Below are 56,379 nucleotides of genomic sequence, written 5' to 3' on the forward strand. Positions count from 1 at the left end.
GGGCAGCGGGCATCCGCGCGGCGAGCTGGACCGGCTCGCCTTGCACTGGAATCACGCCGAGGGACTGCACTCGGTCGACCTGGCGTTCAATGGCCTGGGCATTGACCCGGTCGGCAAGCTGCCGGGCGTGAGCAACCTGCACGGCGAGTTGCGCGGCGATGTCGAGGCGCTGTCGCTGGAACTGCCGGCGCAAGTCACCACGCTGAGCTTTCCGCACACGTTCCGCGAGCCGTTGGTGATGTCGACGCTGGCCGGCACGCTGGCGTTCTGGCCGCAGGACGGCGACTGGCACATCGGCGTCGACGCGCTGGATTTCGCCGGCGCCGGCTATGCCGGCCAGGCTCGCGGCGAGCTGGTGCTGCCGGCGCAGGGCGGCGCTCCGTTCATGGACATGTACGCGAAGCTGGACCATGCCGACGTGGTCGCCGCCAAGCGGTTCTGGCCGCTGGGCTCGATGTCGCCCGGCACCATCGCCTGGCTCGATCACGGCCTGCAGGCGGGCCGCCTCGACGAGGCGCAGGTGCTGGTGCGCGGCGACCTGCACGACTGGCCGTTCCGGCACAACGAAGGGCGCTTCGAGGCACGCGCGGTGATCAGCGACCTCACCCTCGACTACGGCAAGGGCTGGCCACGTGCCGAAGGCGTCAGCGCGGTGGCCAACTTCATCAACAACGGCATGCTGGTCGAAGCCAGCGATGGGCACTCGCTCGGGGTGAAGGTGGAGCGGGCGGTCGCCGTGATCCCGGACTTCCACGACGCGCTGCTCGACCTCAACGTGCAGGGCAGCGGCAGCGGCGCCAGCCTGATGGAATTCGTGCGCAAGAGCCCGGTCGGCAGCCGCGAGGCCAGCACGCTGGCCAAGCTGAAACTGGGCGGCAGCGGCACGTTCGACTTCCACCTGGCACTGCCGTTGAAGGCGGGCGGGGAACTGCAGCTGGACGGCCTGGCCCAGTTGAAGGACGCCGACCTCAGCGCGCCGGAATGGAAGCTCCAGCTGGACAAGCTCAACGGCCCGCTGAAGTTCGATGCGCACGGCATGCAGGCCGGCCCGCTGGACGCCGGCTTCCGCGGCCAGCCGTCGACCTTGCAGCTGGCGATCGCGGCGGCCAACCGCGACCCGGCCACGGTGCTGTCGGCGCAGCTGCACGGCAACTACCGCATGGCCGAACTGGTGCAGGACTATCCGTCACTGGGCTGGATCGGCCTGCTGGCCGACGGGCGCAGCGCGTTCGACATCGGCTTCGCCATCGCCCGCGTGGCGGGCAGCGATACGTTGGCGCAGACCCTCAGCGTCGACTCGTCGCTGGACGGCATCGCGCTGGACCTGCCGGCGCCGCTGCACAAGCCGGCATCGGCCAGCTTGCCGCTGCACCTGACGATGAGCCTGCCGGTTGGCGGCAGTGCGCTGCGGATCGGCCTGGGCGATGCGATGCGCGGCTACCTGCGCCTGGCCGACGGCGAGCAGCGACCGCTGGCCGGCACTCTCGCGTTCGGCGACCAGATGCCCGAGACCTTGCCGGATCGCGACCTGCGCATCCGCGGTCACGCCAGCCGGCTCGACGTCACCGGTTGGGTGCAGCGCGCGGTGGCCGGCAGCGGCGGCGGCAGCGGCGGACCGGGGCTGGAAAGCCTCGACGTCAGTACCGACCAGGCCGAATGGTTCGGCAGCGAGCTGGGCGCGTTGAAGCTGCACGCCACGCTGCAGCCGGACGTGCTGAGCGTGGACGTGGACGGCCCGGCGATGCTCGGCAACTACAGCATGCCGACGCGGGAACTCGACAAGCGCGGCGTCACCGCGCGGCTGAAACGGTTGCACTGGCCGAAGGACCCCGCGTCGGAGACCGCCAGCCATCCGGCCAAAACCACCGCCGGCGCCACGACACCGGCCGCCGCAGCCTCTGCCGTTCCAGCACCCGATCCGGCCAATACCGGGTTCAACCCGGCCGCGCTGCCGCCGTTCCACGTGTGGGTGGGCGACCTGCGCATGGGCGACGCGAAGCTCGGCGAAGCGCGCCTGGAAACCTGGCCGACGGCGGACGGCCTGCACATCGAGCAGCTGCGTGCGCTGTCCAGCCGCGTGCAGATCAACGCCAGCGGCGACTGGAACGGTAACGCCAGCAACAGCCGTACCCACATGAAGATCAGCTTCGCCGCCGAGGATCTCGGCGCGATGCTGGGCGCGCTCGGTTTCGACGGGCTGGTCAACGGCGGCAAGACGCGCGACCAGCTCGATGCCAGCTGGCCCGGCGCACCCAGCGGACTGTCGCTGGCGACCATGGACGGCACGCTCAGCATCCAGGTCAACGACGGTCGCATTCCCGAAGCCGCGTCGCCGGGCGTGGGGCGCCTGCTCGGGCTGGTCTCGCTGGCCGAGTTGCCGCGCCGGCTCACCCTGGATTTCGGCGACGTGTTCGGCAAGGGGCTGGCGTTCGACTCGATCACCGGCGACTTCAAGCTGGCCAACGGCAACGCCACCACCGACAACCTGGTGATCGCCGGCCCGGCGGCGAACATCAGCGTCACCGGCCGCACCGGCTTGCGCGCCAAGGATTACGACCAGCAGATGCTGGTGGTGCCGCATGTCGGCAACAGTCTGCCGCTGGTCGGTGCGGTGGTCGGCGGCCCGATCGGTGCGGCGGCCGGCTTCGCCGTGCAGGGCCTGCTCGGCAAGGGCCTGAACCAGGCCGCCAGCGCGCGCTATCGGGTCACCGGCAGCTGGGACGACCCGGTGATGACCCTGCTCGAGAAGCGCGGCACCGTCACGGCACCGGCCGCGCCCTTGCTCAATCCCGCCCTCAGCCTGCCTGCCGCGGCCCGCAGCGGGCAACCGCCGGCACTGCTTGGATTGCCGGCCGCCCCGGGCAGCGCCACGCTGCCGGCTGCGGCCAGCTCGGTCCACCACTGACCGGCGCGATCATTCCGGCGATTCGGCGGGTGTCTTGCCGCGGCGGAACGGAAACAGCTGCTGCCGGACGAAGCCGTCGGGCATGTAGTCGCCGACCACGCCGTAGCGCTCTGGAAACTTCTTCGTCGAGGTCACCGCGGTGCCGAACAGGTAGTCGATGAACGCGTAGTGCGCGGCATAGTTCCTGTCGATCGCCTCGTCGTCGGAGGCGTGGTGCCAGTGGTGGAAATCCGGCGTCACGATCAGGTATTTCAGCGGCCCCCACGGCAGACGCACGTTGGCGTGGTTGAACACCGCCTGGAAGCCCACGATCAGGATGTAGCCGTTCATCGCGGCCTCGGAGAAACCGAGGATGTACAGCGGCGCCAGCACGCAGACGCGGGTGGCGATCAGCTCCAGCATGTGCTGACGCGAGCCGGCCAGCCAGTCCATCGTCTTCACGCTGTGATGCACCGCGTGGAAGCGCCACAGGAACGGCACCTCGTGATACGCGCGATGCGTCCAGTACTGCGCCAGGTCGGCGACCAGCACGCACAACAGCAACTGCGGCACGAAGCTGATGTGCTGCACGGTCTGCTGGAAATCGCTGCTGACCAGCCAGCCGAACAGGTGGTGCAGCAGGAAGTTCACCGTGAGCAGCGCCAGCCCCACGATGAAATGGTTCACCGCGAAATGCTTCAGGTCGGTCTGCCATTCCTTGCGGAAGATCGCCTGGCCCCGATACAGCGGGAACAGCTTCTCGATCACCACGAAGATCAGCGTGGAACCGAGCAGGTCCAGGATGAACCAGTCCAGCCCGAGATATGGCGTGTGGTCGGGAAATTCGCCCACCGGCACCCGCGCGCCGCCCAGCGCCACCGCCGCGATCACCAGCACGAACGCCACGATGTTGAGATTGCGCTGGCGATTCAGGATCAGGTTGCCCAGCGACATGCCGCCCGCCACCAGCAGCGCGACCAGCAGCAGCTGGCGCAGCACATCGACCGAATACTGGCGGCGCAGATCCGGCGTGGTCAGGTATTGCGGGAAGTGGAATGCGAGCACCGCCAGCAGACACAGGAAGCCCAGCGACAGCGCGATCACGCCGCTGATCCTGCCCAGCCCCGGCTTCAGCTCGCCGTTGCGCTGCAGCAGCTCGCGGGTCTCCGTCACCGGTGCCTTCACGGCACGTTCGAGGGCTTCGCGCTTTGAGTGTTCGCTCACGGGTGATCCTTCACGTCGGGCGCCGGCCGGCGCTTCCGGCATGGTAGCGGACCGGCACGAAGGCTTTAAAGGCGCTAGCGCCAGCCCCATGTGGGATAGTTCCCGACCGACCGCCAACGAACTGACTCCATGGATTCCCTGATCGCCCTCGCCGAAAGCAAGCTGTTGTCCCCCGGCGGCATCGCCACCGGCGACCTCGACCGCGTGTTCACCCAGCTGATGGGCCCGTCGATCGACGCCGCCGACCTGTACTTCCAGCATTCGCGCAGCGAGTCGTGGACGCTGGAAGAGGGCATCGTCAAGGACGGCAGCCACTCGATCGAGCAAGGCGTGGGCGTGCGCGCGATCAGCGGCGAGAAGACCGGCTTCGCCTATTCCGACGAGATCGTGCTGCCGCAGTTGCTGGAGGCGTCGAAGGCCGCGCGCGCGATCGCGCACGACGGCAACGGCGCCGGCAAGCCGCTGGCGCTGAACGGTGCACGTCAGCTGTACCCGGCGATCGACCCGGTCGAGAGCCTGCCGAACCCCGAAAAGATCGCGCTGCTGCGTGAGGTCGACGCGTACGCGCGCTCACGTGACCCGCGCATCAAGCAGGTCATCGTCAGCCTCGCCGCGACCATGGACACCATCCTGATCGCCGCCTCCGACGGCACCCTGGCCGCCGACGTGCGCCCGCTGGTGCGCATCAACATCCAGGTGATCGCCGAGCAGAACGGCCGGTGCGAGCAGGGTTACTCCGGCGGCGGCGGCCGCTACGGTTACCGCGAGCTGATCGAGAACGGCCGCGCGCTGGCATTCGCCGATGAAGCAGTGCGCCAGGCACTGGTGAACCTGGATTCCGTCGACGCCCCGGCCGGCCAGATGACCGTGGTGCTCGGCCCCGGCTGGCCCGGCGTGCTGCTGCACGAGGCGATCGGCCACGGCCTGGAAGGCGACTTCAACCGCAAGGGCAGCTCCGCGTTCTCCGGCCGCATCGGCCAGCGCGTGGCGGCGAAGGGCGTCACCATCGTCGACGACGGCACCCTGGTTGGCCGCCGCGGTTCGCTCAGCATCGACGACGAAGGCACCCCGACCGAATGCACCACCCTGATCGAGGATGGCATTCTAAAAGGCTATATGCAGGACAAGCTCAACGCGCGCCTGATGGGCATGGCGCCCACCGGCAACGGCCGCCGCGAATCGTTCACCGCGCTGCCGATGCCGCGCATGACCAATACCTACATGCGGGCCGGCGCGCACGACCCGGGCGAGATCATCCGTTCGGTGAAGAAGGGCCTGTACGCGCCGAACTTCGGCGGCGGCCAGGTCGACATCACCAACGGCAAGTTCACCTTCTCCGCGTCCGAGGCCTACCTGATCGAGGACGGGAAAATCACCCGCCCGGTGAAGGGCGCCACGCTGATCGGCTCCGGCCCCGAGGTGCTCAACCGCGTCTCGATGATCGGCAACGACCTTGCTCTGGATGAAGGCGTGGGCGTGTGCGGCAAGGACGGGCAAAGCGTGCCCGTGGGTGTGGGCCAGCCGACGCTGAAGATCGACTCGATGACGGTGGGCGGCACCGCGTCGTAATCGCGCTGGACGGTTCGTTCGCCATCGGCGTGGCCCGCGAGTTCGAAAGTATTTGCGGGCCAGCGCCTGGCCGGCGTGGTGGCAACCTGTCGCGGCGAAACGGCGCCGCGCCACTCGTCGGGTTGCTTGATCGAAGTCAACATATGGTGCATCCATCGGCTCAGGCTGGCGACATTCTTCCCGGCGACGGAGCGGATGCGCATGAACGGTCACTGCAAGGGCCACGCTGGTGGCCGGTTTGTCTCCATGCACCTGCTACGGCGCTGGATGTTGCTGGTGGTGCTGGCGTGGCTGGCGGTCGTGCCCACCCTGGCGTTGGCCATGCCCTCGTATGCGCGGCAAACCCAGCTCGCCTGCGTGGCATGTCACGTCGGAGCCTTCGGCCCGGAGCTCACCGCGTTCGGGCGGCAATTCAAGCTGATGGGTTACACCATGAAGGTCGGCGACGCAAAGGAGTTGCCGCTGTCGGCGATGCTGGTGGAATCGTTCACGCATACGCAGAAAGCCCAAACGGAAGCTCCGGCCAAGGGCTTCGGCACTAACAACAACACCGAGCTGCAGCAGGCCTCGGTGTTCCTGGCCGGGCGGCTGAGCGAGCACATCGGCGTCTTCGCCCAGGCGACCTATTCCGAGAACGGAGGGCTGCTTGGCTGGGACAACGTGGACCTGCGCTACGCGCGCATGTTCAGCCGCGGCAGCCACTCCGGCATCTGGGGCATCACGGTCAACAACAACCCCACCGTCAGCGATGTGTTCAACACCGCGCCGGCCTGGATGTACCCGTACATGTCGGCGGATCTGGCGCCCGGTGCTCCGGCCCAGCCGATGCTGTTCGGCGGCCTGGGTGGTCAGGTGATTGGCGCCAGTGCCTACGTGCAACTGGACGGCGCCTGGTACCTGGAGGCCGGTGGCTATCGCTCGCTGTCGCCGGCATTCCTGCGCCGCGTCAATGCCGACTACGACGGTCGCCTGAGCGGGATCACGCCGTACGCGCGCGTGACCTACACCTGGAACCTGCCCCAGGGCGACTTCACCGTCGGCGGATTCCTGCTGAGCATGCGCCGCGGCCTGGTCGGCACCAATGACGCGGGCGACGCGGTGCCCGTGGCCGGGCCAACGGACCGCTTTCGCGATATCGGGATGGATTCCAGCTACCAGTACGGCCATGGCGACCACCGCTTTACTGCGGGCGCGCTGTACGTGCGCGAGCAGCAGCGTCTGGACGCCACCTACGCCGACGGCGGTGCCGACCATCTGCACAACAGTCTGTGGGCGTTCAACCTCAAGGGCAGCTACTGGTATCGCCAGACCTATGGCGTGACCCTGGCGTCATTCATCGACGATGGCAGCAACGACGTCACCCTGTACGGCAACAACGGCTCGCCGGATACCCGCGGCGGCATCGTCGAACTCAACTACGCCCCGTTCGGCCAGCCCACTTCGTGGCGGCAGCCCTGGGTCAACGTACGGCTGGGCCTGCAGTACACGTACTTCACGCGCTTCAGCGGGCTGGTGCACAACATCGATGGAGCAGGGCGCAACGCCAGCGCCAACAACACGCTCTACTTTTACGTGTGGCTGGCGATCTGAGCCACGGCGTCGCGCCCGTTCACCCGAAGCGCAGCGAACCCGTCGCCCGCAGGAAAATCCATTCGCCCTGGGTGAAGTCGCAGGCGTTTGCTGCGACACGACCTGGTGCGCGGCAGCCCTCGGCTGCATCCGGAACGAAGGGTTTGTCCAAGCCTGAAGACAGGCCCGGGAGCATCGCCCACGGACGGGCCCGGCACGCGCGCGGCAAGCCAGATTCGAATGCGACCGTGGATGAGTCGCGACTTCCTTCGATTTCGTAATGTCTTGCGAATCAACTACTTGTTGGCATTTTTTTGACGGACGCACGGATCATTCGAATTCGCGGCGTGTTAGCGTCGAGGACTGGCGCGGTCGGGAAATTGTCCGGGGGGATCCACGGCCGCGTCATGGGATTCCGGTCCGTTGGCGACCGGAATTTTTCTGTTCGCACCATCAATTTCGGGGATGAACCATGCAGATGAAGAAGACTTCGCTGTGCTTGGCGATGGGGGCAATCTGGGCGCTGGCGTCCACGGTCGCAACGGCGGCCGGCGTCGATGCAACCTGGAGGACGACGGCCACGCACGCTCACCTGCCGGCCGCGTCGGTGAACATGAGTGACCTGGTGGCATTCGACATGCCACTGCACGTGCAGGTGGCGTTGAAGATCCAGAACAAGGGCACGCTCGACGATTTCATCGCCGCCGCGCACAACCCGGCCAGCCCGCTGTTCCGCACCAAGCTGCAGGCGGGCGATGTCGCCGCGAATTTCCTGCCGAGCCAGACGCAGGCGCAGGCCGTGGCCGATTACCTGAGTCGGGCCGGCTTCACCAACGTCAGCGTGTCGGCCAACCGCCTGCTGGTTTCGGCGGACGGCACGGCCGCGAGTGCGCAGGCAGCGTTCGGCACACGCTTCGTCAAGGCCACCGACGCAAACGGCCATGCGGCATACGCCAACATCGACGACGCCAAGGTGCCGGCGGCGCTAGCCGATTCCGTGCTGTCGGTGAGTGGCCTGCAGACCGTGACGCATCCGCACACCATGATCGTCAAGGCCGCGCTGCAAAACAGTGGCGCGACGACCCACGGCCGGCCAGGCGGTGGCAGCACGCTGGTCGGCCACAACCCGACCACGTTCCCGACGATCTACGACGTCGGCAGCACGCCGACCGCCTCGACGATCACTGTGGGCATCATCAGCGACGGCGACATGACCCAGCCGCTGAAGGATCTGACCAGCTTCACCACCGCCAACCACCTGCCGGCGGTGAATACCCAGGTAGTGACGGTGGGCACGCCGGGCACCGATACCAGCGGCACGCCCGAGTGGGATTTGGACAGCCAGGATATCGTCGGCATGTCCGGCGGCGTCGGCAAGCTGATCTTCTACGCCGCCAACTCGCTGACCAACAGCGCGCTCACCGCGGCGTTCAACAAGGTGGTCAGCGACAACCAGGCGCAGGTCATCAACGTGTCGCTCGGCGAGTGCGAAACCAGCGCCTACCAGGACGGCTCGATGGCGGCGGACGACCAGATCTTCGCGCTGGGCGTGGCGCAAGGGCAGACGTTCTCCATCTCGACTGGCGACTCCGGTTCGAACGAGTGCAGCAAGAAACCGACCGGCACCACGCCGAGCTATCCCGCCAGTTCGCCGTACGTGGTCGCCGTCAGCGGCACGTCGGTAACCACCGGTACTTCCAGCAGTTGGGTCAGCGAAACCTTGTGGAGCGGCGCGGGCGGCAGCCCCAGCACGGTGGAGCCGAAACCGAGCTGGCAGACCCAGGGCGGCGGCGGCACCCGCGACGTGGCCGACGTGGCGTTCGATGCCGATCCGAATTCGGGCGCCATCATCATCGTCAACGGCAGCAACGCACAGTACGGCGGCACCAGCCTGTCCGCACCGCTGTTCGCCGCCACCTGGGCCCGCATGCTGGCAGCCCATCCGGGGCTGGGCTTCGCGGCACCGCACCTGTACACCGTATCCACCGCCAGCTATCACGACATCACCTCCGGCAGCAATGGCGGTGAGACGGCTACGGTCGGCTGGGACTACGCCAGCGGATTCGGCAGCGGCATCGTGAGTGCTTTGAACGCGGGGCTGTAATTTCCGCGATGCGCTGGCGTCCGCCGAGAGGAGGGCGCCCGCGCTGTGTGTGTATGGGCATTGTTACGCGGTCTGTCGGCCCCGTCTCACCGCCGCACGGGGCTCCGGGTGGAGCAGCAGTGGGCCATCCTGGCCCGCATTCGGTGCGCGGTGCTTTACATGTCCGCAGCGAAAAACTTTTTCCGTCGACCGATCAGGCAATGAAACGCGCCAGGTATGTCACGGGATCGAGCGTGCAATGACCATCTATCGATCCCGGTAGCTGGAAGACCTTAGGCTTATCGCGAAAGTCGAAGAGCCTGTACAGACGGTATTTATCCGCGTCCGCGTTGGAGCGCGCGATCTCGTTGCGACTGACATAAAACGGAGTCAGCTCACCGAACGCGGTCGTCTTGACTTCGATCAGGCGCTCGCGACCATTGCTTTCAAAAGACAGGATGTCGTAGCCCAAACCGTCGCCTTGGCTTGCGGCAACATGCTCGACACGCTCGCTCAATGCCTTTTGGCCTTCGCCATGCAATCTGCGCGATTCCAGTTCGAGCACGAACAGCTCGCCTGCGCGACCAAGCGAGCGGTTGCGGGCCTCTCGGGCGAGATAATCGCGCCGGACAGGCGAGAACCGAGGTGCATATTCGGGAGCGGTTTCGCGCACCTTCGCGGGCTTCGGTGCCGGCACCCAGACCGACATGGACTCGTTAACGGCGATCTCGATGGCCGGGCGTTCGACGGCAGCTTGGGCCGCCGCGTCGATGATGGTGTTCCCTTCCAACTGCGATTCCACCACGTCCAGCAGGTCGGACTGGTAATTGGAACGAGGCTTGTAGCCATTGATGCTCGGATAATCCAGCGCGAGCAGGATGGCGCTGATGTTGCAGTGTTTGAACTCGACCGATCCCCGACTGCGGCCATCAAGCTTCCGCATCAGCGCTTCAGCGTGTTCGGTTTTGTTGTAGCGCTGACCGTTAAGCTCCAGCGCCAGCATCGTGAGATATGAGGCAACGCAGGCCTCCACCTCCACCCGCGACCAGTCATCGCCCCTAGCCATGTGATTCGCTTCCCCCAACGGATGCTCAAGTATAGACAGACGGTCGGCACCCGGAGTCGAGAGGGAAACGTGCGGGGGGAAGGCTCGTATTCACGTAGCCGTTTGATCCACCACGATGGCCCGCTGCTCTACCCGGGGTCCCTTGCGCGGCGGTGAGTCGGGGTCGACAGGCCGCGTAGCGGGCATCGGCAGGGGGATGCCGATGCCTTTTCGCACGGGCAAGATGCCCGTTCGAAAAGCCCGGCCCCGGCTCACGGACTTGCCGGGCAGGATGCCCGGCAAGCGCCAAGCGGGGTGTCGTTTTCTCCGGGTTACTTCTCTTTTGGACAAGCAAAAGAGAAGTAACTCGGCCTCCGAAGGAGGACGAAAGCTCTGCACTTGAGCTTTTGAATTCGAGGCAAACGAGAGGAAATGATTCGTCCCTCGAAGGAAGGCGAGAGCACTCCGCTCTATGGGTACGGCACCCAAACAGTGCGTCGCATCACCCTTCGACTTCGCTGCGCTACGCCTGTCCTGAACTCGTCGAAGGGCTCAGGGCGAATGGGGTTTGTTTCGCTTCGATCGGGCAAACGGGCTTTTGATGCCGTTGCCAGAGACAGTCTTCAGCCCTCGGAGGCGTCGCCCGCCTGCAGATCCTTCAACAACTGAAAAATCTCCCGATATGCCCGCGGCGGCTTGTTCGGCGTGTCTTTCTCGATGCGCACCTGGCGCACCAGCGAACGCAGATGTTGGCGGTCGACCTGCGGATGCTCGGCGATCAGTTCGGACAGCGCGGCTTCGTCTTCCGCGACCAGGCGGTCGCGCATCGCTTCCAGGCGATGCATCGCCGCGGTTTCCTGGCGCTGCTTCTCGCGGTTCTCGCCGAGTTCGGCGCGCACGGCGGCGAAGTCATCGTCACCATAGCGGCGCATGACCTTGGCGAGGAAGGCGAGCTGGCGCTTCTTCGCGCCGTGGGAAGGGGTGCGGCGGGTGACGTCGATCTCGTGACGCACGTCGTCCGGCAGCGCCAGCTTGGCCAGTCGGCTCGGTTGCAGATCGACCAGCTGCTGTGCCAATACCAGCACGGCGAGTGCCTCGCGGCGCTGCTGGGTGCGGCTGGGGCCGTAGTCTTCTTCGTCGAGTTCGGTCTGGTTGCGGCTGCGGCTCGGGCTCACGGGGTCATTCCAGAAGAAAAGCGGGTGGATCAGGCGTGCGGGTCGTTGCTGGCCAGCCCGGTCGGGCCTGGTTCGGCCGGGTCCGGTTCGGCCTGTTCCAGCGCGAAGCGGGCGATCGGTTCGCCGTCCAGTTCGATGGTCTCGCTGAACATCGCGGCGGGGCGCACCCACAGGCCGTGATCGCCGTAGAGCGCCTGGTAAACCACCAGCGGTTCCATCGTTTCGCCATGGCGGGCGGTACCCAACACGCGGTAGCGCTGACCCTTGTAGTGGCGATAGATGCCGGCGGTGGGTTGCATGGGCGTTCTCCGCAGCTCTTTGCATTTCGCCGCCGCGCCCCCAAGTTGGGGGCTTGCGGTCGCGAACCGCTTATTCTACCCGTCTATTTCTCAGGAAAGCCCAAACGTGAGCGAAGTTGCCATCAGCCAGGACCGCAGCCTGCAGGAGCTTGACCGCCTGGCGGAACTGGCCGAGGACGTGATCCGCCGCGCCCGTGCCGCCGGCGCCAGCCAGGCCGAGGTGGCCGCCAGCATCGACACCGGGCTCAGCGTGAACGTGCGCCTGGGCGAGGTGGAGACGGTGGAGCATACCCGTGACCGCGGTTTCGGGCTCACCGTGTACTTCGGCCAGCGCAAGGGTTCGGCCAGCACCGCCGACCTCAACCTCGATTCGATCCAGGCCACGCTGGACCAGGCCTGCGCGATCGCGCGCTTCACCGAGGCCGACCCGGCCGCGGGGCTGGCCGATGCGGCGCGCATGGCGACAGCGTTTCCCGATCTGGACCTGTGGCATCCGTGGGACGTCGACACCGCGCAAGCGATCGAGTTGGGTATCCAGATCGAGGAGGCCGGTCGCGCGCACGCCGGCATCAGCAATTCCGACGGTGCCAGCGTGCAGGCCGGGCAGGGGCTGTCGGTGTACGCGAACTCGCATGGCTTCGTCGGGCGCGAGCGCGGCACACGGCATTCGTTGTCGCTGGCGCTGATCGCCGGTGACGAGGACGGCATGCAGCGCGATTACTGGTACGACAGCGTGCGCGCGGCCGGCGATTTCATCAGCGCGCAGGCGCTCGGCGACAAGGCGGCCGAACGCACGCTGGCGCGCATGGGCGCGCGCAGCCTGTCGACGCGGCAGTGCCCGGTGCTGTTTGCGCCGGAGCTGGCGCGCGGGCTGATCGGCCACCTGCTCGGCGCGGTCAGCGGCGGCGCGCTGTATCGCCAGGCCAGCTTCCTGCTCGACCATGTCGGCAAGTCGGTGATGCCGGCCTGGCTGAATATCGACGAGCGGCCACACCTGCCGCGCGGCCAGGGCTCCGGCAACTTCGACGCCGAGGGCGTGGCGACCATCGACAGCGCGCTGATCGAAGGTGGCGTGCTGGCGCGCTACGTGCTCGGCAGCTACTCGGCGCGCAAGCTGGGCTTGCAGTCGACCGGCAACGCCGGCGGCATCCACAACCTGATCGTGGAGCCGGGCGCGGCCGACGGCGAGCACACCGATTTCGACGGCATGCTGCAGCGCCTGGGCACCGGCCTGCTGGTGACCGAGGTGATGGGACAGGGCGTGTCCACCGTCACCGGCGATTATTCGCGCGGCGCGGCCGGCTTCTGGGTCGAGAACGGCCGGGTCGCGTATCCGGTGGAAGGGATCACCATCGCGGCGAACCTGCGCGAGATGTTCGCCGGCATCGTCGCGGTGGGCACGGATGTCGATGCGCGCTCGCATATCCTCACCGGTTCGATCCTGCTGGAGCGGATGACGGTGGCGGGCGAGTAGCACGCGGATTCCGCTGTCGCCGGGGCGCAAATTCCTGCGGCAATACGGCGCAGGCCTTGCTAGCATCGGCACAACCGGCCGTCGAGCCGTCGACGCTAGTTCTGACTACCAAGGAGATGCGCATGAGCGTTCCACCCGAGTCCGTCATTCCGCCCCCGCCGAACGAGCCGCCCATGGCCGGGGTCCCTTCCGCCGAAGAACGTCAGTGGGCGATGTTCGCGCACCTGTCCGCGCTGGTCGGCGTGATCATTCCGCTGGGCAGCATCATCGGGCCGCTGGTGATCTGGCTGATCAAGAAAGACACCATGCCGTTCGTCAACGACCAGGGCAAGGAAGCGCTGAACTTCAACATCACCGTGGCGATCGCCGCCATCGTGGGCTGGATCCTGTGCTTCATTCTGATCGGCTTCCTGGTGCTGGCGGTGCTGGCGATCGCCTGGCTGGTGTTCGTGATCATCGCCACGATCAAGGCGAACGAGGGCACCACCTACCGTTACCCGTTCGCGCTGCGGCTGGTTAACTGAAACAACGCTTCGCGTGATGAAACGAGGGCGGCGCAAGCCGCCCTTTTCGTTGCGCGGGGTTCGATCAATAACGACGATGGGCGGCGTACAGCGCCAGCTCTTCCAGCAATTCGGCACGCTCGCCCAGTGGCGCGATCGCGGCCAGTGCGGTGTCGGTCAGTTCGGCCACCCGGGCGTGCGAGGCGTCGCGGCCGATGATCGAGGGGAAGGTGGGCTTGGCGGCGGCGGCGTCCTTGCCGGCGGTCTTGCCGATCACCGCCGATTCGCCTTCCACGTCGAGGATGTCGTCGCGCACCTGGAACGCCAGGCCGACCGCGTGGGCGTAGCGGTCCAGCGCCTGCAAGGTGTCGCCGTCGGCACCGGCGACGAGTGCGCCCAGTTGCACCGAGGCGCGGATCAGCGCGCCGGTCTTGCAGGCATGCATGTGTTCCAGTTCGTCCAGGGTCAGCGGATGGCCGACCGCAGCGAGGTCGAGCGCCTGGCCGCCGGCCATGCCTTCGGCGCCGCAGGCGCGGCCCAGCGCGCGCAGCATGGCCATGCTGGTGGCCGGGGCGATGCGCTGCGAGCTGTCGTTGGCGAGGATCTCGAACGCCAGCGCCTGCAGCGCGTCGCCGGCGAGGATCGCCATCGCCTCGCCGAACACGATGTGGCAAGTCGGGCGGCCGCGGCGCAGTGCGTCGTCATCCATCGCGGGCAGGTCGTCGTGCACCAGCGAATAGGCGTGGATCAACTCCACCGCGCAGGCGGCGGCGTCCAACTGCGGTCCGTCTTCGCCCAGCGCGTGCGCGGCGGCGTAGACCAGCAGCGGGCGCAGTCGCTTGCCGCCGCCGAGCACGGCGTAGCGCATCGCGCGGTGCAGATCGGCGGGGGATTGGTCGGCTTGCGGCAGGCGGCGATCCAGTGCCTGTTCGGCACGTTGGATCAATACCTGCAAGACAGGGCCAAGCTCAGAGTTCGGGTTCAAACGGTTGGGCGCTGTCGGGGGCTTCGGGATCAAGCAGCAGGCGCACGCGCAGTTCGGCCTGCTCCAGCGACTGCTGGCAGTGACGGAACAGGCCGATGCCGCGCTCGAACGAGGCCAGCGATTCGTCCAGGCTCATGTCGCCGCCTTCCATCTTCGCGACCAGTTGCTCCAGCTCGTCGAGGGAGTGTTCGAAGTCGGCGGCGGGCGGGGTCTTGCCGGGTGCGGGAACGGTCTTGGCCATGACCCGCAACGCTAACGCAGCGGGCGTCCGGAATCAATCTGCGCGGGCGGCGGAAAGCCCCAGGCGTGACCTGGATCAGCGTCCCGGATGCCAGCGCGGCGGCGCACCGGCCTGGCGGAAAATCGCGGTGCCGCGAGCGCTGATCCAGCGGTCGGCGACCGCGACCAGTTCGTCGCCGGCATACAGCAGCGGGCAGGCGTTGCGCTGCCAGGGCGGCAACTGTGATTGCTGGAACAGGTCGCGCAGCTCACGGGTATGCGCGTCGCCATCCGGCTTGATGCGTTCGCCACCGCGACGCAGGCGCACGCGCAGCGGCTCGGCGAGGCGGGTGCCTGTGACGGTCAGCAGCAGTTCGCCGCCATCGGGTAGCGTCAGCGGCTCGCCGTGCCAGGGCACCTGCCAGTCGGCATCGACGACGCGCTCGGGTGGCAAGGCCCACAGTCGAGCTTTCCAGATGTGCAGTTCGGTGCCGGCCCAGCGGATGCACGGCAGCTGGCCCGGACGTGCGCCGCACTGGCGTTCGATCTGCCGCCGCTGCGCGCTGGTGGGGGCGGGCAGGCCGCGTGCGTGCAACCAGTGATCAAGCAGCGGCTCGCGCAGCGCCGGGGCCAGCGCCAGCCAGCCGCGGGTGTCCAGGCTGCCGCTGGCGGGGTCGTGCAATGCCTCGAACGCGGCCAGCCATTGCGTCTGCAGTGCATCCGCGGCGGCGCGGCACAGGGCGGCGCTGTGCAGGATCGAAGCCACCGCCTGCGGCCAGTGCTGCGCCAGTCGCGGCAGGATTTCGTGGCGCAGCTGGTTGCGCGCCAGGCGGGTGTCGCGGTTGGACGGATCGTCGATGCAATCCAGCCGCTGTGCCTCGACGTAATCGCGCAGTTGCTGCCGTGACAGCGCCAGCAACGGCCGCCACAACTGGCCGCGGCCGAACGGGCGCAATGCGTGCATGCCGCCCAGCCCTTCCGGCCCGGCACCGCGCAGCAGTTTCAGCAGCACGGTCTCGGCCTGGTCATCGCGATGGTGGCCGAGCAGCAGGTATTCGCCGTCGCGCAATGGCGTAGCCAGTGCGGCATAGCGCGCATCGCGGGCGGCGGCTTCCACGCCCTTGCCGGTGCCGGCGTCGACCTGCACGCGCAACACTTCACACGGCACGCCCAGTGCGGCGCAGAAGCGTTCGCAGTGCGCGGCCCAGGCCGCACTGTCCGGGTGCAGGCCGTGATCGACGTGCAACGCGCGCAGGCCTCGTGCGCGGGCTTCGGGCAGCTGCGCCAGCGCATGCAGCAAGGCGCTGGAATCCGGGCCGCCGCTGAAGGCGACGCACAGTGCCGCCGGTGGCATGGACGCCAACGCGGCGTGCAGATGCTGGTGCAGCGGGTTGCTCACTTCTTGCTGTCGCGGGATCGCACGTAGATGTGCTTGCCGTTGCCGATCTGGCGCTCCTCGGTGTCGAACAGGCCGATGCCCTTGATCAGGCCGCTGAGTTTGGCGTAGCCGTAGTTGCGTGAGTCGAAGTCGGGCGACTGCTTGTTGATGATGTTTCCGATGGTGCCCAGGCTGGCCCAGCCGGTGTCGTCGGAAGCGGCCTCGATCGCGTTGCGCAGCAGGTTCATCAGGTGCGAATCGCCGCGCAGTTCCTTCGCCGAACGCTGTTTGGGTGCGGCTTCGGTTTCGGCGATGCTGGCCGATGCGCCGGCCAGCACCTCGGTATAGATGAACTTGTCGCAGGCGGTACGGAACGGCTCGGGCGTCTTCTTCTCGCCGAAGCCGTAGACGGTCAGCCCGGATTCGCGGATGCGCGAGGCGAGCCGGGTGAAGTCGCTGTCGCTGGAGACGATGCAGAAGCCGTCGAAGCGCTCGGCGTAGAGCAGGTCCATCGCGTCGATGATCATCGCCGAGTCGGTAGCGTTCTTGCCGACGGTGTAGCGGAACTGCTGGATCGGCTGGATCGAGTGGCGCAGCAGCACTTCCTTCCAGCCGTTGAGATCGGGCTTGGTCCAGTCGCCGTAGATGCGCTTGACGTGCGCGGTGCCGTACTTGGCGATCTCGGCGAGCAGGCCTTCGACGATGGCCGGGCGGGCGTTGTCGGCGTCGATCAGTACCGCAAGTTTGTCGTGGGCCATGACGGGTCCCGGCAGCATGAAGGTGATGCCGATGGTAGCGCCAAGTGCGTGATGGGCGCCGCGCGATCCGCGGCGGGGCGCTTATTCCTGGTACGCGCCGTAGCTGCGCAGGCGCTTGTAGCGCTGTGCGAGCAGGTCGGTGACCGGCATCGCCGCGAGCTCGTCGAGCTGCCTCAACAGCACCGCTTTCAGACGGATCGCCATCGAACGTGGGTTGCGGTGGGCGCCGCCCAGCGGCTCGCGTACGACCTTGTCGATCAGGCCCAGTTCGAGCAGGCGCGGCGCGGTCATACCCAGCGCCTCGGCGGCGTCCTTCACCTTGTCCGGGCTCTTCCACAGGATCGAGGCGCAGCCTTCCGGCGAGATCACCGAGTAAGTGGAGTACTGCAGCATCAACGTGCGATCGCCCACGCCGATCGCCAGCGCGCCGCCGGAGCCGCCTTCGCCGATCACGGTGCAGATGATCGGCACCTTCAGCTCGGCCATCTCCAGCAGGTTGCGCGCGATCGCCTCGCTCTGGCCGCGCTCCTCGGCACCGACGCCGGGGTAGGCACCGGGGGTGTCGATGAGGGTCAGCAGGGGCAGGCCGAAGCGCTCGGCCATCTTCATCAGGCGCAGCGCCTTGCGGTAGCCCTCGGGGCGCGGCATCCCGAAGTTGCGGCGCACCTTGGTCTTGGTGTCGCGGCCCTTCTGGTGGCCGATGATCATCACCGGCCGGCCGTCGATGCGGCCGAGGCCGCCGACGATGGCTGCGTCTTCGGCGTACATGCGGTCGCCGGCCAGCTCGTGGAATTCCTCGCAGATCACGCCGATGTAGTCGAGCGTGTAGGGGCGCGCCGGGTGGCGCGACAGCTGGGTGGTCTGCCACGAGTTGAGGTTGCGGAAGATCTCATTCGTCTTGAGCTTCAGCTTCTCGCGCAGGCGGCCGACTTCGTCCTCGATGTTGAACGCCTGGCCGTCGCTGGCGTGGCGAAGCTCTTCGATCTTCGCGTCCAGTTCGGCGATGGGTTGTTCGAAATCGAGGAAGTTGGGGTTCATTCGCGGCAATTCTTGGTACAGAAGCGGCTCAGTATACCGTCCCGCAGGAAAACGCGAGAACGCCGCCGTATGGCTGTGACGGGGTCGACACAAGCCTGCCGCGGGTTCGGCGATTGCGCTATCTTCCGCTCCATCGAGCCACTGCATCCGCCGGATCCGTACCATGCCCAGCAAACCCGTCATCGACAACGCCAAGCTCGACCGCATCGTGGCCGAGGCGCGGCGCAACGCCGAGCAGCGCGAGCTGGGCTATCGCGAGCGCGCGCTGAAGATGTATCCGTGGGTGTGTGGCCGCTGCGCGCGCGAATTCACCCGCGCGAACCTGCAGGAACTGACCGTGCACCATCGCAATCACGACCACGACTGCAACCCGCCGGACGGCAGCAACTGGGAGCTGCTGTGCGTGTACTGCCACGACAACGAGCACTCGCGGCATATCGACCACGTGCGCGGCGGCGTGCTGGCCGTGGAAGATGCACCGCCGGCGACGGGCAATCCGTTCGCCGACCTGAAGGCGATGCTGGAGCGGGGCAGCAAACGGTAGGAGCCCGCTCGCGGCCGGTCAATCCTGCTGCTTGACGATGCGCAGGCGCGCAGCCTGCACGCCGGGCAGGGCGCGCACGGCGCGCAGCAGTTCGGGGATGGCTTCCACGCGCCAGGCTTCGCCGAGTTCGAGATCGGCCTGCGCGTGGTGGTTGCGGTACCCATGCAGCGTCACGCTGGTGCGGCCGCCGCGGTAGCCGGCCAGGGCTTGCTGCAACTGTTCGATGAAATGCGGGCCGATGCCGTTCAATTTCAGCTGCAGCAGGCGTGCATGCTTGCGGCAGGCGTCGGCCAGTGACATCGCGCTGCGCGCACGCAGCTGAAAACCACCGCCGGAAAATTCGTCGATGCGCAGGCCGCCGTCGACGACCAGCATCTCGTCGCGGGTGAGCAGCGGCGCCATCTGCTGGTACAGCTCGCCGAAGAAGCTCACCTCGATGATGCCGCTGCCGTCTTCGAGCCGCACGAAGGCGTCGCTGTCGCCGCGCTTGCGTACGGTGGTGACCATGCCGGCCACGGTCCACGGCGTGTCGGGGCCGCGGCGGAAGCGGTTGCCGTCGTCGTTGTCGTTCCGGCGCGGCTTCGGCGGCTGGTAGCGATCGACGATCTCGCCGAGCGGGCAGGTCGACAGCTGCGCCAGCTCGTCCTTCCACGGGTCGGTGGGGTGGCCGGACAGGTAGTGGCCAAGCGTGTCGCGCTCGCCCTGCAGCTTCCGCTCCAGCGGCCATTCCGGCACGGTCGGCAGCTCGATCTTCAGCACCGGCGTGGTGCTGCCCACACCGGCATGCGGCTGGGCGGCGCCGAACATGTCGTTCTGGCCGGACTGTTTGTCGCGCAGGTGTTGCTCGGCCGCCTTGATCGCGTCGGGCAGTTGCTGCATCAGGCTGGCGCGGTTCGCGGCCAGCGCATCCAGCGCACCGGACAGGATCAGCGCTTCCAGCACGCGGCGGTTGAGCCGGCCGGGATCGACGCGGCGGCAGAAGCCGGCCAGGTCGGTATAGGCGCCGTGCGCGCGTTCGGACACGATCGCCTCGCACGCGCCCTGGCCGACACCCTTGATCGCGCCGAGCCCGTACTGGATCGTCCTGGGTTCGATCGCCACGAACATGTAGTCGGACGCGTTGACGTCCGGCGGTTGCACGGTGATGCCGATCGCACGCGACTCGTCGAGGAAGGTCACCACCTTGTCGGTGTTGTCCATGTCCGAGGAGATCGTGGCGGCCATGAACTCGGCCGGATAGTGCGTCTTCAGCCAGGCGGTCTGGTAGCTCACCAGCGCATAGGCGGCGGCGTGCGACTTGTTGAAGCCGTAGCCGGCGAACTTCTCCATCAGGTCGAAGATGGTGTCGGCCTTGTCGCCGCTGAGGCCGTCCTTCGCCGCGCCCTCGCGGAACTTGGCGCGCTCCTTGGCCATCTTCTCGGCGTCTTTCTTGCCCATCGCGCGGCGCAGCAGGTCGGCGCCGCCGAGCGAGTAGCCGCCCACGATCTGCGCCATCTGCATCACCTGTTCCTGGTAGACCATGATGCCGTAGGTCTCTTTCAGGATCGGCTCGACGCGCGGGTCCGGATACTCCACGTCCTCGCGGCCGTGCTTGCGCGCGATGAAGCTGGGGATCAGGTCCATCGGGCCAGGGCGGTACAGCGCAACCAGTGCGATGATGTCCTCGAAGCGATCGGGCTTCGCGTCCTTCAGCATGCGCTGCATGCCGGAGGATTCGAGCTGGAACACCGCGACGGTCTGCGCCTTCTTCAGCAGATCGTACGATGCCGGGTCGTCCAGCGGCAGCGCCGAAATGTCCAGCGGCGCTTCGCCGGTTTTCGCGCGGCGCGCGTTGATCGCCTTCACCGCCCAGTCGATGATGGTCAGCGTGCGCAGGCCGAGGAAGTCGAACTTGACCAGGCCGACCGCTTCCACGTCGTCCTTGTCGTACTGGGTCACCACGCCGCCGCCGCCGGCTTCGCAGTACAGCGGGGCGAAGTCGGTCAATGGCGTCGGTGCGATCACCACGCCGCCGGCGTGCTTGCCGGCGTTGCGGGTGAGGTTTTCGAGCTTCAGCGCCAGGTCGATCAGCGCGTGGGCGTCCTCGTCCTGCTCGTAGGCTTCGCAGAATTCCTTGACGACGCGATCGGTTTCCTTCTTCGACTTTTCCGAGCGGCCGAGTGCATCGGACAACGTGAGGTCGAGCGGACGCGGCGGCACCATCTTGGCCAGCCGGTCGACCTGGCCGTACGGCATGCTCAGCACGCGGCCGGAGTCGCGCAGCACCGCCTTGGCCGCCATCGAGCCGTAGGTAATGATCTGGCTGACGCGGTCGCGGCCGTACTTGCGCGCGACGTAGTCGATCACCTCGTCGCGGCGGTCCATGCAGAAGTCGATGTCGAAGTCGGGCATCGACACGCGTTCGGGATTGAGGAAGCGCTCGAACAGCAGGTTGAACTGCAGCGGGTCCAGGTCGGTGATCTTCAGCGCCCAGGCGACCAGCGAGCCGGCGCCGGAACCGCGGCCGGGACCAACCGGAATGCCGTTCTGTTTGCCCCAGTTGATGAAGTCCGCCACGATCAGGAAGTAGCCGGGAAAGCCCATCTTGACGATGACATCCAGCTCGCGTTCCAGCCGTGCCTGGTAGTCGTCCAGGGTGTGGCCTGCGGCCAGCGGGGCACTGACCAGTCGCTCGCGCAGGCCCTGCCGCGCCAGCTCGCGGATGTGGCTGTCGAGATCGTGGCCTTCGGGCACCGGGAAGTCGGGCAGATAGTAGGTGCCGAACTTGAGTTCCAGGGTGCAGCGTTTCGCCAGCTCGACGGTGTTTTCCAGCGCCTCGGGCAGGTCCGCGAACAGCGCGGCCATTTCCTCCGGCGTCTTCAGGTATTGCTGGTCGCTGTACTCGCGCGGGCGTTTCGGATCGGCCAGTACGCGGCCCTGGTTGATGCACACGCGCGCCTCGTGCGCGCCGAAGTCGTCCTGCTTGAGGAAGCGCACGTCGTTGCTGGCCACCACCGGCAGGCCGAGTTCGGCGGCCAGCGCCAGCGCGGTGGTGTTCCAGTTTTCCTCGCCGTCGCGGCCGCAGCGGGTCAGTTCCAGGTACAGCCGCTCGGGGAACAGCCGCGCCAGCGGGCGCAGCTTCGCCAGCGCAGCTGCGACACCCTGGTTCAACGCGATGCGGCCGACCTCGCTGTCGCGGCCGAGCAGGGCGATCAGTCCGCTGCTGGCGTCGGCGCTCAGCCAGCCGGCTTCGACCAGCGCGCGGCCGCCGTGCTGGCCTTCCTGCCAGGCACGCGACACCAGTCGCGACAGGTTGAGGTAGCCGTCACGGTCCTGGCACAGCAGGGTGAGTCGCCACGGGCGCGGGTCGTCCGGCGCGGAGATCCACAGGTCGCAGCCGCCGATCGGCTTGATGCCGGCGGCACTGCAGGCTTTGTAGAACTTCACCAGCGCGAACATGTTGCATTCGTCGGTCAGCGCCACCGCCGGGATACCGTCGCGCACGCAGGCGGCGACCAGCGCCTTGATGCGGATGGTCGAATCGACCAGCGAATATTCGCTGTGCAGGTGCAGGTGGGTATAGCGGACGGTCATGCAGGTTTACGCGGTGAGTCCACGCAGGCTAACCGGCGCTGTGCCCAGCGGCAAGATTGACTTCCGCGCGGTTTGCGCGAAGCGCGGCGGCGCCCCGGATCCCTATCGCGTCAGTTTGCCGCGACCGCTGCCGGAGCGGATGGCGGTTCGGCGAGCAGGGCGTTGATCTCGGCCACCAGGCTGTCCAGCATGTCCTCGCCGTAACCGACATGGATATGTGCCACGGTGCCATCCCGGTGCAGCATGACCATCACCGGAATGCCCTCCACGCCGTAAGGCTTGCCGAGGGTGCCGTCTCGATCCCAGGTGAGCAGCAGCCCCGGAAGGTCCTTTCTCAGTGCGCGGGAAGCGCGCACGAAGATGTCGCGGTCCTCGCGATGGTTGATGGCGACAACCTGCAGGGGCAGGCCGCGCTCGGTGGCCAGCGACTGCAGATTCGCCAGTACTGGCAGTTCCTTCATGCAGTAGCCGCACCAGGTGGCCCAGAAGCTGATTACCACGACCTTGCCGTGCAGGGACGAGACGGTCACCACCTGCCCGCGCTGGGTCGTACCCAAGGCGTCCGGCGGCGCTTCGCCGGGCGTCACTCCGGCCCTGGCGGCGAAGCAGAGCATGACGCCCAGCAGTGCGATGCCGATCCTGCGCATGTCATCCATCCCCCGATTGATGGCGGCAGCGTAGCAACATGCCTGGAGCGGAGAAAGGGGAGGCGGTCAGCGCATGCCGCGGGCCTGGCTGGTGGGTCAGTGGACGTAGAAGCGCTCTTCCTTGTCGTCGACGGTTACGTAGTGATCAAGCCCGCGCGCCAGCAGCGGGTGCAGGTTGTAGTCGACAGGCGAGGGGAGGATCTCGTCGATACCGGCCGCATGAAGATGACCGGTTTCGGCATGGCGGGATGGTCTGATGGGCGGTACGGGCGGGCGGTTCCGTGAGGGCATCATGGCGCGACTCCTGCGGGCCTGAGTGCGCTTGTGACCGTCGTATCGACTTCCGCGCCCGACCCGCGTCGGGCGCGCCGCGTTGATGGCGGCACAGGCCGCTACCGCTGCTGCGTGGCGGTTTCATCCGTGAGGCGGCCAGCCGCCATCAGACTACGTGAAAGCGTTCGAATTCATCGAGGCGGATGATGTAGTGGTCGAGGCTGTCCACCACCAGTGGACGGAGGTTGTAGTCGGCATGCGGCGGCGTCACGGTGTCGTTGACGGCGTCGCACGCGTCGTCTGCCGGCGGCATGAAGGCGGCAGTCGACATGGGCGGTGCGATGGGGCGGTTGGCGGGAAACATCATGGCACGACTCCTGCGGGCGGTGAGTGCGCTTGTGACAGTGCCCGGCGAGTCTGGTCGTGGACAGGCCGGCGTTGCTGGCGCGTCCCTGCTGATCGCGTTTCCTGTAGTGAATGATGCGCCTGCGCGAGGAAAAGTTGCATAGACGAATGGGCTATGCGGATCAATCTCATCGGACCCGCGACCAAGCTGTTTGAGCGCGGAAACTCCGCGCCGATGGGTCAGAACAATTGCGCCTGGTCCAGCAGCAGGCGTACCGGTGCGAAGCTGCGGCGGTGTTGCGCGCACGGTCCGAGCTGCTGCAGCGCGGCCAGGTGCGCCGGGGTCGCGTAACCCTTGTGTGCGGCAAAGCCGTAGCCGGGATGCACGCCGTCCAGCGTGACCATCACGCGGTCGCGGCTGACCTTGGCCAGGATCGACGCGGCGCTGATCGCCGGCTCCAGCGCGTCGCCGCCGACGATGGCGCGGCCGGGGCAGGGCAGGTCTTTCGGCAACTGGTTGCCGTCGATCAGGGCCTCGTGGGCGACCGGCACGAGACCGGCCACGGCGCGGCTCATGCCGGCCATGGTGGCCTGGAAGATATTCAGGCGGTCGATCTCGTCCCGCTCGATCAACACGATGCAGTACGCCAGCGCGCGCTCGATGATCAGCGGATACAGCGCCTCGCGTTTCGCTTCGCTGAGCTGCTTGGAGTCGTTCAGCCCGACGATCGGGCGGGCCGGATCAAGGATCACCGCGGCCACCGCCAGCGGGCCGGCCAGCGGGCCGCGGCCGGCCTCGTCGACGCCGGCAATGAAGATGCTCCTTGCGCTCGCCGCCTCTTCCACGCGAAGAGAAGGTCGGGATGAGGGGGCGGCGTTCGCCGAAAGGCTATCCATCGGTGTGCTTCGCGTCGATCAGCTCGGCAATCGCCGCTGCCGCGCGATCCCCCGCATGGCCCTCCAGGCCACCACGCAGGGCCTGGTGCAGTTGCTCGAACGCGGCGACGATCGCGCCGCGCCGCTCGCTGTCCTTGAACAGGGCGAGCGTGGCGGCGGCCAGGTTTTCGGCGGTGCAATCGTCCTGCATCAGTTCGGGCACCAGCAGGCCGTCGCCAAGGCCGGCGGCACGCGCCAGGATATTCGGCAGCGCGTAGACGTCGGTCTTCAGCATGTTCAGGGCGCGGGCGATGCGATAGCTCAGCGGCGCGACGCGGTAGCCCACCACCATCGGCCGCTTGGCCAGCATCGCCTCCAGCGTGGCGGTGCCGGAGGCCAGCAGCACCACGTCGGCGGCCAGCATCGCCTCGTGCGCGTGGCCGTCCAGCAACTGCGGCGCGGTTTCGTCCTGTGGCCCGTGGGCCAGCAGTTCGCCGAGCCTGGCGCGCACCTGCGGATTGGCGGCGGGAATCACCACGCGCAGTCCCGGTATGGCGGCGGCCACGCGGTTTGCCGCGTCGATGAAGGCCTGGCCCAACCGGCCGACTTCGGACAGCCGGCTGCCAGGCAGCACGGCCAGTACCGGCGCCTGCTGCGGCAGCTGCAGGATCGCGCGCGCACCGACACGATCGGACACCAGTGCGAAACGGTCGGCCAGCGGGTGGCCGACGAAGCGGGCGTCGATGCCGTGCTTCGCGTAGATCGTCGGTTCCATCGGGAACAGGCACAGCACGCGACTGGCGCTGCGGCCAATTTTCGCCGCGCGCTTCTCGCGCCAGGCCCACACCGACGGGCTGACGTAATGCACGGTCAGTAGGCCGGCCTGTTTCAGGCGCTGCTCCACGCCAAGGTTGAAGTCGGGTGCGTCGATGCCGATCACCACAGCCGGTCGCTCCCGCAGCAGGCGCGCGACCAGCGCCTTGCGCAGTCGCAGCAGGCGCGGCAGGTGGCGGATCACTTCGCTGAAGCCGAACAGCGACAGCTCGCGGATGTCGTACCAGGAGTCGAAGCCCTCGCGCTGCATGCGCGCGCCGCCGATGCCGACGAAGCGTGCCTGCGGATAGCGTTGCCGCAGTGCGGCGATCAGGTCGGCACCGAGCTGGTCGCCGGAGTCTTCGCCGGCGAGGATGGCGATCAGGGGGGAGGCTTCGCTGGTTTGCATGTCAACGCCTCCGGCTTTACGTCGAAATGAGGGCAAGAGCGCGTGTTTGATTTCCCGATAAGCGTGAAACGCTTATCGGGCGAGCGCGCGCTCGCTGTGGTCGATGAATTCCAGCATCGCGCGCACGTCGTCGCTTTCGCGCGCCTGCTCGACCAGCTTCTCGCGTGCCTCGGGCAGCGAAAGGCCGGCCATGTACAGGGTGCGGTAGGCGCGCTTGATCGCGGCGATGCGCGAGGCATCGAAGCCGCGGCGCTTCAGGCCCTCGCTGTTGATGCCGCGCGGACGACCCTGCTGCTCGTTCGCCATCATCACGAACGGCGGCACATCGTGGCCGACCAGGCAGCCCATGCCGATGAACGCGTGTGCGCCGACCTTGCAGAACTGGTGCACGCCGGAATAGCCGGACAGGATCGTCCAGTCGCCGATCGCCACGTGGCCGGCCAGTGCCGAATAGTTGGAGAACACCACGTGGTTGCCGATCTGGCAGTCGTGCGCCACGTGCACGTAGGCAAGCACCCAGTTGTCGTTGCCGATGCGGGTGACGCCGCCGCCATCGCCGGTGCCGCGGTTGATGGTGGCGAACTCGCGGATCAGGTTGCGGTCGCCGATCACCAGCTCGGTGCGTTCGCCCTGCCATTTCTTGTCCTGCGGCGCGCCGCCGAGCGAGGCGAACTGGGTGATGCGATTGTCGCGGCCGATCTTCGTGGGCCCTTCGATCACCACATGCGGACCGATCTGCGTGCCATCGCCGATTTCGACCTCGGCGCCGATCACGCTGTACGCGCCGATGCTGACGTTGGCGCCGATGATGGCGGAAGGATCGATCAGCGCAGTGGGATGGATCATTTGTGGGCCCTCGCGGCGCACATCAATTCGCAACTGGCCACTTCCTTGCCGTCGACCAGGCTGCGTGCCACGAACAGGCCCATGCCACGCACCAGGCGCTTCTGGCTGACTTCGAAGCGCAACTGGTCGCCGGGAATCACCGGTGCGCTGAAACGCGCGTTGTCGACCTTGACCAGGTAGAACAGCGGGCTGCCCTTGTCGCCCTTGGCGCGACGGCTCAGCTGGGTCAGCAGTCCGGCGGCCTGGGCCATCGCCTCGACGATCAGCACGCCGGGCATCACCGGGTGGCCGGGAAAGTGGCCCTGGAAGAACGGCTCGTTGATGGTCACGTTCTTCAGCGCGACCACGCTGACGTCGGGCACGATCTCGACCACGCGGTCCACCAGCAGGAACGGGTAGCGGTGCGGCAGCAGTTCCTGGATCTGCTCCACGGTGATCGGCAGTGTCATGAAGTCGCTTTTTTCACTCATTGTTGCTGTCCTTCTCCAGCGCCGACAATCGGCGCGCGTACTCGTCCAGATGCTTGAAGCGCGCCGCGTTCTTCCGCCACTGGCGGTTGTCCTGCAGCGGCACGCCGGATGAATATTCGCCGGGCTCGCGGATCGAATGCGTGACCAGGCTCCTGGCGGTAATGGTAACCCGGTCGGCCAGTTCGAGATGGCCGAGCACGCCGGCGCCGCCGCCGATCATGCAATAGCGGCCGATCTTCGCAGTGCCGGCCACCGCGGCGCAGCCGGCCATCGCGGTGTGCGCGCCGACGTGCACGTTGTGGGCGATCTGGATCTGGTTGTCCAGCCGCACGTCTTCTTCCAGCACGGTGTCGTCCAGCGCGCCACGGTCGATCGTGGTGTTGGCGCCGATCTCGCAGTCGTCGCCGATGCGCACGCCGCCGAGCTGCGGCAGCTTGATCCAATGATCCTTGTCGAAGGCGAGGCCGAAGCCGTCCGAGCCGATCACCGCACCGGGATGCACCATCACGCGCTGGCCGAGCGTGACCCGGGTGACCAGGGTGACCCGCGCCACCAGCCGCGACTGTGCGCCGACCGTGCAGTCCTCGCCGATGATGCAGTGCGGGCCGAGCACGGCGCCGTCGCCGATCACCGCACCGTCCGCGATCACACAGCCCGGGCCGATGCTGGCGCTGGCACTGACCCGCGCCCCGGCGGCGACCACGGCGCTGGGATGGATGCCCGCTGGTGCGGCGGGTAGCCGTTCGAACAGCGCGGCGATGCGTGCGTAGGCGACATACGGATCCCGCGCGACCAGCGCCGCCGTCGGGCAGTCGGCGAGGTTTTCCTCGCGCAGCACCACCACGCCGGCACGGGTGGCGGCCAGCTGGGCGGTGTACTTGCTGTTGGAGAGGAAGCTTAACTGGCTGGGGCCGGCGCCGGCCAGCGTGCCGACGCCGTCGATGACCCGTGCGCCATCGCCGCTGAAGCTGAGGCCGAACCGTTCGGCCAGTTCGGCCACCGTGAAGTTGATTGCGCTCATGCTTGCTCCGGAACCTGCCGGCCATTGTAGGGGGTGGCGCCGCGGCGTGCAGTGCGCCAAGCCGGCAAAAGCAGGCCGGCAAAAGAAAGCGCGGCCTGGCCGCGCTTTCTTCGGTCCCCGATCTTCGGGTCAGGTCAGAACTGGCTGCCGAAGGTGAACTGGATGCGCTCCTCGTAGTGGCGGTCCGCGTCTTTCGAGCGCAGCGGCATCGCGAGGCTGATGATCAGCGGGCCGATCGGTGCCTGCCACTGCAGCGACAGGCCGGTGGACGCGCGCAGCTCGGAGGCATCGAAACTCTTGTAATCCTTGTAGACGTTGCCGACGTCCATGAACCAGGACACGCGCGCGGTGTTGACGTCCTTCAGGAACGGCAGCGGCAGGAACACCTGCGCGGTGCCGAGCACCTTGAACGCGCCGCCGATCGGCTGCGCGTAATAGGCGCCGTTGTTGCACATGCCGCCAGCGTTGGGAGCGCTGCCGTCGATGCAGACCCGCGGTCCCAGTGTGTTGTCCTGGAAGCCGCGCACGTCACGCACGCCGCCGGCGTAGTAGTTCTGCCAGAACGGAAGGTCTTGGCGCATGTCGGTGATGACGTGGCTCTGGAGGGGGTTGTCGGCCTTGCTGGCCGCCGCCAGGGCATCGTAGGCATCGTCGGTGATGCCATTCTTGCCATAGGTCTTGCCGTAGCCGACCTGGCCATCCAGGTACAGCACGAAGCCCTTGCCGATCGGCCAGTAGTGGTTCGCCTCGGCGGAGAGCTTCCAGTACTGCACGGTCGAGCCGGGCAGGGCGACGTCGGTCGAGGCCGAGAGCAGGCCGCCGCGGGTCGGTGCCCAGTAGCCGTTGCGGGTGTCGTGGTTCCAGCCCAGCGTGCCGGTCCAGGTGTGGATGGTCTTGTTGCCGATCTCATTCTGGTAGTCGATCAGCACCAGCGGGCTGTAACCCGGGAACAGATTGACCTTGTTGCTGCTGATGCCCAGGCCCACGCGCAGACCGTCGGTCTCGCTGATCGGGATGCCGAGGTAAGTGGAGAAACTCTTCGCGCTGGTGGCGTAGTTCGCGAAATCGGTGTTGCCGTAGTCGGTCTTCGAGTACGAGGCGCTGTAGCCGATGCCGATGCCGCTGTCGGTCAGGTAGGGGTTGTAATAGTTGAGGCCGAGGCGGGTGTAATAGCTGCTGCGCTCGCCGCTGATCGAGAAGCTGTCGCCGCTGCCGAACAGGTTGTTCTGCGACACCGAGGCATTCAGGATGATGCCGGAGTACTGCGAATAGCCGATGCCGAACTGCATGCTGCCGGCGGACTGTTCCTCGACCTTGACCGTGACATCCACCTTGTCCTGGGTACCCGGCACCAGCTTCTTGTCGACGTCGACGGTCTTGAAGTAGCCGAGCTTCTGCAGGCGGATCTTGGAGCGGTCGATCGCCGCCTGCGAGTACCAGGAACCCTCGAGCTGGCGCATCTCGCGGCGCAGCACGCCATCCTCGGTGCGCGTATTGCCCTGGAACACCACCCGCCGCACGTACACGCGCTGGCCGGGTTCGACGTACAGGGTCAGGTCGACCGTACGCTTTTCCTTGTCCAGTTTCGGGATCGGGGTGACCTTGGCGTAGGCGTAACCGATGTTGGCCAGCACCGCCTTGATCGCCTTGCTGCTGGCTTCGACGGCGGCGCGGTTGAAGGTCTCGCCTTCCTTGACGAAGACCAACTGGCGCATGGTCTCCTCCGGCAGGATCAGCTCGCCGAGCAGCTTGACGTCGGCGACCTTGTAGATCTCGCCTTCCTTGATGCTGGCGTCGATGTACATCGCACGCTTGTCCGGGGCGATTGCCACCTGGGTGGAGTCGACGCCGAAATCGGCGTAGCCGCGATCCATGTAGTAGGACTGCAGCTTCTCCAGGTCGCCGGAGAGTTTCTCGCGCGAATACTGGTCGTCCTTCGAATACCACGACATCCAGTTGCTGGTGTCCGATTCGAAGCCGTCGCGGATCTGCTTGTCGGTGAACGCGTGGTTGCCGAGGATGTTGAGTTCCTTGATCTTGGCCGCCTTGCCCTCGCGGATCTCGATCTCCACGGCGACGCGGTTGCGGTCCAGCCGGGTCACGTGCGGATCGACCGACACGTTGTACTTGCCGCGGTTGTAGTACTGCCGGATCAGTTCCTGCTGCACGTTGTCCAGCGCCAGCCGGTCGAAGGTCTCGCCTTCGGTGAGGCCGATTTCCTTCAGGCCCTTCTTCAGGTCGTCGGTCTTGATGTCCTTGTTGCCGCGCAGGGTCAGCTTGGCGATCGATGGCCGTTCGACCACCTTGATGACCAGGATGCTGCCCTCGCGGTCGAACTCGACGTCGCTGAAGAACTTGGTCCGGTACAACGCACGAATGGCCCGCTGGGCCTCGTCGCTGGTCAACTGGTCGCCCTTGTTGATCGGCAGGTAGTTGTACACGGTACCGGCGGAGATCCGGCTGAGGCCGTCGATGCGGATGTCCGACACCACGAACGGGTCGAACGCAAATGCATTGGCGGAGAGGGAGGCAAGCAGGATCAGCGCGGCGATACGCTTCATCGTCGATTCCGTTGGGTTATTTCGATGGAGCGGCCAGCGCGGCCGCCCCGATCAACGCATGAGGCAGGGACGAGCCCTGCCTCGAAAGAGAGTCCGCATTCCGCGGCAGGAATGCATCGCATGACACGCCGCCGCGCCATGCTGCGGCTGGCGCGGGCTGGCGTGTCGTCGACATGCTGCAGTCACCGGACATCGGTGTCACGACAGCAGCATGCGGTGGATGTCGTTGTAGAACGCCAGCCCCATCAGGGTGAACAGCAACGCCAGACCGATGTACTGGCCGACAATCATCGCCTGTTCGCTGACCGGGCTGCCTTTGATCAACTCCACAAGATAATACAGCAGGTGTCCGCCATCCAGGACCGGGATCGGCAGCAGGTTGAGGATCGCCAGGCTCAGCGACACCAGCGCCAGGAACTGCAGGAACCAGGGCAGGCCCATGCTGGCCGAGGCATTCGCCACTTCGGCGATGCCGATGACGCCGGACAGGTTCCGGGTCGAGGCTTCGCCGGTCAGCATCTTGCCGAGCATGCTGAAGGTCTGCGTGGTGTTGCGCCAGGTGGTGCTGAACGAAGCGACCAGTGCCTTGACCGGGCCGTAACTCACGGTGGCCGTTTCGGCCGGCGGGGCGCCGACGCCCATCACCCACTTCTGCGGCTGGCCTTCCAGTGACTCCCACTTGGCGGTGACGTCGAGTTGCTGCGGCTGGCCTGCACGCTCGACGCCGATCGCCAGTCTGGGGGACTTGACGGCTTCGGCCTGCACCAGCTTGCCGAACGCGACGAAGTTGCTCACCGGCTGGCCGTTGACGCTGACGATGCGGTCGCCGCCCTGCATACCGGCCAGCGCGGCCGGCTGGCCGGGCATCACGGTGGCGGCGATTGCCGGCGGCGGCGCCAGCTTCAGGCCGAGCTTGCCCAGGTACTGGCCCACGTCCTGGCCCGGCGGCAACTCGTCCAGCGGCAGCACCAGTTCGCGCGAGCGCCCATCCTGGCCGCGCACGGTGAGCGGCAGCGGCGCGCGCCCGAGCAGGGCGTTGGCCACGACGTCCATCGAATCGGTCCAGGTGGTGACGGCGCGGCCGTCGATGCTGAGGATGCGGTCGCCCGGCTGGATGCCGGCGCTGGCGGCGAGGCTCTGCGGCGTCGCGGTCACCACCGGCGCTACGTCCGGGCGGCCCAGCATGAACATCAGCCAGAACGCGACGATGGTGAAGATCAGGTTGAAACCCGGCCCGGCGGCGACGATGGCGATGCGTTTCCACACCGACTTGCCGGTGAATTCCTGTTCGCGCAGGGCAGGGTCGACCTCGCCCTCGCGCACGTCCAGCATCTTGACGTAGCCGCCCAGCGGGATCGCGGCGATCTGGTACTCGGTGCCGTCGCGGCCGATGCGTTTCCAGATCGCGTTGCCGAAGCCGACCGAGAAGCGCAGCACCTTGACCCCACACCGGCGCGCGACCCAGTAGTGGCCGAATTCATGGAAGGTCACCAGCACGCCGAGCGTGACCAGCAACCAGAACACCGAGCCGAAGAAGGAAGTCATCAAGTACCGTGGCGAAAAGTCATCGAAGCAAGAATATCAGCAAGCATTGCGCAGAACGCGCCGCGCCGCCTCCCGGGCCGTGCGGTCGCGTTCACAAAGGGTTTCAACATCGACCACGGCTTGCGCCGGCAGTTCCGCAAGCACGGCCTCGACCACGTCGGCGATCGACAGGAACGGCAGCGCGCCGGCCAGGAAGGCTTCCACTGCCACCTCGTTGGCGGCGTTCAGCACGGCCGGGGCATCGCCGCCGGCGCGCAGGGCCTGGAATGCCAGCGCCAAGCAACGGAAGGTAATCAGGTCCGGTGGCTCGAACTGCAGCGGAGCGCAGGCGGCGAGGTCCAGCGACGGTACGCCGGATTCGACCCGCTCCGGCCATGCCAGCGCGTGCGCGATCGCGGTGCGCATGTCCGGGTTGCCCAACTGGGCCAGCACCGAGCCGTCGACGTACTCGACCATCGAATGCACCAGGCTCTGCGGATGCACCACCACGTCGATCGCCGCGGCCGGCGCGTCGAACAGGTGATGTGCCTCGATCACCTCCAGGCCCTTGTTCATCAGCGTGGCCGAGTCGACCGAGATCTTGCGGCCCATCACCCAGTTCGGATGCTTGCAGGCCTGGTCCGGCGTGATGCTGGCCAGCTCGGCGCGCGTACGGCCGCGAAACGGACCGCCGGAAGCGGTCAGGACCAAGCGACGCACGCCGCTGCGGCGCAGGTCGGGGCGGCCGCCCGGCAGGCACTGGAAGATCGCGTTGTGTTCGGAGTCGACCGGGATCAGCGCGCCGCCACCGGCCGCGACCGCTTCCAGCAACAGCGGGCCGGCCATCACGATGGATTCCTTGTTCGCCAGCAGCAGGCGCTTGCCGGCGCGCGCGGCGGCCAGCGTGGATTCCAGCCCGGCGGCGCCGACGATGGCGGCGACCACGGTGTCGCACAGGTTGCCGCTGGCGGCCGCGGTCAGCGCGGCGTGGCCGCTGGCTACTTCGCAGCGCACGCCGGCGGCAGTCAACCGGCGCGACAGGTCCGCTTCCAGTGCCGGGTCGGCGATCACCGCCAGGTCCGGCCGATGCTGCACGCACAGGGCCACCAGCGCCTCGACCTGGCGATGTGCCGTCAGCACGCTGGCGCGAAAGCGCTCCGGATGACGTGCGATGACATCAAGCGTATTGCCGCCGATCGAACCGGTGGCGCCGAGGACAGCGACGTTGCGCATCTTCTAAATGTCCAGCAGCAAAAGGCCGGCGGCGAACACCGGCAGCGCGGCGAACACGCTGTCCAGCCGGTCCATCAGGCCGCCATGGCCGGGGAAAATGGAGCCCGAATCCTTCACCTGGGCATGCCGTTTCATCAGGCTCTCGATCAGGTCGCCGACGATCGACACCGCCACCGTCACCGCGGCCAGCAGCGCCAGTGCCACCAGCGCGGCACCGCGCACACCGAGCAGCCAGCCGCCGGCCTCGGCGACCAGCACGCCAGCCACCATCGCGCCGTACGCGCCGGCCCAGGTTTTGCCGGGGCTGATCTGCGGCGCCAGCTTGCGCTTGCCGAATGTACGGCCGCTGAAATACGCGCCGATGTCGGACGCCCACACGATCACCAGCGCCAGCAAGGTCCACCAATGACCGTGCGGCCCGCGGGCGTGGATGCTGACCAGGGCGACCCAGGTCGGGAAGATCACGAACGCGCCGGCGAGCAGCTTCAGCGCGAGATTCTCGCGGGTCGGCGCCGCGGCGAACGCGAAATGGCGCAGCCACAGGCAGGCCAGCAGCCACCAGGCTACGCCGGCCGCCAGCAGCAGCGGGGTCAGCATCGTGGCATGGGCGCGCCACAGCAAGGCGAACACGGCCGCCGCCACGACAAGCAGGACGGCGCGCCATGAGCGGCTGTTCAGACCACTCAGCTCGGCCCATTCCCACCAGGCTGCCAGGAACGCCAGTGCAACGATGATCGCGAAGATGCCGGTCGGCGGCAGCAGGATGATCAGGATCGCCAGCGGCGCGAGCACCAGGGCGGTGAGAATGCGCTGAAGCAGCATGGAAATCCTCTACGGAGCGGTGGCGACCTGCTCGCTGGTACGACCGTAACGGCGCTCCCGGCGGGCATAGTCTTCGATGGCCCGACGCAGGCAGGCCTGGTCAAAATCGGGCCACAAGGTGTCGGTGAAGTACAGTTCGGCGTACGCGACCTGCCACAGCAGGAAGTTGCTGATGCGGCATTCGCCGCCGGTGCGGATGAACAGGTCCAGCGGCGGCAGTTCGGCCAGGCTCATCCACTGGCCCAGTCGGGCTTCGTCGATCTCGTCCGCGCGCAGCTCGCCACGCGCCACCGCGGCGGCGGCCTGGCGGCTGGCCTGCACGATATCCCAGCGGCCGCCGTAGCTCACCGCGATGTTCACCTGCAGCTTGTTGTTGCCGGCGGTGCGGGCCATCGCGGCCTGCATGCGCTCACGCAACGACTCGTCGAATGCAGCCAGATCGCCGATGAAGCGCAGGCGCACGCCGTGGCCATGCAGTTCGTCCACTTCCTTGTCCAGCGCGCGCACGAACAGACCCATCAGCGCGCCGACTTCGTCCTGCGGGCGCTGCCAGTTCTCACTGGAGAACGCGAACAGGGTCAACGCCTGCACGCCTTCGCGCAGGCACGCTTCGATCACTTCGCGCACGGCCTTGCGACCGGCGTTGTGGCCGAAGCTGCGCGGTCGATGACGGGCCTTGGCCCAGCGGCCGTTGCCGTCCATCACGATGGCGATGTGGCGCGGAACCTTGGCGGCCTCGGCGCCGGGCATGGCGGATGTGATGGCGCTCAGAGCGCCATCAACTCCTCTTCCTTCGCCTTGACCACGGCGTCGACATCCTTCACTGCGCGATCGGTGAGCTTCTGGATCTCGTCGTCGATGCGGCGGTCGTCGTCCTCGGTAATGAGCTTTTCCTTGAGCAGGTCCTTGACCTGCTGCAGGGCGTCGCGGCGCACGTTGCGGATCGCGATCTTGGCGTTCTCGCCCTCGTGGCCGACATGCTTGGCCAGCTCCTTGCGGCGCTCCTCGGTAAGCGCGGGCATGTTCAGGCGGATCACGGTGCCGGCGGTGGTCGGCGTGATGCCCAGGTCGGAGGCCATCAGCGCCTTCTCGATCGGCGCCACCATGTTCTTTTCCCACGGCGTGATGAGGATCGTGCGCGCGTCGGACAGCGACACCGAGGCGACCTGGGTCAGCGGCATGTCCGAGCCGTAGTAGGACACCTTGATGCCGTCCACCAGCGCCGTGCTGGCGCGGCCGGTACGGATGCGGGTGAGGTCGTGCTTGAGTGATTCGATGCTCTTGCCCATGCGGGTCTGGGCGTCGTTCTTGATGTCGTTGAGCATGTGGCGCTTCCCGGTGAATCTGGCAACATTCGATTATAGCAGTGACGAGCAACGGGGCTTGCTGCGGCGCGGTCAGCCGCCGTCGACCAGGGTGCCGATCGACTCGCCGCGCATGATCCGCATCAGATTCCCGGGCGCGGTCATGTCGTAGATGCGCAGCGGCATCTGCTGGTCGCGACACAGCGCGATCGCGGCAGTATCCATCACGGCCAGCTTGCGCTCGATCACGTCGTCGTAGCCGAGGCGGTCATAGCGGGTGGCGTCGGCGTGCTTGGCCGGGTCGGCGGTGTACACGCCGTCGACCTTGGTCGCCTTCAGCAGCAGGTCGGCGCCGATCTCCACCGCGCGCAGCGCGGCGGCCGAATCGGTGGTGAAGAACGGGTTGCCGGTGCCGGCGGCGAACAGCACGATGCGGCCCTTCTCGATGTGGCGGATCGCGCGGCGGCGGATGTAGTCCTCGGCCACGTCGTGGATCTGGATTGCGCTGGTCACGCGCACGAAGCCGCCGCGTTTCTCGATCGCGTCCTGCATCGCCAGCGCATTCATCACGGTGGCCAGCATGCCCATGTGATCGCCGGTGACCCGGTCCATGCCGGCGGCGGCGAGGCCGGCGCCGCGGAAGATGTTGCCGCCGCCGATCACGATGCCGATCTGCACGCCGGCCCTCTGCACCTCGATGATCTCGTCGGCGAGCCGGCCGATCACCTTCGGGTCGATGCCGTAATCGGCCTCGCCCATCAGGGCCTCACCGGAGAGCTTGAGCAGGATGCGGCGGTACTTGGGCTGGTCGCTCATGGATTCTCCGGATTGTGTGGGGCAAACCGGCACATTGTAGCGGAGAGCAGGGGGCCGGTAACGCGGAGTGAGTGAAGAGGAGTGAGAAACCGGGGCATGCCGCCAGGCTCCCGGCAACCGCGGAAACGAAAAGAGCCGCGGTTTCCCGCGGCCCTTGATTCGACGCGCTGCCTTTTCTGAACAGGCCGGCCAAGAATTGCTCTTTCTAAACAGTCCGGCCATGGATGGCCGGTCTGCCAGTCAAGGACGACTGTTACCTCAGCCCGGCCTGCTTCATCACTTCGGCGGCGAAATCCTCTTCCACCTTCTCGATGCCTTCGCCGACGGCCAGACGGGCCACCGAGACGACGTCGGCGCCTTCCTTCTTCAGCGCCTCGGCCACCGTCACGTTGGTATCCAGCACGTAGGGCTGGCCGAGCAGGGTCACTTCGGACACGATCTTGTGGATCTTGCCGGCGATGATCTTCTCCAGGATCTCGGCCGGCTTGGCCTTTTCCTTGTCGGACATCAGGCTCAGCGCGATCTCTTTTTCCTTGGCCAGGAAGTCGGCCGGCACGTCCTCGGCACGGATGTGCGCAGGGTTCATCGCCGCCACGTGCATCGCGATGCCCTTGGCCAGTTCCTCGGAACCGCCCTTGAGCGCGACCAGCACGCCGATGCGGCCACCGTGGATGTAGCTGCCGATCACGCCGTTGCTCTCGACGCGGGCCAGGCGGCGCACGTCGATCTTCTCGCCGATGCTGACGATCAGCGTCTTGGCGGCTTCTTCCACGTTGGCGGCGCCCGGATAGGCGGCAGCCTTCAGCGCGTCGATGTCGGCGGCGCCAGAGTTCAGTGCGACGTCGGCGACGGTGTCGCTGAACTTCAGGAAGCTGGCGTCCTTGGCGACGAAGTCGGTTTCGCAGTTGATCTCGACCAGCACGGCCTTGCCGGCGGCCTGGGCGGTCACGATGCGGCCTTCGGCGGCGACGCGGCTGGCCTTCTTGTCAGCCTTGGCCAGGCCGGACTTGCGCAGCCATTCCATCGCGGTGTCGATGTCGCCGTTGTTCTCCACCAGCGCCTTCTTGCATTCCATCATGCCGGCGCCGGACCGCTCGCGCAGCTCCTTGACCAGTTGGGCGGAAATATTGCTCATCGGTAGTCCTCTAATGCTTGGATGCGCCGTGGCAGTTGAATGCCACGGCGCGGTTATCGCGTGCGGATGTGACGGCGGTGGTGAACCGCCGTCGTCGCGCTTACTTGGCGGCAGGCGCGCCGTCGTTGCGCGGACCACGACCGGCGTCACGGCCGCCGTCGCGGCGCGGGGCGCTCTTGCGCGGGGCAGCGTCACGGCGCGGGGCCGGCTTGCGATCGATCTTGGCGACCGGGTTGCCTTCCTCGTCCAGTTCGACGAAGTCGTTCGCGTCGCCCTGGGCGGCGGCCGGCGCGGCAGCCTTGCCTTCGAGGATCGAGTCGGCGGCAGCGCGGGCGTACAGCTGGATCGCGCGGATCGCGTCGTCATTGCCCGGGATCGCGTAGTCGACCAGTTCCGGGTTGTAGTTGGTGTCGACCACGGCAATCACCGGGATGCCCAACTTCTTGGCTTCCTGCACGGCGATGTCTTCGTGGCCGATGTCGATCACGAACAGTGCGTCGGGCAGACGGTTCATGTCCTTGATGCCGCCGAGCGAAGCCTGCAGCTTGTCGCGCTCGCGGCGACGGGCCAGCACTTCGTGCTTGACCAGCTTCTCGAAGCTGCCATCGGTCTCGGCCGCTTCCAGCTCCTTCAGGCGCGACACGGACTGCTTCACGGTGCGGAAGTTGGTCAACATGCCGCCGAGCCAGCGCGACGTGACGAACGGCATGCCGGCGCGTGCAGCCTCTTCGGCCAACGGCTCGCGGGCCGAACGCTTGGTGCCGACGAACAGGATGGTGCCGCGCTTCTGCGCCAGCGCCGACAGGAAATTCATCGCGTCGGTGAACAGCGGCAGGGTCTTTTCGAGATTGATGATGTGGATCTTGCCGCGCGCGCCGAAGATGTATGGGGCCATCTTGGGGTTCCAGTAACGGGTCTGGTGACCGAAATGGACGCCGGCTTCGAGCATCTGACGCATGGTGACTTGTGCCATGGGTGTAACTCCTTGCATGGGCCTTTGAAAGGCCTGGGGGTTGGGACCTCCACGCATCCCCGGCTTCGACCGCGACTGGCCCGAATTTTTGGTGGGCGTGCCGCAGCACCCCGAAGGCGGTGCCGATACGTGTGTGGCGTTGGTTTGGGTGTTGTACCGCTGCGGGTTACAATCCCGGTTCGCTTTGCGCCGGCCGACCACGAAACGGATACGTCAGCCCTGCAAAACTCCGAAATTGTAGCCGGTACGCCGGCGGCGCGGCAAGTTGCTGGATTTCAAGGACTTCTGCCGCCATATGAGTGGAATACATGGCCATAACCCTGAAATCCCCTGAAGACCTCGAAGGCATGCGCGTCGCCGGCAAGCTGGCGGCCGAAGTGCTGGCGATGCTCAAGGAGTACGTCAAGCCCGGCGTCACCACCGAGGAGCTGGATCGGCGCGCCTACGAGCACATCGTCAACGTGCAGAAGGCAATCCCCGCCAACGTCGGCTATCACGGCTTTCCCAAGACCCTGTGCACTTCGGTCAACCATGTGATTTGCCACGGCATTCCGAACGAGGGCAAGGTGCTCAAGGACGGCGACATCGTCAACCTCGATGTCACCGTGATCAAGGACGGCTGGCACGGCGATACCAGCCGCATGTACATCGCCGGCACGCCGTCGGTGCTGGCCAGGCGGCTGGTCGACACCACCTTCGAGGCGATGATGCGCGGCATCCAGGCGGTGCGTCCCGGCGCTACCCTGGGCGACGTCGGCCATGCGATCCAGCAGCATGCCGAGGCGGCCGGTTTCTCGGTGGTGCGCGAGTACTGCGGCCACGGCATCGGCAAGGTCTATCACGACGAGCCACAGGTGCTGCACTACGGCAAGCCCGGCACCGGCATCGAGCTGAAGAAGGGCATGACCTTCACCGTCGAGCCGATGATCAATGCCGGCAAACCGCAGACCCGCCAGCTGCCGGATGGCTGGACCGTGGTGACCAAGGACCACTCGCTGTCGGCGCAATGGGAGCACACGCTGGTGGTGACCGACGACGGTTTCGAGATCCTCACGCCCTGGCCTGACGCGGGGTAGGTGGGCTCGTCGACTTCGGCCCTTTCGGGCCTGCGCTCAGGATGAACGGTTGTTTGAGCCGTTCATCCCCGGATCGAGTCCGGGGCGGGCTCTGAGCGTAGCGAAGCGGAATCGAAGGGCCGTAATCGTTAGCCGCTTTGCATAACCGCGGCCCCGCACTGAGGACGTATTGTGGACGCCCTGCATACCATCGCCTTGCCGCCGTTGCCGCGACTGCCGGTGGCGGTGCCGCGTTCGGGTGTCTCCATCGAGGCACGTCAGGCCTTGCGGCAGTTGCTGGGCGACGTCGACCGCGCGCTGGCCACCGCGTTTCGCGATGGCGCCGACGCCAGCGCGCTGGCGCGGCGCCGGGGCGAATCGGTGGAGCGCATCGTGGCGCACGTATGGATGGCCTGCCTGGGCGACGTGACCGGAGCGGCGCTGTTCGCGGTTGGCGGCTTTGGCCGTGGCCTGCTGTTTCCATACTCGGACGTGGACCTGCTGGCCCTGGTACAGGCGCCGGAGCCGGCGCGCCTGCGCGCACTGGAGCAATTTTTCGCCACGCTGTGGGACGTCGGCCTGAAGGTCGGTCATGCGGTGCGCGATCCCGCGCAGTGCCGCGCACTGGCTGCGCAGGACGCCAGCGTATTTACCAGCCTGCTGGACGCGCACCGGCTGGTCGGCGACCCGGCGTTCGACGCGCGGCTGCGGGCCATCGTCGAGGACCCGGCGCTGTGGCCGCCGCAGGAATACCTGGCCGCCCGACTGGCCGAGCGCAATGCCCGGCATGCCCGTTTCGACGACACCGCCTACAACCTTGAACCGAACCTCAAGGATGGCCCCGGCGGCCTGCGCACGCTCGATTCGCTGCGCTGGATGGGCCGGCGGCTGGCGCATGCAAACGACTTGCCCGACATGGTGGTCGAGGGTTTGCTCGATCCCGCCGAGCAAGCTGCGCTGGAGCAGTCCGAGGCCGTCCTGCGCCGTTACCGCTACGCGTTGCACCTGGAGGCGGGCCGGGCCGAAGAACGGCTGCTGTTCGACTACCAGCGCGCGCTGGCCGCGCGGCTGGGCTTCGAGGACGAGCACGAGAAAAACCTCGGCGTCGAGCAGTTCATGCAGGGCTATTACCGCGCCGCCAGCCAGGTCGAGCGGCTCGGCGTGCAGGTGGCCGAGCGCTTCGAGGAGATGCTGGAGTTGCCCGGCGAGGCGGTGCCCGTGGGCACCGACTTCATCCGCTACGGCAAGCGTCTGGCGGCGCGCGACCCGCAGCTGTTCATGCGCCGGCCGGCGGCACTGGTGGAGATTTTCATCGCCCGCATGGACCAGCCCGGCGTGGTCGGCTTCAGCGCCGACACCATGCGCCGCATCCACCAGGCCACCGCCGTGCATGGCGATGCACTGGCCGACGAGCCGCAGGTGCTGGTGGCGTTCCTGCAATTGTTGCGGCGTGGTGCGCCGGCGGTGGAGGCGCTGTGGCGGATGAACCGGCACGGCCTGCTGGCGGCGATCCTGCCTGCGTTCGGCCAGGTGTTCGGGCGCATGCAGTACGACCTGTTCCATGTCTACACGGTCGACGAACACACCTTGCGCGTGCTGCGCAATATGGCCCGCTTTGCCGACCCGGCGGCACAGCGCGAGTTTCCGCTGGGTTGCGAAATCTGGGCGGGCCTGCCGGTACCCGAGGTGCTGCTGCTGGCGGGACTGTTCCACGACATCGCGAAGGGCCGCGGCGGCGATCACTCGGTACTGGGCGAGCAGGATGCGCGCGCCTTCTGCACGCGACTGGGCTTGCCGCCCGGCGATGTCGAGCGGGTGGCCTGGCTGGTGCGCTGGCACCTGCTGATGAGCACCACGGCGCAGCGCCAGGACATCACCGACCCGGACGTGGTGCACCGGTTTGCGGAAGTCGTCGGCAATCGCGAGCGGCTCGGCCAGCTGTACCTGCTGACCATCGCAGACATCATCGGCACCAGTCCGCGGCTGTGGAATGGCTGGAAGGACCGCTTGCTGGCCGACTTGTACACCAGCACCCGCTATGCCTTGCGCAGCGACGTGGAGCTGCCGCGCGACATCGGCGTGCGCGTGCGCGAATGTTCCGAGTACGCGCTGGCGCTGCTGCTGAACGAGGGCCATGCCGAAGCCGACGTGATGCGCGTGTGGGCCGACTTTCCCCAACTCAGCTTCCTGCGTCATCGGCCCGAACAGATCGCCTGGCAGACCACGGCGATCCTGCGCGCGCAGGGAACGCTGCCGCTGGTGGCGGTGCATCCGCTGTCGGTGCGCGGCAGCACCGAGCTGTTCGTCTACACGCCCGATCGCGACGGCCTGTTCGCCACGGTGACCGCGGTATTGGACCGGTTGCGCTTCTCGGTGATGGAGTCACGCATCCTCAGTTCGCCGACCGGGATGGCGCTGGACACTTTCCTGCTGCTCGATGCGGACAGCCAGCAGCCGGTCAGCGCGGCTCGTGCGGAGGAACTGCAGCAGCGATTGCAGCGCGCGCTGGCGCAATCCGCCGGCGTGCAGCCGAGCAAGCGCGGCATGTCGCGCCACCAGAAACACTTCCAGATGACCCCGAAGATCAGCTTCCATGCCGCCGGCGACCGCACCCAGCTGGCCCTGGTCGGCACCGACCGCCCCGGCCTGCTGGCCGCGGTGGCGCAGGTGATGCTGGCCACCGGGGTGCGCGTGCACGACGCACGCATCGCCACCTTCGGCGAGCGCGTGGAGGATTTCTTCCAGCTCACCGATCGCCACGACGCGCCGCTCGATGTGGCCACGCAGGATCGCCTGCTGCATGCACTGCTGGAACGGATCGGGCCGGCGCGGGATTGACCGTCGATCTCCGCGCTATCATCGCGACCGCTGCGCGTCGCAGCGGCCACGTGTTTTTGCCATGACCTATCTGTTGATCAAGTCGCTGCACCTGCTGTTCGTCATCGCTTGGATGGCCACGGTGTTCTACCTGCCGCGTATCCTGGTGAATCTGGCCGAGGCGGCGAACGAGCCGACGGTGCTGGTGCGACTGCAGTTGATGGGGCGACGGCTGTACAAGTTCGGCCACAACATGTTTGGCATCGCGTTCCTGTTCGGATTGACCCTGTGGCAAGGCTGGCGGGTATTTCCGCAAGCGTTGCCGAACGTCACCGCCGGCACGCACTGGATCGACGCCAAGCTGACCCTGGTCGCCGTGCTGCTGGCCTACTTCATCTGGGCCGGGCGCATGCTCAAGCGCAGCGAGAAGGGAGGGGCGCTGCCGTCCTCGCGCACGCTACGCTGGCTCAACGAGTTGCCGGTGCTGCTGTTGCTGGGCGTGATCTTCCTGGTGATCGCCAAGCCGTTTTGAGTCAGTTGTAGTAGCCGCGGTACCACTCGACGAAACGCGCCACCACGCCATCATCGATCGAGGTGTTCGGCGCGTAGCCCACGTCGCGGCGCGGCGCCGACACGTCGGCCCAGGTGTCGGGTACGTCGCCCGGCTGCATCGGCAGCGGGCGTTTTTCCGTGGTGCGTCCGAAGTTCTGCTCCAGCAGTCCGATGAAGCGCGGCAGCTGCACCGGCCGATTGTTGCCGAGGTTGCAGACGCGGTACGGCGCGTTCGAGTTGTCGTAGCCATGGACCACGTCGCCGCGCGCCAGCAGGCGTTGCACTAAGGCGGCGCCGATGAAGCCGGCGGCGCCGGTCACCAATGCGCATGGAGTGCCTTCGGGAGATCGGCGGCATCCTACCGTCCGGGTAGCGCCGGCAAGGCCGCGTCGGGTGAGGATTGACAGGCAATCTGGGCTAAACTAGCGTCTCGATATCGTCCACAAGACAAGGTGGCCCGCGCTTGCGCCGGCCGAGTGTGCGACATGGCAACTATCCGCTTGCACGACTGACCGCCACCACGCCTTCGTTTACAAAGAAAGGGCGTCATGCCCTTTTTTGCTTTTCCAGAGAAGCTTCCATGATTGAAATCACGCTACCCGACGGCAGCAAGAGGCCGTTCGACCACCCCGTTACCGTGCAGGACGTGGCCGCCTCGATTGGCGCCGGCCTGGCCAAGGCGACGCTGGCTGGCAAAGTCGACGGCAAGCTGGTCGACGCCAGCTATCCGATCGAGCACGATGCCAGTCTGCAGATTGTCACCGAGAAGAGCCCCGAGGCGCTGGAAATCCTGCGCCACTCCACCGCGCACCTGATGGGCCAGGCGGTGCAGCGGCTGTTCCCGGGCGCGCAGGTCACCATCGGCCCGGTGATCGAGAACGGCTTTTACTACGACTTCGCCTATGAGCGTCCGTTCACCCCGGACGACTTGCCGAAGATCGAGGCGGAGATGCACAAGATCGTCGACGAGCAACTGCCGGTGACGCGCAGCGTGAAGTCGCGCGACGAGGCGGTGGCGTTCTTCCGCGGCCTGGGCGAGAGCTACAAGGCCGAGATCATCGAGGGCATTCCAGCCAATGAAGATCTGTCGCTGTACTCGCAGGGCGAGTTCACCGATCTGTGCCGCGGTCCACACGTGCCGAACACCGGCAAGCTGCATTCCTTCAAGCTGATGAAGGTGGCCGGCGCGTACTGGCGCGGCGATTCGAACAACGCGATGCTCAGCCGCATCTACGGCACCGCCTGGCTCAGCGACAAGGATCTGAAGGCTTGGCTGTACCAGCTGGAAGAGGCCGAGAAGCGCGATCACCGCAAGATCGGCAAGCAGCTCGACCTGTTCCACCAGCAGGAAGAAAGCCCCGGTATGGTGTTCTGGCATCCGAACGGCTGGGCGATCTGGCAGCAGGTCGAGCAGTACATGCGCGGCGTCTACAAGAAGAGCGGCTACCAGGAAGTGCGCTGCCCGATGGTGCTGGACGTGTCGTTGTGGAAGAAGTCCGGGCACTGGGACAACTACGCCGAGAACATGTTCTTCACCGAGTCGGAGAAGCACACCTTCGCGCTGAAGCCGATGAACTGCCCGGGCCACGTGCAGGTGTTCAACACCGGCCTGCGCAGCTACCGCGAGCTGCCGATCCGCTACGGCGAATTCGGCGGCTGCCACCGCAACGAGCCGTCCGGTGCGCTGCACGGCATCATGCGCGTGCGTGCGTTCACCCAGGACGACGGCCACATCTTCTGCACGCCGGAGCAGGTCGAGGAGGAAGTCACCGCGTTTCATCGGCAGGCGATGAAGGTGTATGCGGACTTCGGCTTCACCGACCTGGCGATCAAGCTGGCGCTGCGACCGGACAAGCGCATCGGTTCCGACGAATTCTGGGATCGCACCGAGGAAATGCTGCGCCGCGCGCTGCGCGCTGCTGGCGTGGAGTGGGAGGAGTTGCCCGGCGAGGGTGCGTTCTACGCGCCCAAGATCGAGTACCACCTGAAGGACTCGATCGGTCGCGCCTGGCAGGTCGGCACCATGCAGGTCGATTTCATGATGCCCGAGCGCCTGGGCGCCGAATACGTGGACGAACACTCGCAGAAACAGCATCCGGTGATGCTGCACCGGGCCATTGTCGGCTCCATGGAGCGTTTCATCGGCATCCTGATCGAGCACCACGCCGGCCTGTTGCCGGCCTGGCTGGCCCCGGTGCAGGCGATGGTGCTCAATATCACCGATGCGCAGGCCGATTACGTTCGCGAAGTGACGCAAGCCCTTGTCGACAAAGGTTTCCGGGTACAATCGGATTTGCGCAACGAGAAAGTCGGCTATAAAATCCGCGAACATACGATGCAGAAAGTGCCTTATCTTCTCGTGATCGGTGATCGCGAGAGGGAAACGGGTGCCGTTTCTGTGCGTACCCGTTCCGGCGAGGACCTGGGCAGCATGCCGCTGGCCAGCTTCGTCGAACGACTGGAGACCGAAATCCGGCGCTGAGCGCCGGGCGGTCTGTCTCATTACTTCTTCTGGAGGATCGTGGTATCGCTACCACCGACAACAAGGGCAATCGTCGTAACCTGGAAATCCGCGTGCCGCGCGTGCGCGTGATTGGCGCGGACTCGGAACAGCTGGGCATTCTCAGTCGTGACGAGGCGCTGAGCCTGGCGCAGGAAGCAGGCATGGATCTGGTCGAGATCCAGCCGAACGGCGACCCGCCGGTCTGCCGCATCATGGATTACGGCAAGTTCAAGTTCGAAGCCCAGAAGAAGGCGCAGGCCGCCAAGAAGAAGCAGAAGCAGGTCGAGATCAAGGAAGTGAAGTTCCGTCCGGTCACGGACGTGGGCGACTACCAGATCAAGCTGCGCAACATGCTTCGCTTCCTGGAAGAGGGCGACAAGGTCAAGGTCACTATCCGCTTCCGCGGCCGCGAGATGTCGCACCAGGACCTGGGCCAGAACCTGGCCAAGAAGATCCAGGAAGACGTCGGCGAGAACGGTCAGGTCGAATCGTTCCCGCGGCTGGAAGGGCGTCAGATGGTCATGATGATCGGACCCAAGAAGAAATAAGCCGCCACGACACCTTCGGGTGTCGTGTTGTGTAGGAGCGCACCCTGTGCGCGATTGCTCCGGGGCTTCAATCCAGGAGCCATCGCGCGCGGGGTGCGCTCCTACTGGCATCAGCGCCATGAACTCCGTATAATCGCCGGCTCGACCCGCCTGGATGGGTCGTGCACCGATCATGGCAGGACGGAAAGAGTGGCCCCGGGCCACCGCCAGATCAGTCAGAAACCGGGGCTGCCCGCGCAGGGCGAGTCCCCATACAAGGAGCATTCCCATGCCCAAGATCAAGACCAACCGGGCGGCTGCGAAGCGTTTTCGCAAGACCGCGTCGGGCAAAATCAAGTGCGGTCACGCTTTCCGGTCACATATCCTGACCAAGAAATCGACCAAGCTGAAGCGCGGCTTGCGCTCCAAGAACCACCTCAAGGCGTGTGACGCCCCGGGTGTGGCCCGCATGCTGCCGTACTTGTAGGACGAGGAGATAAACCATGGCTCGTGTAAAGCGTGGCGTTACCGCCCGTCGTCGCCACAAGAAAATCATCGGCCGTGCCAAGGGCTACTACAACGCCCGCCGCAAGGTCTTCCGCGTTGCCAACCAGGCCGTCATCAAGGCCGGCCAGTACGCATATATCGGCCGCAAGCAGCGCAAGCGCCAGTTCCGTGCGTTGTGGATCGTCCGCATCAACGCCGCCGCACGCATGTTCGGCTTGTCCTACAGCCGTCTGATCAACGGCCTGAGCAAGGCTGGCATCACCGTCGACCGCAAGGTCCTCGCTGATATCGCCGTGCACGACATCAAGGCGTTTGAAGTGATCGCCGAGAAAGCGAAGGCCAGTCTGGCCGCTTGATCGTCGGACGCTCCTGCGTCAGCGCGATATGATGTAAAGCAAGCGGGGAGGAGGCCAACGCCTCCTCCCCGTTTTCGTTTCTGTGGGGTCCTCAAGTGGGAATCGTATCGATGGACGACCTGGACAGCCGCGCCGCGCAGGCGCTGGCCGATATCGACAAGGCCGACACGCTGGAGGCGCTCGATGCGCTGCGCGTCGGACTGCTGGGCAAGAATGGCATCGTCACCGCTGCACTGAAGACGCTCGGCGCACTGGCGCCGGATGGGCGCAAGGCGCGCGGTGCCGAAGTGAACCGCGTGAAAGAGCGCCTTGCCGATGCGCTGGCGACACGCAAGCTGACACTGGAACAGGTCGAACTTGACCGCCGCCTCGCCTCCGAGAAACTCGACATCAGCTTGCCGGGACGCGATGGCGAGCGTGGCGGCGTTCATCCGATCACCCGTGCGCTGGAACGCATCGCGTCGATCTTCGCGCGGCTCGGCTACCAGCGCGCCGACGGCCCGGAGATCGAAGACGACTGGCACAACTTCGAGGCGCTGAACTTCCCGCCGCATCATCCGGCGCGCGCCATGCACGACACCTTCTACTTCGGTGACGGCCGCCTGCTGCGCACGCACACCTCGCCGGTGCAGATCCGCAGCATGGCCGGGCGCCAGCCGCCGATCCGCATCATCGCGCCGGGCAAGGTCTACCGCAGCGATTCGGACCAGACCCACTCACCGATGTTCCACCAGATCGAAGGGCTGCTGGTCGACGAGACCTCCAGCTTCGCCGACCTGAAGGGCACTCTGGCCGAGTTCATCCGCGCGTTCTTCGAGCGTGATTTCGAGATGCGCTTCCGCCCCAGCTATTTCCCGTTCACCGAGCCCTCGGCCGAAGTGGACATCCGCTGGGATGCCGAGGACGGCTCCACCCGCTGGCTGGAAGTGCTGGGCTGCGGCATGGTCCATCCGAACGTGCTGAAGAACTGTGGCATCGACCCGGAGCGCTACACCGGTTTCGCCTTCGGCCTTGGCGTGGAACGCTTCGCCATGCTGCGCTACGGCGTTTCCGACCTGCGCGCGTTCTTCGAGAACGATCTGCGTTTCCTCAAGCAGTTCGCCTAACCGCGCCAGCAGGAACACGACACATGAAATTCTCCGAGAACTGGCTGCGCGAGCTGGTCGAGATCAAGGCGGACCGCGCCGAACTGGCCCATGCGCTGACCATGGCCGGGCTGGAAGTGGAAGAGCTCACGCCGCTGGGCGACGACTTGGCCGGCGTGGTGGTGGCCGAGATCATCGCTGCCGAAAAGCACCCGGAAGCGGATCGGCTGCAGGTATGCCAGGTGAACGCGGGGCCGGGCGAACCGCTGCAGATCGTCTGCGGCGCACCAAACGCGCGCGTCGGCATCAAGGTGCCGCTGGCGATGGTCGGTGCGAAGCTGCCCGGTGACATTTCCATCAAGGCGGCGAAACTGCGGGGCATCGAGTCGTTCGGCATGTTGTGCTCGGCGAAGGAGCTGGGTATCGACGCCGATGCGTCCGGCTTGCTGGAACTGCCGCTGGACGCGCCGGTCGGCCAGTCGCTGGCCGATTACCTCGGTCTGCCCGACGCCAGCTTCGAGCTGAAGCTCACCCCGAACCGGCCCGACTGCCTCGGCCTCGTCGGGCTCGCGCACGACGTGGCCGCGTTGTTCGGCAGCACCGTGAAGGTGCCGGTACAGGCGGCAGCGCCGGTCACCGGCGCCGCACGTCGCGGCATCCGGCTGGAAGCCGGCAAGGACGCGCCGCGCTATCTCGGCCGCATCGTCGAGGGCATCGATCCGGCCGCACGCACGCCGCTGTGGCTGGCCGAACGCCTGCGCCGCGCCGGCTTGCGCCCGATCAGCGCGGTGGTCGACGTCACCAACTACGTGATGCTCGAACTGGGCCAGCCGCTGCATGCGTTCGACAACGACGCGCTCGAGGGCGACCTCGTGGTGCGCCACGCGCGTGCCGGCGAGACGCTGAAGCTGCTCGACGGCAGCGAGGCGAAACTGGATGACGGCTTCGTGCTGATCGCTGACGAGAAGAAACCGCTCGCAGTCGCCGGCGTGATGGGCGGCTTCGACTCGCGCGTCACCGACGCCACGCACAACATCTTCCTGGAATCCGCGCACTTCGCGCCGGCCGCGATCATGGGCCGCGCACGCAAGCTCGGCCTGCACACCGATGCCTCGCACCGCTTCGAGCGCGGCGTCGATCCGCAGCTGCCGCGCCGCGCGCTGGAGCGCGCCACCGAACTGCTGCTGGCGATCGCCGGCGGCAAGGCCGGGCCGGTGCTGGTGGCGGAGAACCTGGCCGACCTGCCGATGCCGGCGGCGGTGACCTTGCGCCGTGCACGCCTGAAGCGCGTGCTCGGCGTGTACGTGGCGGATGTCGAAGTGGCGCGTATCTTCACCGCGCTGGGCATGCAGGTGGCAACAACGAGCGACGGCTGGCAGGTCACCGCGCCGAGCAGCCGCTTCGACATCGAGCGTGAGGAAGACCTGATCGAGGAAGTCGCGCGGATCTTCGGTTACGACAACATCCCCACCGCGACGCCCGCCGGCGCGCTGACCCTGGCGATCGAGCCGGAGGCGCGCATCGGCGAGCTGGCGCTGCGCGAGCAGCTGGCCGCGCGCGGCTACTACGAGGCGGTGAATCTGTCCTTCGTGGCGGCCGACCTGCTGGCGAACTGGGGCTTCACCGAGCGCCTGGTGCCGCTGGCCAATCCGTTGTCGGCCGATCTGGCAGTGATGCGGCCTTCGCTGCTGCCAGGGCTGATCGAGGCGCTGCGCCACAACCGTGCACGTCAGCAGGAGCGGGTGCGCCTGTTCGAGGTCGCGCGCGTGTTTGTTGAAGGCGATCCCCCGTTGGAAACGCCAAGCCTAGCCATTGTCGCCTGCGGCAATGCCCGTGCCGAGCAGTGGGGCGAACCGGCGCGGATGCTGGATTTCCATGACCTCAAGGGTGATCTGGATGCCTTGATCGCCTGGGGCGGCGAGCCGCAGTGCTGGTCGGTGCATGCCGATGGCCTGCCGGGCTGGCTGCACCCGGGGCGTGGCGCGCGGGTAGTGCGCGATGGCGCGACTGTGGGCTATCTCGGTGCGCTGCACCCGCAGCTGGCCAAGGCGCTGGACTTGGCCGCCGACGTGCACGTGCTGGAGCTGGCCCTGGCGCCGCTGCTGGCGCGCCGCCTGCCGCGGGCACAGGCGGTGCCTCGGTTCCCCGCGGTGCGTCGCGACATCGCGGTGGATCTGCCGGAAACGGTCAGCTGGTCACAGATCGAGCAGGCGGTTCGCCACACGCTGGGCGAACGGCTGAAGGAATTGCGCCTGTTCGACCGTTACAGCGGCAAGGGAGTCGAAGCGGGCCGAAAAAGTCTCGCTATGGGCTTGATTTTACAGGACGCTTCACGCACGCTTACCGACGACGACGCGGACCGTTGTGTACGAGAAGCGCTAGCTGCGTTGGAGCAATCATGCAAGGCAAAGCTGCGAGGATGAGATGGCGCTGACCAAGGCGGAGATGGCCGAGCGGCTTTTCCTCGACGTGGGCCTCAACAAGCGTGAGGCGAAGGAGTTCGTGGACGCCTATTTCGAGGTGGTCCGCGGAGCACTGGAAAGCGGCGAACAGGTGAAGTTGTCCGGTTTCGGCAATTTCGACTTGCGGCTGAAGAACCAGCGGCCGGGACGCAACCCGAAGACCGGTGAGGAGATTCCGATCTCCGCCCGGCGCGTGGTGACGTTCCGACCGGGACAGAAACTCAAGGTAAGAGTCGAGGGCTATGCTGGATCAAGGGAATAACACCGAACTGCCTGCCATCCCGGCCAAGCGCTACTTCACCATCGGTGAGGTCGGCGAGTTGTGCGGTGTGAAGCCCCATGTGCTGCGCTACTGGGAGCAGGAGTTTCCTGCGCTCAATCCGGTCAAGCGCCGCGGCAACCGCCGTTACTACCAGCGCCACGACGTGCTGATGATTCGCCAGATTCGTTCGCTGCTGTACGACGAGGGTTTCACCATCACCGGCGCGCGCGCACGGCTGGAAGGCCCGCAGGCACGGATGGAGGCGAGCATCTCGCACCAGATCGTGCGCCAGGTGCGGATGGAGCTGGAAGAAGTGCTGACCCTGCTGCGTCGCTGAAGGCTTCCGGACGCGCCGCACAAGCTGTTAGACTTGCCAGCTTGCCGTATGTCGGGGCGTAGCGCAGCCTGGTAGCGCATCTGCCTGGGGGGCAGAGGGTCGTCGGTTCAAATCCGGCCGCCCCGACCAATACGGTAATCGAGTATGAAAAAAGCGCCCTTGGGCGCTTTTTTCATTGGGAACGGGAAATGGGAAAAGCTGCGACGTTCCGCCGTTTCCCGGTTCCGTCCTCTCAATACAGCACGCGGCTGCGCAAGGTCCCGGGAATCGCCGCCAGCTTCGTCTTCAGCTCGTTGGCCTGGGCCTCATCGGCGCTGACGTCGATCACCACGTAGCCCACTTCGCTGTCGGTCTGCAGGAACTGCGCGTCGATATTGATGTTGCCGGCCGAGAACAGTTCGTTGATGCGCGACAGCGTGCCCGGCACGTTGCGGTGGATGTGCAGCAGGCGGCGGCTGTGCGGGTGTTCGGGCAGGGCGACTTCGGGGAAATTCACCGCCGACAGGGTGGAGCCATTGTCGCTGTAGCGAACCAGTTTGCTGGCCACCTCGATGCCGATGTTGTCCTGCGCCTCCAGCGTGCTGCCGCCGATGTGCGGGGTCAGGATCACGTTGTCCAGGCCGATCAGCGGCGAGACGAAGGGATCGTCGTTGCCTTTCGGTTCGAGCGGAAACACGTCGACCGCGGCGCCGGCCAGATGGCCTGCACGCAGCACTGCGGCCAGTGCGTCGATGTCCACCACGCTGCCGCGCGAGGCGTTGATCAGCATCGCGCCGGCACGCATCTTCGCCAGTTGCTCGCGGCGGATCATCAGCTGCGTGGCGGGAGTTTCCGGCACGTGCAGGGTGACCACGTCGGCGCGCTCCAGCAGTTCGTCCAGGCTGGACACGGCGCGTGCGTTGCCCAGCGCCAGCTTGGTCTCGATGTCGTGGAAGATCACCCGCATGCCCAGGCTCTCGGCCAGCACGCCGACCTGGGTGCCGATGTGGCCGTAGCCGACGATGCCGAGCACCTTGTCGCGCGTCTCGTAGCTGCCGCTGGCCGACTTGGTCCAGCCGCCGCGATGGCATAGCGCGTTCTTCTGCGGGATACCGCGCAGCAGCATGATCGCCTCGGCGATCACCAGCTCGGCCACGCTGCGGGTGTTGGAATAGGGCGCGTTGAACACCGGCACGCCAAGCTTGCGCGCGGCGCCCAGGTCCACCTGGTTGGTGCCGATGCAGAAGCAGCCCACCGCGATCAGCCGCTTGGCCTGTGCCAGCACCTCGGCGGTGAGCTGGGTGCGTGAGCGGATGCCGACGATGTGCGCGTCGCTGATGCGTCGCTTGAGCTCATCCTCCGGCAATGATTTCGCGTGCAGCTCGACCTGGCTGTAGCCGGCGCGGCGGAAGTTTTCGACCGCACTGGCACTCACGCCCTCCAGCAGCAATACCTTGATGTCCTGGCGGGGGTAGGAGGTCTGCATGCGTCGGTCCTGGCTGGAGTGGGGCACCTACTATGCCAGAGCTGAAGACGGATTGCGGCGCTGCAACACTGGACGCGGCGCGGTGTGGCTGGCAGGCTGTGGGGATGATCCCGGAGCCCAGCATGCCCGATCCCCGCCTCGCCGATTTGTCCCGCCGGTTGCCCGAGCTGCGCCTGCTCACCGCATCCGCTGACCTGGAGCATTACGGTCGCGACTGGACCCGGCGCTGGATCCCGGCACCGCTGGCGATTGCGCTGCCGGCCAGTGTGGAAGAGGTGCAGGCCATCGTGCGCTGGGCGAACGAACAGCGCGTGGCGATCGTGCCCTCCGGCGGCCGCACTGGCCTGTCCGGCGGCGTCGTGGCGGCCAACGGCGAGCTGGTGCTGAGCCTGGAGCGGATGAACCGCGTGCTGGATTTCAACGCGGTCGACCGCACGCTCGCCGTGCAATCCGGGATGATCCTGCAACACGTGCATGAAGCGGCCCGCCAGCATGGCCTGGTCTATCCGGTCGACTTCGCCGCGCGCGGTTCCTGCTCGATCGGCGGCAACATCGCCACCAACGCCGGCGGCATCCGGGTGATCCGCTATGGCAACACGCGCGAATGGATCGCCGGGTTGAAGGTGGTCACCGGCAACGGCGAGTTGCTCGAATTCAACCGCGGCCTGATCAAGAATTCCAGCGGCTACGACTTCCGCCAGTTGCTGATCGGTTCGGAGGGGACGCTGGGCATCGTGGTCGAGGCCACGTTGAAGCTGACCGAGCCACCGCCGCCGTCGCAGGTGATGCTGCTGGCGCTGCCGGACATGGATGCGCTGATGCAGGTGTTCGCACTGTTCCGCGCGCAGCTGGCGTTGCAGGCGTTCGAGTTCTTCACCGATCATGCGCTGCGGCACGTGCTGGCGCACGGTGCGCAACGCGCCATCGACGGCGACTACCCGTACTACGTGGTGGCCGAGTTCGATGCGGCCGACGAACGGCAGCAGGAGGCTGCGCTGGCCGCGTTCGAACACGCACTGGAACAGGGCTGGGTCAGCGACGGCGTGATCGCGCAGAGCGAGGCGCAGGCCGCCGCATTGTGGCGACTGCGCGAAGGCATCACCGAGAGCCTGGCGCCGCGGCGGCCGTACAAGAACGATGTATCGGTGCGGGTCAGCGCGGTGCCGGTGTTCCTGCACGAGATGCAGGCACTGCTGGCGCGCGAGTATCCGCAGGCCGAAGTGGTCTGGTTCGGGCATATCGGCGACGGCAACCTGCACATCAATGTGCTGCGTCCGGCCAGCCTGGCGGAGGATGCATTCATCGCCCAGTGCGAACACGTCACCACGCTGTTGGCCGCGACTCTGCAGCGTCACGGCGGCAGCATTTCGGCCGAACACGGCATCGGCCTGGTCAAACGGGAGTATCTGGAAAGCACCCGCAGCGCGACGGAAATCGCGCTGATGCGCGGCGTGCGCAAGGTGTTCGATCCGCACGGCATCCTCAATCCCGGCAAGCTGTTCGTGGACGGCTGAAAGCCCGACAAGCCGCGCCCGTGCTAGGCTTGGCGGCTTGTCTGTTGGTTCGAAGGAGCCGTCATGCCGTCGTCGCCGCTGCGTTCGCTGTATCCCGAAATCGAGCCGTTCGATAGCGGGTTCCTGCCGGTGTCCCCGCTGCATACGCTGTACTACGAGCAGAGCGGCAACCCGAACGGCAAGCCGGTGGTGTTCCTGCATGGTGGTCCGGGCGGCGGCACCAATGCGAAGTGCCGGCGCTTCTTCGATCCGGCGGTCTATCGCATCGTGTTGTTCGACCAGCGCGGCTGCGGCAAGTCCGCCCCGCATGCGGAATTGACGGATAACACCACCTGGAATCTGGTCGCCGACATCGAGCGCGTGCGCGAGCACTTGGGCGTCGACCGCTGGCAGGTGTTCGGCGGTTCGTGGGGCTCCACGCTGGCGCTGGCGTATGCGCAGACACACCCGGACAAGGTCAGCGAACTGGTGTTGCGCGGCATCTTCATGCTGCGCCGCTGGGAACTGGAGTGGTTCTACCAGAAGGGCTGCGACGCGCTGTATCCGGATGCGTGGGAGACCTATCTCGACGCGATCCCCGCGGTCGAACGCGGCGACCTGATGAGCGCCTACCACCGCCGCCTGACCAGCACCGATGCGAAGACGCGGACCGACGCCGCACGCGCCTGGTCGGTGTGGGAGGGCGCCACCAGTTTCCTGTGGCAGGACAAGTCGCACATCGAATCCAGCGCCGAGGACGAGTTCGCGCTGGCGTTCGCGCGCATCGAATGCCACTACTTCGTCAACGGCGGCTTCTTCGAACACGACGACCAGCTGCTGCGCAACGTCGATCGCATCCGCAACATTCCGGCGGTGATCGTGCAGGGCCGCTACGACGTGGTCTGCCCGCTGCGCAGCGCGTGGGACCTGCATCGCGCCTGGCCGGAGGCCGACCTGCACATCGTGCAGGACGCCGGCCATTCCGCGTTCGAGCCGGGCATCGTGCACGAACTGGTGGAGGCGACCGACCGCTTCGGCCGCTGAACCTCCGGCGGCTGTCGGAACCGCTTCAGTCGTTCGCCGGCAGCTGTTTGGTGCCGAAAATCTTGTCGCCGGCGTCGCCGAGGCCGGGCAGGATGTAGCCGCGTTCGTTCAGGCGTTCGTCGATCGCGGCGGTGTAGATCTCGATGTCCGGATGCGTTGCCTCGACGCGCTTGAGGCCTTCCGGCGCGGCAACGAGAAACAGGCCCTTGATGCGCTTGCAGCCGGCCGCCTTGAGCATGTCGACGGTGGCGATCAGGGTGCCGGCGGTGGCCAGCATCGGGTCGACGATCAGCGCGATGCGTTCGTCCATGCGGCCGGTGAGCTTTTCGTAGTAGGTCGTCGGCTTCAGCGTCTGCTCGTCGCGCTGCAGGCCGACCACGCTGACCTTGGCGGCGGGGATCATGTCGAGCACGCCGGGCAGCATGCCCAGGCCGGCGCGCAGGATCGGCACGATGGTGATCTTCTTGCCCTTGATCCGGTGCACCTGCAGCGGCCCTGCCCAGCCTTCGATCTCTTCCTCGACGGTTTCCAGGTCCTTGGTGGCCTCGTAGGTGAGCAGCGCGGCGACCTCGGAGGCCAGCTCGCGGAACTCCTTGGTGCTGATGCCGGCGCGGCGCATCAGGCCGAGCTTGTGCCGGATCAGCGGGTGGCGCACTTCGACGATCTTCATGGGTGACTGTCTTCAGGGGCGGCGCAGGGCGCGACAGTCGGGGAGCTTAGCGAAGCAGCTTCACCCGCGCACGCACAGGCGTGCGCGGGTGAAGCTGACGGTTACGCCGCGGCGTGGCCTTTCAGGCATTCGCTCATGAAGGCCTTGCGGTCGGCACCCTTGAGCGCCTTGGTCTTGGCCTCGGCATTGCAGGTCGCCATCTTGCCCTGCTGGGTAGGCTTGGTCGCCGGGGTCACCGCGGTGCTTGCACCCTTCAGGCATTCGCTCATGAAGGTCTTGCGCTCGGCGCCTTTCTTGCCGGTCGCCTGCTTGTTGCAGTCGATCATGCGCTGCTGCTGGGCGGTATGCGGCTTGGCAGCCGGTGCGGCAGCGGGGGTGGCGGCCGGGCTGGCCGCGAAGGCGGCGCCGGCGAAGGCGAAGGCAGCGCTGACGGCGAGCAGACGTAATGACAGTGACATCGTGAGTCCTCCCTGGGTGACCGGCAGCTGCCGGCCGGGTCAGTCTATGCAGGGGGCAACCCTCACGGGAGTCGGCAAGATCTTACGTGCATGAAGTATTCAGCTGCGGCGACGTGTCGTGCGTCGCCGCAGCCAGTGTGGGCCAAACCGCCGGTCAGGCGGCCTCGGCCTTGGCCTTGCGCGGACCTTCGAGCAGCGCCTTGCGCACGTGGGCGATGATCAGGTCGACCTCGGCGCTGGTGACGTTGAAGTGCGGGGTGAAGCGCAGCGAGTTGGCGCCACCATGGATCACGCCGACGCCGTGCTCGCGCATGTACTCCTCGGTGGAGTCGGCACCGTAGCACTTGTACTCGGATGCCAGTTCGCAGGAGAACAGCAGGCCGGTGCCCTGCACCTTG

At 66.6% G+C, this 56,379-nt stretch carries 52 protein-coding genes and 1 tRNA gene (2 of these 53 running past the window's edge); 21 read left to right on the forward strand and 32 right to left on the reverse strand.

The window, feature by feature from the left end:
- On the forward strand, positions 1-2,905 hold the 3' portion of the coding sequence (locus ABD024_RS04840) for a YhdP family protein (RefSeq protein ID WP_343850216.1). 1,079 nt of this gene lie to the left of the window's left edge; only the last 2,905 of its 3,984 coding nucleotides appear in the window; the start codon falls outside the window, past its left edge; the stop codon is at positions 2,903-2,905.
- Positions 2,906-2,914: 9 nt separating this feature from the next.
- Here the strand turns inward: ABD024_RS04840 and ABD024_RS04845 are convergent, their stop codons facing one another.
- Positions 2,915-4,108, reverse strand: coding sequence for a sterol desaturase family protein (locus ABD024_RS04845; protein WP_343850218.1), 1,194 nt, complete (start codon positions 4,106-4,108; stop codon positions 2,915-2,917).
- Positions 4,109-4,237: 129 nt separating this feature from the next.
- Here ABD024_RS04845 and tldD point away from each other — a divergent pair, with 129 nt between their 5' ends.
- From tldD to ABD024_RS04860, 3 genes are all read left to right on the forward strand, one after another.
- Positions 4,238-5,677 (forward strand): metalloprotease TldD, encoded by a 1,440-nt coding sequence (gene tldD / locus ABD024_RS04850; RefSeq protein WP_343850220.1) that lies wholly within the window; start codon positions 4,238-4,240, stop codon positions 5,675-5,677.
- 246 nt (positions 5,678-5,923) lie between these two features.
- Positions 5,924-7,267: a cytochrome C gene (locus ABD024_RS04855; RefSeq protein WP_343850222.1), complete on the forward strand. Its 1,344-nt coding sequence runs from the start codon at positions 5,924-5,926 to the stop codon at positions 7,265-7,267.
- A 451-nt stretch (positions 7,268-7,718) separates the two neighbouring features.
- Positions 7,719-9,350, forward strand: a complete 1,632-nt coding sequence (locus ABD024_RS04860; protein ID WP_343850224.1) for a S53 family peptidase — start codon at positions 7,719-7,721, stop codon at positions 9,348-9,350.
- A 193-nt stretch (positions 9,351-9,543) separates the two neighbouring features.
- Here the strand turns inward: ABD024_RS04860 and ABD024_RS04865 are convergent, their stop codons facing one another.
- The 3 genes from ABD024_RS04865 to ABD024_RS04875 all read right to left on the reverse strand — a co-directional run bounded on the left by ABD024_RS04865 (position 9,544) and on the right by ABD024_RS04875 (position 11,848).
- Positions 9,544-10,395, reverse strand: a complete 852-nt coding sequence (locus tag ABD024_RS04865; RefSeq protein WP_343850226.1) for a protein NO VEIN domain-containing protein — start codon at positions 10,393-10,395, stop codon at positions 9,544-9,546.
- Between the two features lie 602 nt (positions 10,396-10,997).
- Complete coding sequence (gene yjgA, locus ABD024_RS04870; protein ID WP_343850228.1) at positions 10,998-11,549, reverse strand: ribosome biogenesis factor YjgA; 552 nt, start codon at positions 11,547-11,549, stop codon at positions 10,998-11,000.
- A gap of 29 nt (positions 11,550-11,578) precedes the next feature.
- Complete coding sequence (locus ABD024_RS04875) at positions 11,579-11,848, reverse strand: DUF1653 domain-containing protein (RefSeq protein WP_343850230.1); 270 nt, start codon at positions 11,846-11,848, stop codon at positions 11,579-11,581.
- Between the two features lie 106 nt (positions 11,849-11,954).
- Here ABD024_RS04875 and pmbA point away from each other — a divergent pair, with 106 nt between their 5' ends.
- Entirely contained in the window at positions 11,955-13,322 is a 1,368-nt protein-coding gene (gene pmbA / locus ABD024_RS04880; protein ID WP_343850232.1) for a metalloprotease PmbA, read from the forward strand.
- A 122-nt stretch (positions 13,323-13,444) separates the two neighbouring features.
- Positions 13,445-13,846: a DUF4870 domain-containing protein gene (locus ABD024_RS04885; protein ID WP_343850234.1), complete on the forward strand. Its 402-nt coding sequence runs from the start codon at positions 13,445-13,447 to the stop codon at positions 13,844-13,846.
- Positions 13,847-13,910: 64 nt separating this feature from the next.
- Here the strand turns inward: ABD024_RS04885 and ABD024_RS04890 are convergent, their stop codons facing one another.
- From ABD024_RS04890 to ABD024_RS04910, 5 genes are all read right to left on the reverse strand, one after another.
- Entirely contained in the window at positions 13,911-14,810 is a 900-nt protein-coding gene (locus tag ABD024_RS04890) for a polyprenyl synthetase family protein (RefSeq protein ID WP_343850236.1), read from the reverse strand.
- Complete coding sequence (locus ABD024_RS04895) at positions 14,794-15,051, reverse strand: exodeoxyribonuclease VII small subunit (protein ID WP_343850238.1); 258 nt, start codon at positions 15,049-15,051, stop codon at positions 14,794-14,796. Before ABD024_RS04895 ends, ABD024_RS04890 begins: the two co-directional genes overlap by 17 nt.
- Before the next feature lie 75 nt (positions 15,052-15,126).
- A complete protein-coding gene (gene tilS, locus ABD024_RS04900) occupies positions 15,127-16,428 on the reverse strand; it encodes a tRNA lysidine(34) synthetase TilS (protein WP_343850240.1) in 1,302 nt (433 codons plus the stop codon).
- Positions 16,425-17,165 (reverse strand): NYN domain-containing protein, encoded by a 741-nt coding sequence (locus ABD024_RS04905; RefSeq protein ID WP_343850242.1) that lies wholly within the window; start codon positions 17,163-17,165, stop codon positions 16,425-16,427. The genes tilS and ABD024_RS04905 overlap by 4 nt, the downstream gene beginning before the upstream one ends.
- Before the next feature lie 81 nt (positions 17,166-17,246).
- The gene (locus tag ABD024_RS04910) at positions 17,247-18,203 is read right to left on the reverse strand and encodes an acetyl-CoA carboxylase carboxyltransferase subunit alpha (protein WP_343850245.1); all 957 of its coding nucleotides are present in this window, start codon (positions 18,201-18,203) and stop codon (positions 17,247-17,249) included.
- Positions 18,204-18,366: 163 nt separating this feature from the next.
- Here ABD024_RS04910 and ABD024_RS04915 point away from each other — a divergent pair, with 163 nt between their 5' ends.
- Entirely contained in the window at positions 18,367-18,747 is a 381-nt protein-coding gene (locus tag ABD024_RS04915; protein ID WP_343850247.1) for a YajD family HNH nuclease, read from the forward strand.
- An 18-nt stretch (positions 18,748-18,765) separates the two neighbouring features.
- On the opposite strand, the gene dnaE is transcribed toward ABD024_RS04915, so the two are convergent.
- The 18 genes from dnaE to rpsB form a co-directional block, all read right to left on the reverse strand.
- On the reverse strand, positions 18,766-22,320 hold the full coding sequence (gene dnaE / locus ABD024_RS04920; RefSeq protein ID WP_343850249.1) for a DNA polymerase III subunit alpha: 3,555 nt from the start codon (positions 22,318-22,320) through the stop codon (positions 18,766-18,768).
- 110 nt (positions 22,321-22,430) lie between these two features.
- A complete protein-coding gene (locus ABD024_RS04925; RefSeq protein WP_343850251.1) occupies positions 22,431-22,967 on the reverse strand; it encodes a TlpA family protein disulfide reductase in 537 nt (178 codons plus the stop codon).
- Positions 22,968-23,063: 96 nt separating this feature from the next.
- Positions 23,064-23,261 carry a hypothetical protein gene (locus tag ABD024_RS04930; protein ID WP_343850253.1) on the reverse strand — a complete coding sequence of 66 codons (198 nt, stop codon included), beginning with the start codon at positions 23,259-23,261 and terminating at the stop codon, positions 23,064-23,066.
- Between the two features lie 145 nt (positions 23,262-23,406).
- Positions 23,407-23,607 carry a hypothetical protein gene (locus tag ABD024_RS04935; protein WP_343850255.1) on the reverse strand — a complete coding sequence of 67 codons (201 nt, stop codon included), beginning with the start codon at positions 23,605-23,607 and terminating at the stop codon, positions 23,407-23,409.
- A 218-nt stretch (positions 23,608-23,825) separates the two neighbouring features.
- On the reverse strand, positions 23,826-24,482 hold the full coding sequence (gene rnhB / locus ABD024_RS04940) for a ribonuclease HII (protein WP_343850257.1): 657 nt from the start codon (positions 24,480-24,482) through the stop codon (positions 23,826-23,828).
- On the reverse strand, positions 24,475-25,683 hold the full coding sequence (gene lpxB, locus ABD024_RS04945) for a lipid-A-disaccharide synthase (RefSeq protein WP_343850259.1): 1,209 nt from the start codon (positions 25,681-25,683) through the stop codon (positions 24,475-24,477). The genes rnhB and lpxB overlap by 8 nt, the downstream gene beginning before the upstream one ends.
- A gap of 72 nt (positions 25,684-25,755) precedes the next feature.
- Positions 25,756-26,529, reverse strand: coding sequence for an acyl-ACP--UDP-N-acetylglucosamine O-acyltransferase (lpxA, locus tag ABD024_RS04950; RefSeq protein WP_343850261.1), 774 nt, complete (start codon positions 26,527-26,529; stop codon positions 25,756-25,758).
- Positions 26,526-26,999 (reverse strand): 3-hydroxyacyl-ACP dehydratase FabZ, encoded by a 474-nt coding sequence (gene fabZ, locus ABD024_RS04955; RefSeq protein WP_343850263.1) that lies wholly within the window; start codon positions 26,997-26,999, stop codon positions 26,526-26,528. The genes lpxA and fabZ overlap by 4 nt, the downstream gene beginning before the upstream one ends.
- Positions 26,992-28,020 (reverse strand): UDP-3-O-(3-hydroxymyristoyl)glucosamine N-acyltransferase, encoded by a 1,029-nt coding sequence (lpxD, locus tag ABD024_RS04960; protein ID WP_343850265.1) that lies wholly within the window; start codon positions 28,018-28,020, stop codon positions 26,992-26,994. The genes fabZ and lpxD overlap by 8 nt, the downstream gene beginning before the upstream one ends.
- A 134-nt stretch (positions 28,021-28,154) precedes the next feature.
- Entirely contained in the window at positions 28,155-30,581 is a 2,427-nt protein-coding gene (gene bamA, locus ABD024_RS04965) for an outer membrane protein assembly factor BamA (protein WP_343850267.1), read from the reverse strand.
- A 198-nt stretch (positions 30,582-30,779) separates the two neighbouring features.
- Positions 30,780-32,126 carry an RIP metalloprotease RseP gene (gene rseP, locus ABD024_RS04970; RefSeq protein WP_343850269.1) on the reverse strand — a complete coding sequence of 449 codons (1,347 nt, stop codon included), beginning with the start codon at positions 32,124-32,126 and terminating at the stop codon, positions 30,780-30,782.
- A gap of 36 nt (positions 32,127-32,162) precedes the next feature.
- On the reverse strand, positions 32,163-33,338 hold the full coding sequence (locus ABD024_RS04975) for a 1-deoxy-D-xylulose-5-phosphate reductoisomerase (protein WP_343850271.1): 1,176 nt from the start codon (positions 33,336-33,338) through the stop codon (positions 32,163-32,165).
- Between the two features lie 3 nt (positions 33,339-33,341).
- Positions 33,342-34,160, reverse strand: coding sequence for a phosphatidate cytidylyltransferase (locus tag ABD024_RS04980; RefSeq protein WP_343850273.1), 819 nt, complete (start codon positions 34,158-34,160; stop codon positions 33,342-33,344).
- A 9-nt stretch (positions 34,161-34,169) separates the two neighbouring features.
- Complete coding sequence (uppS, locus tag ABD024_RS04985) at positions 34,170-34,910, reverse strand: polyprenyl diphosphate synthase (RefSeq protein WP_343850276.1); 741 nt, start codon at positions 34,908-34,910, stop codon at positions 34,170-34,172.
- Between the two features lie 17 nt (positions 34,911-34,927).
- Positions 34,928-35,485 (reverse strand): ribosome recycling factor, encoded by a 558-nt coding sequence (gene frr, locus ABD024_RS04990; protein WP_343850278.1) that lies wholly within the window; start codon positions 35,483-35,485, stop codon positions 34,928-34,930.
- A gap of 72 nt (positions 35,486-35,557) precedes the next feature.
- The gene (gene pyrH, locus ABD024_RS04995) at positions 35,558-36,280 is read right to left on the reverse strand and encodes a UMP kinase (protein ID WP_343850280.1); all 723 of its coding nucleotides are present in this window, start codon (positions 36,278-36,280) and stop codon (positions 35,558-35,560) included.
- Between the two features lie 253 nt (positions 36,281-36,533).
- Positions 36,534-37,415 (reverse strand): translation elongation factor Ts, encoded by an 882-nt coding sequence (tsf, locus tag ABD024_RS05000; protein WP_343850282.1) that lies wholly within the window; start codon positions 37,413-37,415, stop codon positions 36,534-36,536.
- A gap of 100 nt (positions 37,416-37,515) precedes the next feature.
- On the reverse strand, positions 37,516-38,388 hold the full coding sequence (rpsB, locus tag ABD024_RS05005; protein ID WP_343850284.1) for a 30S ribosomal protein S2: 873 nt from the start codon (positions 38,386-38,388) through the stop codon (positions 37,516-37,518).
- 308 nt (positions 38,389-38,696) lie between these two features.
- Between rpsB and map the strand changes: the two genes are divergently transcribed.
- From map to ABD024_RS05020, 3 genes are all read left to right on the forward strand, one after another.
- On the forward strand, positions 38,697-39,464 hold the full coding sequence (gene map / locus ABD024_RS05010) for a type I methionyl aminopeptidase (RefSeq protein WP_343850286.1): 768 nt from the start codon (positions 38,697-38,699) through the stop codon (positions 39,462-39,464).
- Between the two features lie 171 nt (positions 39,465-39,635).
- Complete coding sequence (gene glnD / locus ABD024_RS05015) at positions 39,636-42,281, forward strand: [protein-PII] uridylyltransferase (protein WP_343850288.1); 2,646 nt, start codon at positions 39,636-39,638, stop codon at positions 42,279-42,281.
- A 61-nt stretch (positions 42,282-42,342) separates the two neighbouring features.
- Positions 42,343-42,792, forward strand: a complete 450-nt coding sequence (locus ABD024_RS05020) for a CopD family protein (protein WP_343850290.1) — start codon at positions 42,343-42,345, stop codon at positions 42,790-42,792.
- A gap of 1 nt (position 42,793) precedes the next feature.
- Here ABD024_RS05020 and ABD024_RS05025 read toward each other — a convergent pair whose 3' ends face one another.
- Positions 42,794-43,132 carry an NAD-dependent epimerase/dehydratase family protein gene (locus ABD024_RS05025; RefSeq protein WP_425543120.1) on the reverse strand — a complete coding sequence of 113 codons (339 nt, stop codon included), beginning with the start codon at positions 43,130-43,132 and terminating at the stop codon, positions 42,794-42,796.
- Between the two features lie 260 nt (positions 43,133-43,392).
- Here ABD024_RS05025 and thrS point away from each other — a divergent pair, with 260 nt between their 5' ends.
- From thrS to ABD024_RS05070, 9 genes are all read left to right on the forward strand, one after another.
- Positions 43,393-45,294 (forward strand): threonine--tRNA ligase, encoded by a 1,902-nt coding sequence (thrS, locus tag ABD024_RS05030; protein WP_343850292.1) that lies wholly within the window; start codon positions 43,393-43,395, stop codon positions 45,292-45,294.
- Between the two features lie 44 nt (positions 45,295-45,338).
- Positions 45,339-45,863 carry a translation initiation factor IF-3 gene (gene infC / locus ABD024_RS05035; protein WP_343854508.1) on the forward strand — a complete coding sequence of 175 codons (525 nt, stop codon included), beginning with the start codon at positions 45,339-45,341 and terminating at the stop codon, positions 45,861-45,863.
- Positions 45,864-46,131: 268 nt separating this feature from the next.
- Positions 46,132-46,329 (forward strand): 50S ribosomal protein L35, encoded by a 198-nt coding sequence (rpmI, locus tag ABD024_RS05040; RefSeq protein ID WP_056386713.1) that lies wholly within the window; start codon positions 46,132-46,134, stop codon positions 46,327-46,329.
- Positions 46,330-46,345: 16 nt separating this feature from the next.
- Positions 46,346-46,705 carry a 50S ribosomal protein L20 gene (gene rplT, locus ABD024_RS05045; RefSeq protein WP_056386711.1) on the forward strand — a complete coding sequence of 120 codons (360 nt, stop codon included), beginning with the start codon at positions 46,346-46,348 and terminating at the stop codon, positions 46,703-46,705.
- A gap of 110 nt (positions 46,706-46,815) precedes the next feature.
- Positions 46,816-47,811 (forward strand): phenylalanine--tRNA ligase subunit alpha, encoded by a 996-nt coding sequence (gene pheS / locus ABD024_RS05050; RefSeq protein ID WP_343850295.1) that lies wholly within the window; start codon positions 46,816-46,818, stop codon positions 47,809-47,811.
- 23 nt (positions 47,812-47,834) lie between these two features.
- A complete protein-coding gene (gene pheT, locus ABD024_RS05055; RefSeq protein ID WP_343850297.1) occupies positions 47,835-50,213 on the forward strand; it encodes a phenylalanine--tRNA ligase subunit beta in 2,379 nt (792 codons plus the stop codon).
- Position 50,214: 1 nt separating this feature from the next.
- Complete coding sequence (gene ihfA, locus ABD024_RS05060) at positions 50,215-50,514, forward strand: integration host factor subunit alpha (protein ID WP_149364272.1); 300 nt, start codon at positions 50,215-50,217, stop codon at positions 50,512-50,514.
- Positions 50,495-50,851, forward strand: a complete 357-nt coding sequence (locus ABD024_RS05065) for a MerR family transcriptional regulator (RefSeq protein WP_056386704.1) — start codon at positions 50,495-50,497, stop codon at positions 50,849-50,851. Before ihfA ends, ABD024_RS05065 begins: the two co-directional genes overlap by 20 nt.
- A gap of 52 nt (positions 50,852-50,903) precedes the next feature.
- Positions 50,904-50,980 (forward strand) — tRNA-Pro (locus ABD024_RS05070).
- 103 nt (positions 50,981-51,083) lie between these two features.
- Here ABD024_RS05070 and serA read toward each other — a convergent pair.
- Positions 51,084-52,316 (reverse strand): phosphoglycerate dehydrogenase, encoded by a 1,233-nt coding sequence (gene serA, locus ABD024_RS05075; protein ID WP_343850301.1) that lies wholly within the window; start codon positions 52,314-52,316, stop codon positions 51,084-51,086.
- Between the two features lie 122 nt (positions 52,317-52,438).
- Here serA and ABD024_RS05080 point away from each other — a divergent pair, with 122 nt between their 5' ends.
- Complete coding sequence (locus ABD024_RS05080) at positions 52,439-53,830, forward strand: FAD-binding oxidoreductase (protein WP_343850303.1); 1,392 nt, start codon at positions 52,439-52,441, stop codon at positions 53,828-53,830.
- Between the two features lie 63 nt (positions 53,831-53,893).
- Positions 53,894-54,853: a prolyl aminopeptidase gene (gene pip, locus ABD024_RS05085; RefSeq protein ID WP_343850305.1), complete on the forward strand. Its 960-nt coding sequence runs from the start codon at positions 53,894-53,896 to the stop codon at positions 54,851-54,853.
- Between the two features lie 25 nt (positions 54,854-54,878).
- On the opposite strand, the gene upp is transcribed toward pip, so the two are convergent.
- From upp to ABD024_RS05100, 3 genes are all read right to left on the reverse strand, one after another.
- Positions 54,879-55,523: a uracil phosphoribosyltransferase gene (gene upp, locus ABD024_RS05090; protein ID WP_343850307.1), complete on the reverse strand. Its 645-nt coding sequence runs from the start codon at positions 55,521-55,523 to the stop codon at positions 54,879-54,881.
- 101 nt (positions 55,524-55,624) lie between these two features.
- Positions 55,625-55,981, reverse strand: a complete 357-nt coding sequence (locus ABD024_RS05095) for a PsiF family protein (RefSeq protein ID WP_343850309.1) — start codon at positions 55,979-55,981, stop codon at positions 55,625-55,627.
- A gap of 154 nt (positions 55,982-56,135) precedes the next feature.
- On the reverse strand, positions 56,136-56,379 hold the final stretch of the coding sequence (locus tag ABD024_RS05100) for an aminotransferase class III-fold pyridoxal phosphate-dependent enzyme (RefSeq protein WP_343850311.1). The gene runs 1,253 nt beyond the window's last position; only the last 244 of its 1,497 coding nucleotides appear in the window; its start codon lies off the right edge, out of view; its stop codon occupies positions 56,136-56,138.

Origin of the sequence: Rhodanobacter soli, from assembly GCF_039523495.1 — a bacterium.
In the GTDB taxonomy this organism is placed as follows: Bacteria; Pseudomonadota; Gammaproteobacteria; order Xanthomonadales; family Rhodanobacteraceae; genus Rhodanobacter; species Rhodanobacter soli.

What these genes read in the sequence shown, in the direction of transcription:
- tldD (WP_343850220.1), top strand. Translation starts at nt 4,238, where the DNA reads ATGGATTCCCTGATCGCCCTCGCCGAAAGCAAGCTGTTGTCCCCCGGC.
- ABD024_RS04855 (WP_343850222.1), top strand. Translation starts at nt 5,924, where the DNA reads ATGCACCTGCTACGGCGCTGGATGTTGCTGGTGGTGCTGGCGTGGCTG.
- ABD024_RS04860 (WP_343850224.1), top strand. Translation starts at nt 7,719, where the DNA reads ATGCAGATGAAGAAGACTTCGCTGTGCTTGGCGATGGGGGCAATCTGG.
- ABD024_RS04865 (WP_343850226.1), bottom strand. Translation starts at nt 10,395, where the DNA reads ATGGCTAGGGGCGATGACTGGTCGCGGGTGGAGGTGGAGGCCTGCGTT.
- ABD024_RS04875 (WP_343850230.1), bottom strand. Translation starts at nt 11,848, where the DNA reads ATGCAACCCACCGCCGGCATCTATCGCCACTACAAGGGTCAGCGCTAC.
- ABD024_RS04885 (WP_343850234.1), top strand. Translation starts at nt 13,445, where the DNA reads ATGAGCGTTCCACCCGAGTCCGTCATTCCGCCCCCGCCGAACGAGCCG.
- ABD024_RS04895 (WP_343850238.1), bottom strand. Translation starts at nt 15,051, where the DNA reads ATGGCCAAGACCGTTCCCGCACCCGGCAAGACCCCGCCCGCCGCCGAC.
- ABD024_RS04905 (WP_343850242.1), bottom strand. Translation starts at nt 17,165, where the DNA reads ATGGCCCACGACAAACTTGCGGTACTGATCGACGCCGACAACGCCCGC.
- ABD024_RS04910 (WP_343850245.1), bottom strand. Translation starts at nt 18,203, where the DNA reads ATGAACCCCAACTTCCTCGATTTCGAACAACCCATCGCCGAACTGGAC.
- ABD024_RS04915 (WP_343850247.1), top strand. Translation starts at nt 18,367, where the DNA reads ATGCCCAGCAAACCCGTCATCGACAACGCCAAGCTCGACCGCATCGTG.
- dnaE (WP_343850249.1), bottom strand. Translation starts at nt 22,320, where the DNA reads ATGACCGTCCGCTATACCCACCTGCACCTGCACAGCGAATATTCGCTG.
- ABD024_RS04925 (WP_343850251.1), bottom strand. Translation starts at nt 22,967, where the DNA reads ATGCGCAGGATCGGCATCGCACTGCTGGGCGTCATGCTCTGCTTCGCC.
- ABD024_RS04930 (WP_343850253.1), bottom strand. Translation starts at nt 23,261, where the DNA reads ATGATGCCCTCACGGAACCGCCCGCCCGTACCGCCCATCAGACCATCC.
- ABD024_RS04935 (WP_343850255.1), bottom strand. Translation starts at nt 23,607, where the DNA reads ATGATGTTTCCCGCCAACCGCCCCATCGCACCGCCCATGTCGACTGCC.
- rnhB (WP_343850257.1), bottom strand. Translation starts at nt 24,482, where the DNA reads ATGGATAGCCTTTCGGCGAACGCCGCCCCCTCATCCCGACCTTCTCTT.
- lpxB (WP_343850259.1), bottom strand. Translation starts at nt 25,683, where the DNA reads ATGCAAACCAGCGAAGCCTCCCCCCTGATCGCCATCCTCGCCGGCGAA.
- lpxA (WP_343850261.1), bottom strand. Translation starts at nt 26,529, where the DNA reads ATGATCCATCCCACTGCGCTGATCGATCCTTCCGCCATCATCGGCGCC.
- fabZ (WP_343850263.1), bottom strand. Translation starts at nt 26,999, where the DNA reads ATGAGTGAAAAAAGCGACTTCATGACACTGCCGATCACCGTGGAGCAG.
- lpxD (WP_343850265.1), bottom strand. Translation starts at nt 28,020, where the DNA reads ATGAGCGCAATCAACTTCACGGTGGCCGAACTGGCCGAACGGTTCGGC.
- bamA (WP_343850267.1), bottom strand. Translation starts at nt 30,581, where the DNA reads ATGAAGCGTATCGCCGCGCTGATCCTGCTTGCCTCCCTCTCCGCCAAT.
- rseP (WP_343850269.1), bottom strand. Translation starts at nt 32,126, where the DNA reads ATGACTTCCTTCTTCGGCTCGGTGTTCTGGTTGCTGGTCACGCTCGGC.
- ABD024_RS04975 (WP_343850271.1), bottom strand. Translation starts at nt 33,338, where the DNA reads ATGCGCAACGTCGCTGTCCTCGGCGCCACCGGTTCGATCGGCGGCAAT.
- ABD024_RS04980 (WP_343850273.1), bottom strand. Translation starts at nt 34,160, where the DNA reads ATGCTGCTTCAGCGCATTCTCACCGCCCTGGTGCTCGCGCCGCTGGCG.
- uppS (WP_343850276.1), bottom strand. Translation starts at nt 34,910, where the DNA reads ATGCCCGGCGCCGAGGCCGCCAAGGTTCCGCGCCACATCGCCATCGTG.
- frr (WP_343850278.1), bottom strand. Translation starts at nt 35,485, where the DNA reads ATGCTCAACGACATCAAGAACGACGCCCAGACCCGCATGGGCAAGAGC.
- pyrH (WP_343850280.1), bottom strand. Translation starts at nt 36,280, where the DNA reads ATGAGCGACCAGCCCAAGTACCGCCGCATCCTGCTCAAGCTCTCCGGT.
- tsf (WP_343850282.1), bottom strand. Translation starts at nt 37,415, where the DNA reads ATGAGCAATATTTCCGCCCAACTGGTCAAGGAGCTGCGCGAGCGGTCC.
- rpsB (WP_343850284.1), bottom strand. Translation starts at nt 38,388, where the DNA reads ATGGCACAAGTCACCATGCGTCAGATGCTCGAAGCCGGCGTCCATTTC.
- map (WP_343850286.1), top strand. Translation starts at nt 38,697, where the DNA reads ATGGCCATAACCCTGAAATCCCCTGAAGACCTCGAAGGCATGCGCGTC.
- ABD024_RS05020 (WP_343850290.1), top strand. Translation starts at nt 42,343, where the DNA reads ATGACCTATCTGTTGATCAAGTCGCTGCACCTGCTGTTCGTCATCGCT.
- thrS (WP_343850292.1), top strand. Translation starts at nt 43,393, where the DNA reads ATGATTGAAATCACGCTACCCGACGGCAGCAAGAGGCCGTTCGACCAC.
- rpmI (WP_056386713.1), top strand. Translation starts at nt 46,132, where the DNA reads ATGCCCAAGATCAAGACCAACCGGGCGGCTGCGAAGCGTTTTCGCAAG.
- rplT (WP_056386711.1), top strand. Translation starts at nt 46,346, where the DNA reads ATGGCTCGTGTAAAGCGTGGCGTTACCGCCCGTCGTCGCCACAAGAAA.
- pheS (WP_343850295.1), top strand. Translation starts at nt 46,816, where the DNA reads ATGGACGACCTGGACAGCCGCGCCGCGCAGGCGCTGGCCGATATCGAC.
- pheT (WP_343850297.1), top strand. Translation starts at nt 47,835, where the DNA reads ATGAAATTCTCCGAGAACTGGCTGCGCGAGCTGGTCGAGATCAAGGCG.
- ihfA (WP_149364272.1), top strand. Translation starts at nt 50,215, where the DNA reads ATGGCGCTGACCAAGGCGGAGATGGCCGAGCGGCTTTTCCTCGACGTG.
- ABD024_RS05065 (WP_056386704.1), top strand. Translation starts at nt 50,495, where the DNA reads ATGCTGGATCAAGGGAATAACACCGAACTGCCTGCCATCCCGGCCAAG.
- serA (WP_343850301.1), bottom strand. Translation starts at nt 52,316, where the DNA reads ATGCAGACCTCCTACCCCCGCCAGGACATCAAGGTATTGCTGCTGGAG.
- ABD024_RS05080 (WP_343850303.1), top strand. Translation starts at nt 52,439, where the DNA reads ATGCCCGATCCCCGCCTCGCCGATTTGTCCCGCCGGTTGCCCGAGCTG.
- pip (WP_343850305.1), top strand. Translation starts at nt 53,894, where the DNA reads ATGCCGTCGTCGCCGCTGCGTTCGCTGTATCCCGAAATCGAGCCGTTC.
- upp (WP_343850307.1), bottom strand. Translation starts at nt 55,523, where the DNA reads ATGAAGATCGTCGAAGTGCGCCACCCGCTGATCCGGCACAAGCTCGGC.
- ABD024_RS05095 (WP_343850309.1), bottom strand. Translation starts at nt 55,981, where the DNA reads ATGTCACTGTCATTACGTCTGCTCGCCGTCAGCGCTGCCTTCGCCTTC.